Consider the following 51,024-nt stretch of genomic DNA (forward strand, 5'->3'; position numbering starts at 1 on the left):
CAGACCGACAAGGTTAACGTCTAAATCATAGCTTGGGTTTTCAACAGAATAAGCAACAGATTTTTGTGCAGCGTGGTGGTTTACATGGCTTGGTTTATGTGTCTCGAAAAGTTGCATCATCAGATCACGATCGCGGATATCTCCTTGAACGAATGTGAATGCTGGATGTTTAACGATTTCAGATAGATTATTTAAATTTCCTGATACTAAGTTGTCGATACAGACGACGTTATAACCTTCGCTAATATACATTTCACAAAGATGAGAACCGATAAAACCTGCGCCACCTGTTATAAAAATAGTTTTTTCCATTATTTTTGCCTCCTGAATTTCTATTTTTGACTGCGGTATTCATTGTTTAAAGCGACCATGTAGATTGTCGCGAGTACGAGAAAGATACTTGTGTTGGATACTAATACGGTATCGATTGGGCTTGTGAGTAGGGCATAGACGATTGGCAGGAAAATTAGGAACTTGATTTGGTACGTGCTACCAACGATTTCTTTGTACAGTAACCAAAGCACGTAACCGATAATGACGATGATGAAAAACATACCGAGGAATCCAAGCTCACCGATAATCATCGCCCAGTAAGAGTCCGTCACAAAGTTGGGATTTTCTTGCGTAAGACCCCACACACGGGAAATGCCATATTGTTCGTAAAGCGGCGAGTAGTTCAGGCGTGAGGCGTTGGAACCGAACATACCAAGGCCGGCGCCAAACGGAGCATTCTCACTTGCAATCGTTAAGCTTGTGTCAAGTAGTACCCCGCGCGCTTCTCCATCTGTTCCTAGAAACTGGTTGCTAATCCTGTCGCTTCCTAACCAGTAGAAAACACCGCCGATTAGCGCGTATACATAAATCGGAATTCGCTTGATGTAAGGGAAGATGAGAATCAACAGTATCAGACAAAGATAGAAGCCGATCGATGTTGTTCTTCCTGCTAAAAAGACAAGGATGAAGTTTGCGAAGATGATATAGTACGGCATTTTTCCTTGTTCGGACCATGAGATAAAGATATGGACGATAGTGATAACGATGATCGTGGCTGCAAATTGAGCTGGGTGGCGGAAACCAAACGATACTGTTTCGATGCCAAAGCGAATGTCAAATGGTTCTAGGAAGTGTAGTGGGATATTGAGAACGCCGATGACAAGGAAGATCGTGGTGAGTATCGTAGACATCCTGCGGAAAAACAGTGTGCTTGTCCGGAATTTTGTGTTACGAAACAAGAACAGGCCGCTCCAAAAGACGATGACGAATTTTAAAATGGAGAACATCGAGTAGATTTGAAGGAACATCGTGTTGCTCGGTTGGTGGAATGCGTTTGGGATGAAACAGTAGATGATGAAAATAATACTAATCGCGAACAACCCGATGTCGCTTGGACGGAGTGTGAAACGTTGCTTTGTTTCCAAATAGGTTAGTTTAGCAATCGCGCTAACTGCGAAGATTACAGCGATGATCTTATCGATCGCATCGATTTGTGGGATGATTTGTTGGATAAGACTTGCGAATAATGACAGTAGCAAGGCGATTAAAAAAGCAACCATGTTTCACACTCCTTCGTTTTTTTAGAGGTTTTCGTAAAATTGTTCCCACTTGTTATTACATGCATCCATCGAAAACTGGGCTTGGACGGCATGATGGGCTTTCGTACTCATTAGCTCACGGGCTTCTTGATTATCGAGTAAGTCTGCGATGGCCTCGTGTAGTTCTGTGATAGCTCCGGGTTCAATAAGCAAACCGTTTTGTTTATCTTGGATGATTTGAGGAATGCCTCCGACGTTTGTACTAATGTTTGGGATACCGTGTGCCATTGTTTCTAGAATAGCCATTGGAAGCGCTTCGTGGTAGGATGGCAAGATGTGCAGTAGCGCGCTTTCTAAGATTGTTTGTTTTTGATGGCTTTCGACCCAACCGCCCAGTGTGACGTTCGTTAGGTTGTTTTGATTGATTTGGGTTTGGGCTGTTTCGATATCGCCGATGCCGTAGAAAATGAACTCGTATTCTTGATAGGTGGCGCCGAGTGATTGGATGGCGCGGAGTAGGTCGTAGCTGCCTTTTTCTTGGCTGACATTTCCAAATGTGACAATTGTTTTGCTGGTGTTATTATATGGGTTCGTGCGCGGAACCTCGACGGCGTTTTCCATAACGCTAACCGGGGTGTCGCACATATTTTCATAGTAGGTTTTCCACGCTTCGCTGAGGACAATAATGTGATCAAGACGGTTCAGATGGTTCACGATGCGTTTTTGTATAAAGCTTGTTTGCTGGTCGTAAAAAATGCCAAATCTTGAGCCATGCATGTGTAAAATAACTTTGCTTCTGAAAAGTTTGGCGATGTTGATGAAGATCATTTTGCGATAGAAACTGCCTTTTTGAGAGGTGTGAATGTGCACGATGTCGATTTTTTGTGTGATTGCCAAGTAGCAGAGTTGCATGATGGCGCATATAAACATCCAGAGCTTGAATAGTGCGCTACCTTCTTTCCAACTAGCGATATAGTGAATGTTGACAGTGTCGCTTGCAAATGTTTTTTCAAAGTTGGCGATGACGGTTGCGATACCGCCTTTGGATACAGATGCGGGGCCGATCATGATTACTTGCTTCATTTGGCTGGTCTTCCTCTCTTCGTTTTATTGGGGTGTTATGCTTGTTTTTTACGTTTGATCATGCTTTTGATACGGCGAATGATTGCTTGGCACTCTGACTTCTTGTAGAAAACTAGGAAGAAGACTGCGTTTAGGAGAATAAATAGGCTCCCTGCGCCGAGGATGAGTGTGAACCATGTGCTTGGTAGATCCAGTTCATGACCGGAATCGAAGCTGCAAAGGCGATGGATGTGATGATAGCGTATCCGAGGTACATTTTGAAGTAGCTCCCGACTTTCTTTTTAAAGCCGAAACGGTAGACGAGGTACGGATCGATCAGGGTCGTGGTTACAAGGCGCGAGATGATTGTTGCGACGATAACACCAACGAGGCCAAAATGTGTGGCAAAGATGATCGACAGGATGATGTTTAGTACAGCCATCGCGATTGGAACGTAGCGACCTTGGCGGAATAATCCCATTGTGGTACGGTAAGTGTACCCAGGAAATTGCATACCGTTGATGTAAAAACTTGCGACGATAGCGAGCACGGTACCTGTTCCAAGTACAAAACTTTCACCGATCCAAAGCGTAATGAACGGGTTGATGACGTTAAACAGGATGATCGAGAGCAAGAAGTAAATCCACGCGACGATGAAAAATAGTTGCTTGAAAACTTGTTCTTTTTTGGCGTCGTCGTCTGTGTTATTGAGATGTCCAATACTTCCGGTAATCGAGTTTAGTGCGCGAGACAAGACGGTAACAACTGCGGCGATAATAAGCAGGTAATTCGAGTAAATTCCTACCACGCTGAGGCCAAGGAAAGCAGCAATAATGATGCTGTCTGTGCCGTTCATGATGATGGAACCAAATTTATACATAGCCAGTGCTTTAACGTTTTGGAAAATGGTTTTAACTTCTGCTTTATCGAGTTTTTCGGTTGTTTTTCCTTTGAGGAAGCTATATTTCTTGTTGGCATAAACTGCTAGGAAAATGTTGAGGCCAAGCGTACAGACGACTTGGATAACGATGAAGCCGATGTAGTCTCTTGTGATATATAGATACGTGAGTTGTACTACCGATTGAACGAGGAAGAAAATTTGTTGACTCACGTTAATGACGTATTCTTTTTGATCGGCGGAGAAAATGGCTTTTTTGTAGGAGAACATGTAGGAAATCGCCGTATTGAGTAGAAATAGGAAGTAGATCATATAGATGTTTTCAGGAATGTTCGGTGGATTTTTGATAAATAGGTTTAAAAATGGCATTAAGAGTAGTCCAACGATGAAAACGGTAAGCCCGATGATGCGGTATGCTTTGGCGTAAAGTGCCATGATCGCTTTGATTCGGGCCTTATTTTTGTCTACCATGCTTTTGTAAAGGCTGAAAATGATTGCGTTGCCGATGCCGAGTTCTGCGAAGGATAGAACCATCAAGATGTTGGTGAATAAGGCATCGAGGCCGAGGTATTCTTTTCCTAGAAAGTAGATGAACACCGTTCTGTTAATGAAACTTAAGATTAAGAAAATGACTTGTGTCCCGCTGCCAATCAGGAGGTTTTTTGCGACGAATGCCGTTTTTGTTTTAGCCAATCGGGCCACACTTCCTTTCTTTGATTTGTTACTCTAAGTTTATCATGGAGCCTCATGAAATCAGGTTTTTTCCAGATTTTTGATAGCTTTTGTCAACAATTTGTAAACAGTTATGCTCCCGCTACTAATATGGTTTCTTGTTGGATCGTTTCGACAAGTTTTGTGGAGGAAACACCTGCTGTATAGTCAAAATAAACAATTTCAACGGCACGACGCTTGAATTCTGCTTCTAATTTGTTGAAAGTTGGGCTACCTTTCCAGTCGCTACCGTGAAACATCACGTCGATATTATGGTTATCAATCATGTTCAGCTTGCTCTCGTGGCTCGTTTGCGGAACGACTAGATCAACGTATTGCAGGGCTTCGACAATCGCTTTACGATCGGCAAATGGGATAACTGGCGTCTTATTTTTGTATGCTTGAACGAATTCATCTGTACTGACACCAACGATCAGGATATCACATTGGGATTTGGCGTTTTTCAGGATGTTCAAATGGCCGACATGGAATAAATCAAATACGCCTGTCGTTAGGCCTACACTATATTTTTTCATCAGATTATCTCCTCTTTCAACTGGATTCGTTTTGGTTTGTGGGTGATGCGTTTTTCGACGGGTGGCAGTTCCATGTATTTTTTACCATAGATCCGCTCTAAAAGTTGCTCGGTTTGGGCTGGGATTCGGAAGTTATGTCCTTCAAACACTGTCGTTGCTGCCGTGTCGTACATTGTTTTTGGCATCGTTTGTTTTTTGTAGCCGTATTGGCTACCGTGATTGACGTAGTATGGTGCGCTATCATCGGCACCGCTTTGCATGTAGTTCGTTAATACTCGGAATAAAAAGCTTGTTGGGACTGGTTTGATGAGTTTTAGTACGGCTTTTTTCCAAGGTACTATCTGGTGGAGCGTTGTTTTTTCGTTAATTTTTAGGAACAGGAGGCTCTTTAGTTGTTTTAATAAGCGTCCTTTCATATGGAAAAGGAAACCGCTGTTCTTTTTAGCGTTGTCTAGCGGGAAAATATCGATGAAGATTCCTTTATGTTTAATGCTAGGTGAGGCGCTTTCTTCCTCGAAAATCGTGCCATTTTTCCTAATTTTGATGATTGGTAAATAGTATTCCGCATCGGTTGTACCATAATGCAAAAATAATGATTCTGGTAGTTCAGTCTTGGCGATTTTTTGGAAAGCTTCGAAGTCTTTACGGGGCATCGCGATATCGATGTCGTCATCCCACGGGATAAAACCATCGTGTCTGATGGCTCCAAGCAGAGTCCCGCCGATCAGGTAATATGTGAGGTTGTGTTTCTCACAAAGCGTTGCCACATCTAGCAAGATGCTTAATTCGACTTGTTTTAATTGTTCGAATAGACCTGTTGTTAAATGGTCGCCATTATTTACCTTATTCGGCATAGTAGTATCCTTCCATTTTCATTTTTTGGTTGTTGAAAATGCTACCAATCACGTGTGCGCTCCCGCTCTGTAACTTTTGAAGGGCTTTTTTACTGTTTTCTCTAGAGGAATGGTCGCTACGAACAAGTAGGATCGCACCGTCTACTAGCGAGCAAAGCAGTTGGGCATCAACGACTAGTTGGATTGGTGGTGTGTCAAAGATGATTTGATCAAATACCTCATAAAGCTCGGCATATACTTGTTTCATTTTCTCAGAACCTAAGAGCTCCGATGGATTTGGCGGTACAATTCCTGCTGGTAATACGTATAAGTTCTCGACATCAGTGCCGCAGATTGCTTCGTTGATCGTGATTTTACTTGTTAAAATTCCTGTTAGGCCATGTGACATTGCTTCTGGGAAGATTTTTTTCACGGTTGGTTTACGTAAATCGCCATCGATGAGGAGTGTTTTTTTGCCTTGTTGGGCGAATACGACGGCTAAATTAGCACAGATAAGTGATTTACCAGAATCAGGCTCGGAGGATGTAATAAGAATCGATTTCATGATTTTATCGACGCTTGAGAACTCGATATTTGTACGAATCGAACGAAACAACTCAGAATGTGGTGACTTTGGACTTATTTTAGCGACTAATTTTTGCGGCTCGGTGGATTTCTTGCGTCTATGGCGAGATTCAACCTTCATTTTATTTTTCGCTTTTCTCATTTATTTCAATCCTTCCCCATGAGTTTCTGGAATTTTGGCGATATTACCAAGTAATGGAATGCCTAGTTCGTCGATTACTTCTGTTTCATCTTTGAATTTTGTATTAAAGACAACGCGGATAATCATGATTACAAAACCGATCATCATACCACCAATAGCTCCGCCTCCGATAAGTATTACTGGGCTTGGGCTGACTGGTCTTGGATTAGCTGCAACATCTGCTTTGGCTAAGATGTCAATATTGTTCACGTTCATCACGTCGGGGGTAATTTTGGCGAAAGATTCCGCGACTGCATTGGCTATCAAAGCGGCCTGAGCTTGGTCCTCGTCTTGTACGCTGACGTTGATGACTTGGGAATTATGTTGGCTACCAACTGTGATCTTACCCATCAGTTTTCCTGCTGTGTAGTTACCACCTAAATTTTTAGCCACATCATCGAGGATTCGGGGGCTTGTTAGTAGGGCTGTATATGTGTTCACAAGTTGGATGTTAGCTTGTACCTCAGAAGTTTGGAGGTTGTTTACACCTGCGTCTTGTACGGATTGTGTCACAAGAATTTGCGTTTTAGCTTCGTACATCGGTGTGATTAGGAACATCAGTGCTACACCTGCAGTAAGGGCTCCGATAACGGTTGTGCTTATAAGAAGCAACAAGTGTCGCTTGATTATTTGAAAAATGGATTTGATACTAAGAGTTTCTTTCATTGTTTCTCCTTCCTTATTGGCGATTGGCTTTCCAAAGATTCATTTTTTCATTTTTGATATGATTTAAAAATTGTAGGTTACCTAGGAAATAGCGACGGAACATACGACGTGGCTCTTGAATGAAGCGGTAAAACCATTCTAAACCGGCTTTTTGCATCCATTGTGGGGCGCGTGTTGTTTTACCGGCGATAACATCAAAGCTTCCACCAACTCCCATCACAAATGGAACGTCTAATCGTTCTAAGTGTTCGCTTGCCCAGTATTCTTTTTGTGGACTGGAGAAGGCGAGAAATAGGACGTCTGCTTTGCTTTCACGAATCGTGTCGGCGATGTCGGCTGATTCTTCGGCTTGGAAATAACCATTTCGGAAGCCTGCGAAGGACATGTTAGGATATTTTTGTTTGTAGTGTGATTCGATTTTTTCAATAACTTCTTGGGTTGCTCCGAGAAAATAGGGACGATATCCTTTATCGTTACAGATTTCGAGTAGTTGTTCGAATAAGTCAATGCCTGTGACACGCTCTGGAATGTCGTGTCCGAGGAGTTTACCCGCTAGAACAATGGAGGAGCCGTCCGCGTTGATGAGTGGAGATGCGTTGACAATGTCTCTTAGTTTTGCATCTTCGTACATCAGGTTGATCTTATTTGCGTTGATAACAACATGCTGTGTTGGAACTCTTTTTTTGATTATTGTTTCGATCTTGATTAATGTTTCGGATAAGGTTAAGCAATCTAAGTTACTGCCTAGCAATTGGGTTCTCATTTGGCGTTCGTCCTTTCTTGTTCTTTCTTGTACTACAAGTGTAACAGCAAAAGTGTTTACATTTGGTATATTCCAGATAATTGATACTTTTTGTCAATAGTTCGGACGGATAGGTTACATTCCGCTTCCTTTACCGGTAAATTCTTTGAATGTCAGGAGTAAAATCTTAATATTGAGAGGAATCGACCTTTTTTTTAATATATGTCAGATCTAATTCGACCATTTGCTGGAAGCTTATATTATTTCGACCGCTTACTTGCCATAAACCAGTACATCCTGGTGTAACAAGTAGGCGTTTCTTTTCATAGTTTGTGTAGTTTTCGTATTCGCTTATTAATGGTGGGCGCGGCCCGACGAATGACATGTCACCTTTTAAAATGTTGATGAATTGGGGAAATTCGTCGAGGCTTGTTTTACGAATCCATTTGCCGACTTTCGTAATTCTCGGATCGTCTTTCATTTTGAACATGTGGCCTTCCATTTCGTTCTGAGCTTGCAATTTGGCCAATTGCGCCTCTGCATCGACATACATCGAGCGGAATTTGTACATATAAAACGTTTGTCCACCTTTACCAACGCGTTTTTGTTTGAAGAATACGGGGGCTTTCCAATTTTCGAGTTTAATACTTGTGGCTATAAGAAGGAGGATTGGAGCTGAAATGATAAGCGCGAAGATGGCGGCAATAAAATCAAATAGCCGCCATACTTTGTCATGTAATGGTTTTTCGTGTGATTTACGTGTATTTTCCGAAAATGATGTCGTTGTCTGGGTTATTTTGAGATCTGCTTTTTCCATCTTCGTTCACATCCTTTCATTTAGATTGTTAGAGCTCTTTTCTTTGTTTTAGCTTGGTGTAAATTACCATGGTTGAAATAGCTCACGTCGTTACCTAAAGTTTGAACTATATTTTTCGTATCGAATAGAACGGCTTCGCGCATTTGGTTCGTGTAACTTTCAGGTATATCGCAAAACTCACTGTGATCGCTTAAGACTATAATGAGAGAACTATCTTTACAAGCTTCCTCGCCTGTCAAAATTTCTGTTGCTACGTGTGGATCGAATGTTTGGACGTCAAATCCTGATTCTAGGAGCAATTCTTTTACTTCCATAGCGGGGCTTTCGCGGATGTCATCAATGTTTCCTTTATACGTTAGACCAAATAGAGTCACGCGGTTTCCTTCTTGATCTGCCATCAGTTGTTCCACTTGCTCAACGATATAGGACGGCATGCTGTTGTTAACTTCACGTGCTGTTTGCATTAGTGGGGACTGCTCTGGTGCTGCGGCAATAACGAAGTACGGGTCTACCGCTAGACAGTGTCCGCCAACACCTGGTCCTGGTTGGTGTAAGTTTACACGTGGATGCTTATTGGCCATTTCGATAACACGTAGGGCATCGATTTCTAAGTGGTTACTGATCTTAGCAAGCTCATTTGCTAGCGCGATATTCACATCACGATAGGTATTTTCCATCAATTTGCTTAGTTCTGCTTCACCTGCTTGGGCCTTGATGATTTCACCTTCGACAAAAGAGCTATACACTGCGGCTGCTTTTTCGGTACATGCTTCCGTGATACCGCCGATAATTCGCGGATTGTGGACTAATTCGTGCATGATATTTCCTGGCAAAACACGTTCTGGGCAATGCGCTAGATAAATGTCTTCACCGACCGTGAATCCGGCATTTTCAATCATTGGTTGTACTACATCAGCCATCGTTCGTGGGGCAATCGTGGATTCAATAATAATCGTATCGTTTTTCTTCAAAGAGGGAAGAATGCTGGTTAGGGCTGACTCAATGTAGCTTGTGTCGCAGGATTTATATAAATCATCTTTGTTAGGAGTTGGAACAGCAACGATATAAGCATCTGCGCTGACTGGTGTTGTGCTAGCATGAAATTTACCAAGTGCGAGGGCCTCCTGCAAATCCTCAGCTAAGCCTGCTTCTTCGATGTGAAGCTGACCAGCGTTCAAATTTGCTGTCATTACAGGAGACAAGTCAACACCTGTCACTGTATTTCCGTATTTAGCAAATAGGATTGCTGTTGGTAATCCTATATATCCAAGGCCTACTACTGTAATATTCATCAATATATTTCCACCTTTCGATTTTTAAACGACACAAGGCTGGCGCTTCTCGCTCAGCCTTGAGCATTATTGGTCTTTCTACTTTTAGCACGATTATTTGGAAGGTACGGTGATCGTCCATTTGATTTTTTCTGTTACTTCGTCAATGTTTGGCTCATATAAAATGGTGAATTCTTTTTGATCTGCCGGAATTTCGTAGTAACCTGAGCCTTTCAGTGTCTTACCTGCCGCGATTGAATCTCCAAAGTTATTGGCATTTAGTCCGTAAACTTGATGTTTTTTCCCATCTTTCGTTTGGATAGCGAAATCGCCTGCACCTGCACCTGATTCTTCTTTTCCAACGTTCTTAACGGAGAAATCGATCTTAGCCATTTGTTTGTCGTTGTTGTTACTATCTTTCATCTCTACATTTGTTACAGTGATTTCGAGATCGTTTACTGTTCTTGTTTTACCGATATCATCGCTTACCGCGGCATTGCCACATCCAGCGAGGATCATAACAACTGCTAAACTCACGGTAAATAGTGTAAGGAGGCTTTTCTTCTTTTTCATAATATTACGTTCTTCCTTTCTTTTTTAGGGGATTTGTTCTTCTGGATCTACTAATAGCTTATCACCTAAAATTGCAAGAAACGCTAGATTTCGTATAATTGATTTTTTTTGTCTATTATTTAAAATCATGCATCTATTTTTGGTTAAATTAGTAGGCTTGCGGGTGTTGAATTAGATACGTGTTCATGTCTTCTTATTGGCTGATAGTACTCATTCTAACAGCAATATCGACTTTAATATTCTAGCGTATTAGAATTCAACGACCCATATTGTTACTACTTTGCGAACTTTTTTGCCCGTGTGTTATGTCCATATTTTTTCGCAACGAAAAAAGCAGGATACGCACCTCCCGTCTTATGGGCTAGTGTGTATCCTGCTTTCTATTGTAATACCATCTCTCTTAACATGATTGCGCCTGTATCGGTTTGGTTAAATGCGAAAGAAATGCTTTTAATTTCTTTCTTATTGATGTTTCCTAGTAGTGTTAAAGGAATTCTTAAATCACTCAGCGGCGTGTAACCCAGCCAAAACGGTTTCGAGAATGATTTCACTTCTATTCCGTACAGATAACTAAGTGCTGGTGTATTTTTATCCACTAACACTTCGGATTGCTTCCCTTTCTTATCTGTAAATATGATAGTAAAAGCTTGATCTTTACCTTTGTTTATTTTTTGTGTGCTGTCTTGTGCGATTAGTAGCCGTATTGTTGAGAATTTCGAAAAATCTGCTGTATTTAATGGTAATTCTATTTTATCTTTTTTATTCTTCCAGGTTACATTTAATAGGTTTAGATTGGGGCCATTCGTGTTAAACTCCGATTCGATTGGATGCCTAAAGTAGCCTGCTGTATTCCGCTTCTCATCTACAGATTCTACAACGTATTTTGCTTTGGCGCCTGATTCTTTGACCTTTTTCTTAGCATCTGCAGAGAATAATAGCTCTGTTTTTGGTGTGTACATGGTCGTCATTACTTTGAGTCCGTACATTTTTTGTGGTGCTATATTGTTCGGGTTGAAATTGTTTGTCGGCTTTACATTGCCATGAATGATGCCTAAAACTCCGTTGCATAATTGGTAAGGAATGTTTCGTGCTGCTTTCTGTTGATTGTATTCTTTTCTAAAACGTTATCAATAGGTACGTTAGGCGTGAAACTAAGATCTAATTTTCTACTGAAGTAATAGTGGTTGGCACCTCTTAGAAAAACATCATTTGCCCATGACTTACGCCCTTTCTTGGCTTTTAGCTCGTCGAAGGATACTTGACCTTCCAGATTTGCTACGTCGAAATCGTATTCTGGAATAATAAAGCCATGAGGAACATCCGTGTATGGCGCATTAGCTAGGTTTTTTGATGGTGCTAGCGAAATCATGCCTTTGATCGAATTATTGCCCTCTTTTTTCAAGTTTGTAGCAAGGAAATCAATACCTTGTCCACCTCTGGAATGTCCTATAAGTGTCACATCATTTAGGTTGATTTTATTTTTCAAATCTAATTTAAAATTGGAAGCCTCACCGTTAACTGCTTTGGATAATGCACTCATGTGGGCTTTGTAGATTGTAATCAAACGCTCAAAATTTTTAGAATTACCGTAATCAATGCCTCCTGCCGCTACTAATTCTTTGTATACTTCGAATTGTTCGGCATTGACGTCAATGCTTATGACAGCATATTTTTCTCTTGCTAGTGACTCAGCTAGATAAGTAAATCCTTTATAGTAATTCTCTGCCTCTGTTATCTTTTCGTAGTTACGAATAGTATGGCGCCCATGTATAATGACAACAAGCGGATATGGGCCTCCTTTTCCTTTGGGAATCGAAAGCACGCCTTGTTTCATGTAAGGCATGTCTACTTTTCCTGGTGTTTTTAATATGCCTTTGCCTAAGTTGTAGTTAACTGTCTCAATCCCCGTTGCTTTAGCTGGCTTGGATTGTTGATTCGTCGTTGCTAGTACTGTCACCTTTGGCCCTTCTGTTGTGACTGGTACTAAATAAATAACGGTAATCCCGATAGCTACGACTGCTAAAATACCTAATAATGAGATGCTTTTTTTTGTTTTTTCATTTTGTCCTCCTCGTTGTTTCTGTTATTTAGCCTTGGTATCTTCGATCGTAAAAGTAAACTATGCTAGACTAGTTCATCCTCCTCCCACTACCATTAGATTACTTATGTTTCAATTATAATACAAATATTACGATAAATAAAGTTTTTTGTCATACTTATTTGTAAATCATGAAAAAAAGTGTCAAACGATCCTCTGAAAGGACGCTTAACACTTTTTATTTTTCAGAAAATCGTCGCTGCTTTTTTCAAGATGGTATCGGTGTTTGCTGTGATGTCTCTGTATACTTCTTGATTTATTCTACTATATAAGGTGTTGTTTTTTTAGTGTGGCTTCGAATTGATCGCGTATCCTGACCATTTTTTTAGTTGCCGTATTGTAATTTGGGTAAACTTCTAGCGCTACGGCGACACAGATTGCGGCGCCTAGGCTTGCGGAACCATTGACTTCATTTCGTGTCGCCGGGATTCCAAATACGTCTGCGAATATTTGCATCAGTAAGGTACTATTAGAGCCACCTCCAGAAATGATGATATTGTCCAATGTGATTCCAAGCTCGGCACACATCTCATCGACTCGATTTTTCATCGTCAAGGAAATGGCTTCTAAGATGGAGCGATAGATGTGCGCGCGTGTATGCCTCGCGTCGAATCCAATCATCATGCCTTTGCGGTACGGTGCATCCGAGGGGGCTAGCCAATCAAGGATCGTCATTAAACCTTCTGAACCAGCGGGGATATGTTGTGCCTCGCGGTTTAAGAATTCCTCCACTGAATGGCCGTCTTGGTGCGCTTTTAGCATGATATCATCGCCTAAAAGTTCTTTAAACCAGCTCACCGTCCACATGCCACGTCTGATTCCGTTACTTTCATAGAGATATTGATGCGGTGTCGATGCAAAATTTGTCCAAAACGCCGTCGTGCTTTTTGGATTGGTTGGGCCTGGAATCATTGCCGCGATATAGGTACCAAGCGAGATCAGCGCGGTATTTTCAGCGAGTAACCCGGCGCCGAGTGCTTCTACCGCTTTATCGTTTGCCGTTGCGATGACCGGAATGCCTGCTGGAATTCCTAATGTATTTGCCGCCTGTTCTGTTACTGTGCCAAGCTTTGTTCCCGGCATCTGCAAATCGAACAGCATCCTGCGCGGAATCCCAAACTGACTGATCACCGTCTCGTCTGCACTCCACGTCCAAGCATCCGTATCAATCGGCCACTGTCTTGATAGTTCGCCGCCGTATCCACGAAATTCCCCGTCAGACGGTGCGTCATGTATCCCGAAGTCGTCGTCACATACGCAACCTCTTCGTTTGCATGTTCGTAAGGTTTTGACACCCGCGCATCCATCCAGCTCATCACCGGCGACGCCAAACTCCCGTCCCGCTTCAACAATGCCCGACAGAATCGAATTGTGCATAAGCCGAGTCCAATAATATCCGCTTTATTTCCCGGGAAATTATCCATCGCCACTCGGCTCGCCACAATTAGCGAGTCCCACAAATCGTCGTCAGGATGTTCCACCACACCGTTTTCCGCTAAATGCATCGGTTGCAGCTCACACTTGCCTTCCGACACAATGACACCCTCCAAATCAAAAATGACCACTTTCGAGCTTTGCGAACCACCATCAATCCCAATAATATATTTCTTCATCATAAGTATCTAGACCTTTCTTTCCTATCAAATTTTTAGCGTACCAAATAGCCACCGTCCACAACGAGCAGGTGTCCATTCACGTAATCAGAAGCACGACTCGCAAGAAAGACCGTTGTTCCCATCAAATCCTGCGTCTCACCCCAACGGTTCGCTGGAATGTGATCCAGCACGCGCTGATTCGTTTCCGGATTGCTCCTCGTCGCCGACGTAATTTCCGTCGCGTAATACCCAGGCGCAATCCCATTCACCTGAATATTATACTGCGCTAGCTCGTCACAATACGCCTTCGTCAAGCCCGCAATCCCGTGTTTCGTCGCTGCATACGCTGGTGACCACTGCCCACCAAGGAACGAGAACAGCGAGCAGATGTTGATAATTTTCCCACTACGTTGCGGAATCATTCGTTTCGAAGCCTCATAACTCAGCTCAAAAGCCGCCGTCAAGTTCAGCTGAATCATCGGATCCCATTCCTTACGCCCAAACTCCTGCACCTCCGCAATTTTACAAATCCCAGCCGAGTTCACTAAAATATCCACGCTTCCAAGCGCCTCCACACACCCATCAATAACCTGCTTTGGCACGCCCTCCTTCGTGATATCCGCTTGCATGAACACCATTTTCCCACCGACTTCCGAAATCAGCCGCTCCGTCGTCCCATCATCCGCCACAATACTCGGAATAAAAAGGTTCGCCCCCGCCTTAGCCAACGCCAACGCAAAAGCCTGCCCAAGTCCAGAGTTCCCACCAGTCACAATCGCATTTTTACCTTTTAATGAAAAAAAGTCCATTTGAAAATCTTGAATATTCATCTCTATTTCCTCCTTCAAATCGTTTCCACTGCAGCCATCACGACCGCTTTTTTCTTCTTGATATCGCGCATTAATAACATACAGAAAACAAGTGCCATCCCGGTCGCCACAAGCCCGAGAATCCACATATTGCGGTACGCCGCCGTTGCCTCAAGCGTATCCTGCCAATTCCCGATGAGCGGATAAATGAACACGTCCGGCAAAAATCCAATCAAAGATGCCACACCAATCGTCGTTCCCATCGTCTTATTCGGCGTTCCAGCCTCCCCAATCGTCGCGAAATACATGCCGCGCGACACATAATTGAAGAACGCAAGCAGCAACACAAGCCCGATCATCACCAAAATAATACTCTTACTCGCCGGAATCACAATCAAACAAATCAGCCCAGCAAATGTCACAATCCCACTAATAAATATAATCTTCGTCGGCGATTTCAAACGCGTCTTCGCAGAAACAATCGCACCCACTGGCCCACTAATCGTCCGAAAAACCTGATTTCTAATCATCCCGATAAACGTCGCCATCACAACCGGCATCGCAAAAATATCGATCAAATAACTCGTCGTATAACTGAGGACCGCAAAAATCGTATACACACCCATAATAATCAGGCTACAATACCACGTCGTCCGCCTTTTCAAAACGAGTAAAATATCCTTAGCCGTCGTCTTCTCTGATTTCGGAATGCTCGCCCGCGCCTCTTTTGACTCCTCAGGGACAACAAACCAACATAAAATCCCAAACACCAGATAAAAAACCCCGTACGTTACCATCACAGCTTTCAAGCTATTCGGGTTCTGATCCGCACCAAACAACTGGAACATCCACAACGTCAAAAACGCTGTCACAAGTGCCCCAAAGCCCCGCATCCCTTCTGCAAAACCGAGCAAACTTCCTTGTTCCTCTGCCGTTCCAAGTATCGCAACTGCCTTCACTGTCGCCGACCACATGAACAGTACCGTTGTAATCGCGAGTAACACTTGAATCACCAGTAGCATCCAATACGGCGGATAAAGCGCCATCACAAACGCGAGTCCACCCGTCACCAGCATCGAGAACGTAATCAATTTTTTATGGGAGAACTTATCCGCGATAATCCCACTTGGAGCATAAAGTACCATCGCCGCGGTTCCATAAACACTCATAATAAACCCAACCTGTGTAGCACTCAGCCCCATCAGCGACTCCATCGGTACCTGATAATTATATTTTAAATATGGTAACTCAAAGCTCATACCGCCTGTCATACCAATGATTGCAATGATAAACCAACGACTATATTTTGCTTTCTTCATAGTTTGCCTCCTTAGTTCCATAGAAACCGCTTACATTATTTGGTTAAAATGACTTTTTCTGATCCGCTTTTTTTAAAATTTAAATATTGTCCCACACATCCGGGCTCGTCGAAGAAATCGCGACAGCTCCTGCTTTTAGCGCTGTCAAAACATCCTCTTTATCACACACCAGACCACTCGCAATCACCGGCTGACTGATCGCCTCCTGCACCCAACCGAGCACTTTTGGCATACATCCAGGCAAAATTTCCACACAATCCGTTTTTGATGCCGCTACTTGTTTTGGTAAATTATGATATGACATCGAATCAATCAAGAAGAAGCGGTGAATCGTGTAAAAACCTTTCATTTTAGCCGCGCGAACAATTGCTGGTTTCGAACTAATGATGCCATCTGTTTCCGTATTTTTACGCATGAAATCAACAACAATTTCGCGATTGGATGTACCTTCTACCAAATCGATATCCACGAAAGCAATTTTCCCAGCCGCCTTCACACGCTCTACAATTTGACTAATATTACAAATGTTTCCGTATAAAATAAACACAAGATGACAGTTGGATTGCACCACTTTTTCAAGCCCTGTCTCATCCTTAATTGCGGCGATAATCGGGTTATCCGCCAATAAATCTAGCATGTTCTCTCTCACTATAAATCCCCTACTTTCACTAATGTATCAACCCCTTATGACAAGAGATTGATACACCATCTTACCTTTACTAGTCCATGAACTCAAGCGGAATAATATTTCCAGCATTCATCACATTATTCGGATCAAACGCTTGTTTTAGCGTCTTCAGAATATAGAAGGAAGAACCATACTCGTCCTTGATCCACGGCGCGCGCGCTTTCCCAACCCCATGATGATGCACCATCGTACCGCCATGTTTCAACGATTCCTCCACGATAATCTGGTTAATCGGGTTGTGATATTTATTGATCTCTTCTTCTGGTTTACAGTCCACAAGATCATAATAATAGACGAAATACAGGTTCGTCCCGTTCATATAACTATGTGAAGAATGTCCGCCAACCCATGTCACATCAGGTATTTCCGCTTTGACACGCGCACATGCTGACTCATAAATCGCGTTAATTTGACCCCAGTTTGCCGCGATTTCAGTCGTGAATCCCATGTTTTTCGTAGCGACAATCTCCTCGCGTTCCTCTGCCACCTGCTCTGGGAACCAATTCAAGTTGTCAAACCAGTCTGAAATCAGCTGACTCTTGACCTGCTCACATTGTCCATATTTGGAAACGATTTCCTCAATCCCAGCACCCGTCGCCGCAGTAATTCCCGCAGGACCTTCTGCCATAAAAATCAGCACGCATTTGTCCTTTTGGAAATGTGAAAAATGTCCCGCCGCGTCTGCTACATCATAGAGTCTCGCAATCGACGGCTTGTATCCCGCCACCATTACCTCGCGCAAAATTTCAAAGCCAACTTGCATATCATCTAGCGTGTAGCCGTAAAAACGATGATTCTCCGGCTGGTATTTGAAAATTTTCACCGTAACTTCCGTGATGTAACAAAGCGCGCCTTCGTTCCCGACAACAACGTGGCGAATATCAGGCCCTGCCGCACGTCTCGGTACATTTTTAATCCGTGTCACTTCTCCATTTGGAAAAACGGCTTCAAGTCCTACGATCATGTCCTCGATCCCGCCGTACAGCGTCGAAAACTGTCCTGTACTGCGCGTTGCGACCAAGCCACCCATTTGCGCAAGTGGTTTAGACTGTGGCGAATGTCCCGTCGTCAACCCTTTCGCACGTAGCTGATTCTCGATATCCTCCAGCACGACACCCGCTTGGCATGTCACTTGCATATTATATTCATCAATCTCTATCACCTTATCCAGCCCCGAGCCGTCTAACACGATATGATTTGGCTTCCGCGATTCCAGCATACTCTCAAGCGCCGAGTTCCCCGTCCGTGGAATACAATTGACACCATTATCGTTACAAAACTTCAGTACATTCGCGATATCATCCGTATTTCGCGCCTTCACAATTGCCGCCGGAATCGGTTGCGTAAAGACCCCCGAAATATCCTCATACTTACGATAACGATCAATACTACTATGTTTCAATTCCTGTTCTTCCGTCACGACATTCACTACCCCAACCAACTTCTCCATTGCCGACACAACTTCCTCACGTGATAAAACTGTCGATAAAACCATGTTACAATAACCCCTTTCGATCTGTTTCTTCACCAAAATGGTAAATTTTTCTGTATTTAGAGCACAAAAAAAGCGCACTCCTACAAATAAGGAGTCGCTTATCTCAATTCTCTAGCAACTAACTACAGTATATAGAACGCTTACATTAAAGTCAAGAGCGAAAAGCTGAAACGGCCCGTTCAGCTCCGAAAAAAACTGGAGCGGCCGCAGTAAAAATCCTCTTTGATTTTTATGGAGGGCGTGAAGTTTTCGAGGAGTTGGCCGTTGAAGCTGGATCCGATGAAAAGCTAAGGAAGCCCGTTAGCCCCGAAAAAACTTGGAGCGGCCACAATGAAAACCCGCTCTTGGTTTTTATGGAGGGCGTGAAAGTTTCGAGGGGCTGGCTTCCGAAGCTGGATCCGACGGCGTAGGACACGATGCAACACATGGATTACATGCTCACTACGTTCCCATGCATATGGAGGCTCTAACTCAGCAAAGTACGCTTTGTAAGAGCCACAACAAAAGCTAGATCTGAAAACGATGCTACGTCAAAAATCGAAGCGTTTCCGCATGTACAATCACCTATCCAACTTCCGAGCTGGTACTCCTACATACGCCATCCCAGCCTCTGTATCACCAACAACCACTGCGCCCGAACCAATAACAGAATATGCGCCTAAATCCAAACCCGGATTCACAACCGCTGCAGCACCCACGTGAACACCCATACCAATTTTAACTCCACCTGTTACAGTTGCCCTTGGAGAGACGTGAGCCGCTTCTGAAATGATGACGTCGTGTTCGATAATCGCGCCTGTATTAATGATAGTATGCGCACCAATAACGCTATCTGGTTGGATAACTGCTAATGGCATGATGACGCTCCCCGGCTCAATGGTGGCAGTTTTTGAAACAATTGCTGTCGGATGTATAATCGTTGCATATGACACATCACCTAATTTGGCAGCAATCTCCGCACGTGCTTTATTATCTCCAATAGCAATGAACCATAATGTCGTATCCTTTTTATACTGCTCAAAATCGTCAAATGGAGCTCGGAATTGTGCCCCATTTTTTTCGTAACTTGTGTATTTATTGTCTAAAGTACCGATGATAGTATCGATACCTTGCTGTTCCAAACATTCCCGAACAACTTTGCTATGACCGCCATCTCCAACTATGATTACGTCTGCCATCTCGATTCTCCTTTAACTGATACATTTGTTATTTAGTATACCACGAGATGTATGTATACGCTGATTGTTCAGATTGCCCTTCACTTTCGTATGCCTAAATAAAAAAATGCGTACCAAAAATCTAAAACAGATTTTTGATACGCATTTCCTACTTTTTAAATTATTGTGGTGTATCAGATAGTGTCCAAGTTAGTGTTGTTGCGTAGTCTGAATCGGCATATTTCGCTGATTTACCTGGAACTGTTAGAGTTACTGCGTCTGCAGCAGCTGTGTTGTCTGCTCCAAATTTATCAACCCATTGACCCATACCTTGGTTAGCAGTCGCGTTCATTACCGTTGCTGCTGTACCATTTGGATTCAATTTAATTTGTTGGTTCACGGTTGGTGCTGTTACGCCAGTACCTGTTTTCGTTACTGCTGTACCTTTTGTAATCGCGATTTCTGCACCTTCTAGATTACGTGCTGAACCGTCTTTTAATTGACCATTTTGTGCGACTGTTAAGCTCCAACCTGCGTTATTACCACGGTTATCGGATACTTGTACGTTATTTGGTACTTCTACGTATTCGCCGCCAACTTTTACTTTATCTAATTTCGCGTTGTATGTTTTTGTTTCACCAGAAATTTCTTGTGTTCCAAAGTCAAATTCTGATACATAACCAATGCTAAGTGGTCCACCGGTACCTGGTGTTACTTCTGCATCTGGATCAAGTGGTTGATCTGGATCGATTGGGTTTACTGGCGGAATAACTGTATCTTCAGCTTGTTTCGTGAATTTCACTTTGCTATCTGTAGTTAGCGAACCGACTTCTGCTGCTGATGCGTGATTTCCAAAACCTAAAGTTGCTGCTACAGCTGAAACTGTTACTAAACCGACTACCGCGAATTTTTTGAATGTCATGTTAAAGTTCTCCTTTGAAGTGCCAGGATTTGATGATGCTATCCCGAGATCACTTGGTCTTGCTTGATTGTTTTGTCATGTTAAGAAATATCCTCAGATTCTCTTAGCATCACATCCTTTAAGGTTATTTTAAAAGCTCATGGCGTATCGTTTAGTGTCCACGTGACGCTTGTTTGGTACTCGGCATCCGCTTTCACACCTGTTGGATTGATTTTCATACGAATACCTTGATCTTTTGCCCAAGAAATATTTTTTTCTGTTTGTGCATCAGATTGGCCGTTATAAATCGTAAACGCTTGGTTATCTTTTATTCTCGTCTCTGTTCCTGCTTGTGTGAATGTGAGCGCATCTGGTAATTTCTTAGCATCGGCCTCTGCTGTTTGAAAAGGACCGTTTACTGTCGCCGTTACCGACCAAGCTGTTCCATTATTTCTGAGATCTTTCACACCAATATTCCAGTCTGTATCAGCACGAGCTATCGTTGTTTCACTCGACGTAATTTCTGTGCTTTCAAAACCTAATTCAGCTGGTGTTTCCGTGAAAGTAAAAGTCGTGTTATCTGTAATCACAACATGAGAGGTCATCGTAGCTGTGCCCAGTTTGTAGACGAGTTCATAAGTGCCTTTCGTTTGTGGCACTGGAGATTCTAAGGTGATTTGGCTCGTGATATTCTGTCCTGTCGCGCTATTCCAGCCTAGGACATCTGTTTTTTGACGAAGAAGTTCGGTGATTTGTTCTGCATTTTTTCCTTCTAAATCACTCGTTTGGAGTTGCGCATCGGCGCCGTGAATCACATAGTCGCCATCGATTGCTACTGTATCATCTTTGACAATGTAGGTTACGTCTTTGATTGCCGTATTACCAGCTCTGTCTTTGATAGCAATTTGCACTGTCCTTACACCGATACTCGATGTAGTTGGTGGTATGACATAGCTGATAGCAATATTATTTGGTAAAATTCCATCTGCGTTATCATGGATGTTTGTTAGGAATGTGCTTGCTTCGGGAATGGCGGCACCTTTATCTAGTGTTTGTGTAACAGTATCTGCCGTTGGTGCTTCTTTATCACCGTTTAACATGTCTAATTGTGCTTTTGCTTTTGCGATTTCTGCATTAAGTTCTGCGTTTTTTGTTGGGTTTGTTACCTTGTCAACCTTGGCTTGTGCTGCATCAATCGCTGGTTGGTTAGTAGTTGGTTTGATCTCGTTTGTTGAGGTGTTATCAAGAAATAAGGCATCAGTAGCAGCTTTTGCAGTATCATATTTGTCTGTAATGATTAGACGGTCTATTTCGTAACCTTTTCCATTCATGTTGTATCTCACGCTGAGTACATCGCCATCTTTCAACGCCGTTCCTTGACTTAGAGTAATGACTTCTGCCCCCCCATTCACACCTAAATAATAACCGCGACCATTGCTATACTCACCTGCGTAGTATCCATTAATATAGACAGTATATGATTTTGCTCTTTGACTCACGTCTATTGTCGCGCTCCATCCAGCGGCGTCTGGCCATAGAGTGAATCCGTAAAAGCCAGCTTTCCCGTTTTCTAGTTCTAGTAAGTCTTTAGCTCTTTGTAGGTTTTTTTGTAGCGCGGCTCTCTCTGTTTCATCGCTTACCGCGTCTACTTCTAATTGTGCGGCATCGATAGCAGCTTGGTTTGTCGTTGCTTTAATGCCCTTCGTTGGATCACTATCGACAAATAAATCATTCACCATTGTCACGGCATCTGTAGTACTACTACCTAATAAGTGACCTCCCGCTTGTGGTGTCCCTTCTGAAGCATGAACATAGAGGCTAGTTGGACTGACAAACATAGAAAGTATAACTGCAAATGCGACTATTTTCTTTTTCATGACATCACCTTCTTTTTTACTATTTCGTTCCTCTTGGAATAAACCTAGTATATACCTATTTGAAAAAATGATTTCTAGACGGATCATTGCTGTAGAAAATCGTTTTAGATAGGTTTGTTGCTTTAGAACAATATTTTAGCGATTTTTTGATTAGTGAATTGCTTGGATATCCATCGTTTATGTATAATCGGTTAAATTACAGACTAGCTGTATATTGGGCAATATTGGGTCTTAGGAGCATATTTTCGCCTATATTGGTATTTTAGAGGAATATTAATTTCGGGATGCTATGTAAAAAAACTTACTAGGATTCTATGGATGAAGCACCACATGGGACATAGCATTTTTGTGTTCCTTATCCTTGCTTTGCTTCATGACATCCTTTACCATGGTAGGTATCACAATACGGAGGTGCAATATGGATAACACTATCAAACAACAAATCGCTACTCTTGCCGAAACCGCCGACCACCGTACCTTAGCTATCTGGGCTGCGAACTGCGCCGAGCATGTATTATCTATTTTTGAAGAGAAGTACCCTAGCGACAAGAGGCCAAGACAAGCCATAGAAGCAAGTCGTGCCTGGATTCGCGGTGACATACATGTTGGTGCTGCGCGCGATGCGGCTTTTGCGGCACACGCAGCGGCTCGTAATGCCACCGATGACCTCGTCGCTTGCCATATTGCCCGCGCCACAGGGCATGCCGCAGCAACGGCACATGTCGCAACTCACGCCGTCCATGCTGCTGAATACGCGGCCAAAGCGCTTCCTTCAGAACGTGTTTGGCAATATGCGGAACTGAAGCGTCTGCTTAGACAGTAGCCATTTTATGCAACCTGCCCAACGCCTCTTTTCATTCTTTGTGCAACCTGACATAGTTTTTGTAAAGCGTTCTCATATACAATAGAGTCAAATCTTATTAATGGGGGAATGGAAAGCAATGGCACAACTATCACTCGAGCACATTTATAAAATATATGATAACAAAGTAACCGCAGTAGAGGATTTCAACTTGGAGATCGCGGATAAGGAGTTCATCGTCTTCGTTGGACCTTCTGGTTGCGGTAAGTCAACAACACTACGCATGATCGCAGGACTTGAAGAAATTTCAAAAGGCGAGCTAAGCATTGACGGCAAAGTCATGAATAACGTCGCACCGAAAGACCGCGACATCGCCATGGTTTTCCAAAACTACGCGCTGTATCCACATATGACAGTATACGACAACATGGCATTCGGTCTAAAACTCCGCAAAATGCCAAAAGCCGAAATTCAAACACGCGTGGAGCACGCCGCAAATATCTTAGGTTTGACGGAGTACTTAAAGCGTAAACCAAGCGCGTTATCTGGTGGACAACGCCAACGTGTAGCTTTAGGCCGCGCCATCGTTCGTGACGCGAAAGTCTTCTTGATGGATGAACCTTTATCGAATCTCGATGCGAAACTACGTGTGCAAATGCGTGCGGAAATCACGAAACTACATTTACAATTAAACACAACGATGATCTACGTAACCCATGACCAAACCGAAGCGATGACAATGGCGACGCGTATCGTTATTATGAAAGACGGCGTCATCCAACAAGTCGGTTCACCGAAACAAGTATACGATCACCCAGTAAATATGTTCGTGGCCGGTTTCATCGGAAGCCCAGCGATGAACTTCTTTAAAGGGAAACTTAGCGGTACGCAATTTGTCGGTGATGATTTCACAATTGAAGTTCCAGAAGGCAAATTGAAAGTTTTGAAAGATAAAGGCTATGACGGAAAAGATATCGTATTCGGTATTCGTCCGGAAGATATTCACGATGAGCCGCTTGTTATTGAGGCAAGCCCAGGTTCTACTTTTGATGCTGAAATTATCGTTGCTGAGCTAACTGGTGCGGAATTTATGCTTCATTCGAAAGTTGGCACACATGAATTCGTAGCTCGCGTTGACTCACGCTCGAATCACGAACCATTCGAGAAAATCAAATATGCGTTTGAAATGTCTAAATCGCATTTCTTTGATGTTGATAATGAGCTTTCGATTATTGAGATATAATAAGAAAAGGAGCCAAAAATCTGACGTAGATTTTTGACTCCTTTTTGTTGATTTGATAAATACGTGAACTTAATTCGTCACGCTAACTTTCTGAGATGCTACTTGAATACCATTTGCATCAAAGCCTGTAACGACTACATTTTGGCTTGCAGAAGTGACATAACCAGCTGCATATAGTGAGTAGTTTGAACCAGTTGGTCTCACTTGATTTCTAGCAACGCCGTCAACATAGAGTTTAACCACTGCGATATTGCCAGTGAATGTTCCATTAATCAGCTCATCCGTGCTAATTCTGAATGGATTTGCTGTAATAGAGCCTGTATCTTGCGTAATATTGACTTTCGTTTCTTTAATTACTTGGCCGTTTTTATTCAGTGCTTTTACCACGACATTGTCTGATGCACTCTTGATGTAATCGTAAGCATAAATACGGTATTGTCCTTGCGCGCCATTGTTGTTAGCTCCTGCTGTCATACGATCTACACCGTTAACAAATAGTTTGATTTTGTCTACGTCGGTTGAATGTGTTCCACTTACATATTGGCTGTTTGGTGCGATTTTGTAGTTATTTGCTGTTAGGTATGTTTCTACACCTGCTTCTTTTTCGACATTTACTTTTGTTTCTTTGATGACTTTACCGTTCTTATCTAAGGCTTTTACTACAACGTTATCGGATGCATTCTTGATAAAATCATACGCGTAGATTTTGTATCGTCCTTCGCCGTTATTGTTCCCAGCCGCTGTCATACGATCAGTACCATTAACGAATAACTTTACTTTATCCACGTTTTTAGAATGTGTTCCTGTAACATATTGAGTACCTGGTGCGATTTTGTAATCGTCTGCTGTTAGACTCGCATCAATCTCGTCTGCAACGGTTACTTGATGTGTTAAAATGTTGGAGTCTTTACCAAATGAATCGACTGCCTTCACTTGAATTTGGTGTTTTCCTTTTGATAGTCCAGCAATAGCAGCATTCCACTCTACATCGTCACCTGGGATAGCACTATACTTGTCTAGTTGCGCCCAATCTCGGTTATCCACTTTATAGTGAATGACAAAAGCATCTGATGTTTTACCGTTAAAATTACCAGCTAGATCTAGGGATTGACCTGTCTGTATTCTATCAGGTTGACTACCCGTGAAACTCAAAGTAGGCGTTTCCGTATTGACAGTCGTGCGCATAACAGCACTACTTAAGTTGGTTTTAGTACCGTCAATAGTAGTAACAGAACCCGTATATTTTACCTCTGTTTCTTTGTTATATGGAATTGTTTGCGGTGTGTGTGAAAGCGAAACAGAAGAAATATCGTTTACTCCTCCACCTATAACATTTTCATGTGAATAATAATCCACAATTCGATCAAATCGATTAGCTTCAAACTGGTTATAATCGCCGTCTTTAAATAGATTGACATTTAAAGTTCTGTCAAAAATATTTTTCCCCGGAAGTTCATAGCTTTCACCTGTAACTTCTTGGTTTGCCGATAACACGGTATTAAATTTATCTTTGTTATCCCATAGAGAAATGTATTCACGCCAAGTTGGGATCTGGTTGTTTTCTGATTTGTTAATGTACTCTTTCCCTGGAATAACTTGTGCTTCCGAGATATTACCTGCACCTGAACCACCGGCAACAAGTCCGCCTCTATCAATAACAAATAGTTGAACTTCGATTTTTCTAGATTTAGAAGGTGGAAGTTTGCCCTTGGTTAGAACTTTATCTTTAGAAGTATCATCTGTATTTCCTGGATACTCGCTTACATTAAGGTACATATTACCTTCCGCAGTACCTGATAGCTTCCCAATATTGGTTGTAGCAGCTAAGCGAATGGCACCTTCGTTTATAAACTGTGGATAAGATTCCCACTCCGATTCACTTACTTTGCTTTTGTCCATTCCTCTGATTACCATACTTAACTCATTCGTATTTTCACCAAAACGAACACTAGAGCGATCGAATTTTAATGGGAATTTTAGTTCTACTGGTGTTGGAATACCAATCACTTTTACGTATAGGTTTGTATCAAGGATAGATTTGTCCCAATCAACAATCTTGAATCCCTCTTTTGCATTGACACCTTCAGGAAATTTCACTAAAATTCTAGCGCCATAATTCCCTTTGCGATAATCTTTTATCGCTTTTTCGCCACCAACATCTAAGCCCCATGGAATAATACCTTCTAGTGGTAATTTAGCATATCCAACTGCGTTTCCCACATACGGGTCCTTTGAGTTATTAAAAGGAGTGAAAGATGTTATAAAAGTTCCTTTATCTGTATCTTTCATTTTTACTGTAAGTCTCGTAATCGATTTATCAAAACCATCCGCTCGTGTTTCTTTAGTAGCATTATCTTTTGGATATTTTTTTGATTCAGATTGTGCAAACTTTGTAAATTTAGCGACTTGTTCAGAAGTCATGCTCTTATTGAAATCTGAACCATCGATGTCAATACCCGCTTTATTAAAATAGGTCTCTAATTGCTGTTCAACTGCAGTACTAGTTGCGCTTTTTGTAGGCTCTTTTGCAAAGGCAGTTGTTGTCGGAGCTAAATTAGTCGTCAGTAATGAGACTGCAATTGCTGAAATAAGTGTACGTTTAAAAATGTTTCTTTTCATATTTTCCCCATATAATTTAATATTAGATGTGTTTCCAATTATTTTAATTCATACAAACACCTCCTTCATTTCAGAGTCTCCTAGGTGATCCAATGAATTAGAATATCCAGTCCTTATACTTAATCCGGCTTATCCTTAACAGTAGCTACTGACTCCTTTTGACGAGGTGACATCCGCACTTCCTGCTTTTGATTGGTCTCCTTTAGATAACTTAACTTTTCGTTTAGCTATTTTGCTCAATGAATAAATGGACTCGCTGGAGAGTGACAGTGGCAATGCTTTTATCGCACATGCACTTAATGTGTATAGGATATGCTTATTTTGAGGATTTCGAATAGGGAGACATGCTGGTTTCTTTTTAATAACCTCTTTTATCCTATCTCTTGGTGTGGAGAACAATAAAAGATTTAAATATTGAATCGCTATATTTTCGTGAAACATTCTATATTCTTTTAGTGATGCTAGCTGTTTATCGCTCTTCTCTACTATTAGCTGCTCCAAATAATGATGTGCCTTATTCAAATTGTGCCACCACGAGGCATCTCCGCTTCTTGATTCAGACATAGTATTCTCTAAGCAATAACCATATAGAACATCCGGAATAATCGTAACTGTATTCACGTGCCTAAGATAACAAATATTAAAATATAAGTCCTCGGTATACTTATATGACTTATCAAACTGTAGTTTATGCTTTTTGATGATACTCATTTTATATATTTTATTCCAAGGTGCATTAAAAAAAATTATTTTTAGGATTCATCCATACATAAATTTGCTCTAAAAACGTTCGTATATCTAGAACTTGCGTATGATTTAATTTCGTAAAATTGCTATTCACTTTTTTTCCAAGACTATACTTACTCTCATAGCCAAATATTAACCAATCTGTGTTCTTCAACTGCATTATTAGTTTATTTGGATCGTAATTTGGCAATAAATAATCATCTGCATCTATAAAGGACACAAATTCGGTTAGGACAAACTGGAGTCCATAATTTCTGGCTAACGCAGGTCCTCCATTTTCCTTCTTAAATATTCTAATATTCGATTGCGCTATATATTCGGCTAATACATCATCTGCATTATCTGTAGAGCCATCGTCAACGATTATTATATTCGCGTTTTTATCTGAGCTAAGTATCGAATCGATACACCGCTTAATATGTTTTTCTGCATTAAACATCGGGATAACATAACTGATACTATCTTTTATCATAACTAGCAATCTCACTTTCTATCGTTCATGCCCACCGTCTCTATCTTGTTTAAAAGATTACCCATCCAAAATTATATTTGAGTGAGTAATAATCTATTTATGTACCTCTACTTGGACACATTTGAAGAAACGTCTATTCCTGAATTAATATCATTCTTTTTTCGTATAGTCTTTTATGGATTACATGCTCGCTTCGCTCTCATGCATATTGGGGCTGTAACTCATTTCATTCGAACAGCCCCAACAACGCTTGTCGTCGATTTGTTTGGGTGGTGTTTCAACTTCTACTTTGTGATTTTGCCTAAATTCCAAGTCAGCTTCCGTTGTTTTGTGTCCTTTTGGTTCGTTACTGCACTTGGATTGTAGATGAGCTCGTACGTTGCTGCTTTTTTATCTGCAATATAGTAAATCTCACCTTTTACTGTCTTTCCTGGTGCGATCATTGTGCCAAATTCGTTCATTTCACCGTAAAATTGGAGCTCTTTTCCGCCTTTACTTTTTAGGAAAAATGGTGCGGAGCTGATGCCTGTTTCTTCTTTACTGTTGTTTTTCGCGCTCACTGTTACTTTGACAAGTTGCTTGGTGTCTGTGTTAATGCTGTCATCTTGGATCGCTTCGAAGGTTTGGGGAGTGATAGCGATATCTTGCATGATTTTTTCTTCGTTTAGTTCGGACTTTGTTGTTTTCGTGTTTTCTACTGATTTTTGTGCTTGATCAGTTGCTTTGTTCTCCGCTTTATCCTGACTCGCTTTTTCTTCTGCCGAGCCACAACCTGCTAAACCTAATGTTGTCGCGAGTAGAGACAGTGTTACTATCATTTTTTTCATCATTAAAAATTCCTTTCTAAAAGCAATCCACCCAGCGCTTGTCTAGGTGGATTATTTGTCATTCGTCTTATTGTACTTCTACTGTTATGCGTTTTAGTTCAAATCCAGCTTTAGAGTAGCCGACTAATTCGACTTTTTTGCTGTTGGCATTTACAAAACCTAATGCATACATAGAAAATTCGCCGTCTTTTACCATAACATTATTTAGTAATTCGCCATCTACTACTAATTTAACTTTTTCAATGTCCTCTGATACTGTTCCTGTTAGTAAATCGTCACCTAATTTGTAAGGGTTGTATGTTAGTTCTGAGTTTTTTGAGGCGTCATCTAGCGTAACGGAAACTTCTTTTAATACTACGTCTTCGTCATTGAATGCGATAATTTTCACGTCGTCCTCTACTGATTGCACGTAACTATTTGTGTAAATTTCATATTTGCCGTCTTTCGGTGCTACTTGGTTCACAGTTTTGCCGTTCACTTGAAGTTTGATTTTCTTCACGTCATCACTTACTGTTCCTGAAATCAATTCATCTTGATTGATTGTGAATGCATTTGCTTCTAAGCTTGTTGGTGTTTTTACGTTATTGACAGGTGTTTCTTTGATGACTTTTCCATCAGTATCTAGACCTTTCACAACGATTTTGTCGGTGAAGTTCTTGATGTATTGACGTGCGTAGATTTTATACTTGCCTTCACCATCGTTGTTAGCATCTATCGTTTGGTAGTCATGATCGTTGACAAAGACTTTGATTTTTTTGATGTCGCGAGAATGTGTGCCGGTAACATATTCGTCATGGGCGTCAAAATTATAGTCATTACCTGTTAGTTCTGTCATGACTGCTTCTACATTTGCTGTGATACGCTCGCTTGTTTTATCTTCGTAATTCTTTTGGTGTCCTGTGATTTCAACAGCTACTTTGTCTGTTTTTTCAAGTGGTGTTTTTAGTGTAAACTCGTAGTCACCTTTTGATTTTGCTTCGTTTGTAGCTATTTTTTGGTCATTGATGTACAGGTCTATTGTGTAGTTACGTCCGAATTCTTCATCTTGTGCTGGTACTTGGCCAGTTACTTTTAGCTCGCCTTCTGTTAACGTAGAGATAGTTGGGTTTTCTACTTTCCAATCTTCCCAACCTGTTTTGTCGGATACGATTTTAGCTGTTTCTTCGCTTGATTTATCTTCTTCTTTGTCCTCATGACCGATGACAGTTGCTTTTACTTCATCGCCAAACACTAGGTCCTTGTCTAAAACGATACGGTATTCGCCGCCGTCAAAGGAGAAGGCTTTTTTACCGACGTCTTGGCCATTTACTGTTACGTTTACTTCATAGTTTCTACCGTTAAATTTATTTTGGGCTGGTACAAGTCCTGAGATTTCGCGGTCTCCGTGTGTCACATCGTTTAGGATGGCTGGTTTGACTTCCCATTTGTTCCAATCGGCTTGCTCGTCTTTGTTTTCTTTTACAATAGTTGCCGCTTGTTGACTTGATTTATCTTCTTCATTTGCCTCGTGACCAATGATATATGCCTCTACTTTGTCGCCTTTTGTTAGGTTGGCTCCGAAAATCGGGGCATTGTAAACGCCTTTTTCGATATCATCTTGTGTGTAAACTTCTTTACCATTTACTTTAACGGCCAAACTATATGTGCGTCCGTTTTGGTAGTTTTGCTCAGGAATAATACCTGTAATCATTGTTTCACCGTCATAAGCATCAGAAATTGTTGGCTCTACGACAGTCCAATCTTGCCAAGGTGTACTATCTTCACCGACTGTGAACTTCGTTTCTTTTGATTTATTAATATCGATGAGTGTATTTTCGTGTGCTTCTTTTTCCGTAGCGATAACAGTCGCCCCGACAACATCACCATCTTTTAGGTAGCTTCCGAAATCATATTCCCAGCTTCCGTCTTCTTTCAGTTGTACATCGTTTTTGTAATCCACGCCATTCACAGTTAGTGCAATAGAGAAATCGGCGTCATGACGGTTATCCATGTTTTGCACGGTTTTACCTTTGAATTTGTGGTTGTCTGATGTTTCTAGTGTCGTTGGATCCACTTTATTTTCTGCCCAACTGTCCTCTGGAACACCAAGTAATATCGAGTTTGCATCGCCCCATGACCAGTTTATCGCTAAGTCATTCGGTTTGCTGACCATGTTAAACTTGTAGTTCGGCTTATTTTCCACTAGGCGACCAGTGTCCTTACTCCATTTTCCTAGATCGATGTACATGTTAACATTTTGATATTGGGTCGCTGCCGCTACATACGTTGGGGTTAAAATAACGAATTCCTGCTTTTTCTCGTCGTAATACGCTTCATCATAACCAGGGAATAAACCTGTATCCTTTTCAAGTAGCTTCTTCATTGTGATTTGGTCATTTCCGATTCCTAATTTCCCCAATCGATCGACAGTCCCCGAAATGTAGGTTTTCCAGTTAGGTGTTGAGAAAAATGGTAGTGCAATCTCTGGGTCAATCTTAATCGTTGTCCTCGTTTGAACACCAAGACCAATGGCGATTAGTGCATTCGATGCTGTTCTCACATTCACAATACCATTCTCATCTTGCAAAGCCTCAAATTTATTAGAAAATCCTGTTCCACCACTGATATACGGCGTCGCAGCTTGCTTTTCATTCACTTGCTTATTGCCTTCTTGCTTTTTGCTCGGTTCGATAATCTGTGCTTGTGCTTCTTGAACTTTCCGCTCCGAGCCTGTTGCCGCCTCTTCTGCATTGGCAACTGTCGGTAAAGTCATCATTACTACTGCACTCATAGCTGCAGCTTTCTTCAAAAATACGCGCTTACTTTGATTCATTATTTTCTCCTTTTGATGTGTAATTATTATTTTAATCAAATCTTTCGCGAGAGCTCAGACGCCCACAGCAAATTGTTTTGATGTAAAATTCTTCAATTTGTTTTCCTGACTTATCAAAACTGATGACATATAAAAGTCTATACTATATTCAAATCACAATCCTATCAATTAATGCAGATAGTTACGCATTTATTGACTGTAAAATGATGGGTTGAAGCCATTTATTCCGATTGGACAACGATACTTTTCCTAGCAAGTTGAGACAATACGCAATGAAAATATTTTGGATTGGCGTACATGTGATCTAAATAATAGTCTTTCCTCGCCGTGAATAACATGATATCTGTTAACGCGATGATCTCGTATACATTGGCCTTTATAGGATCTGGCCATTCTATCAAGTTCTCAACACCCACTAAATCGTACTGATCTAAAAATGCCAACCTATGATCCCCATTCTCATGACAAAACCGCATAATCGCTTGTCCTTTCATGATGCAACCAATAACCTCTTTATCCTTCGCATTACAATATACTACTTCCCCTTGCTTCCAATGCTCCATTTTTGTGTACATACTTTTCAGATAGTGATCTTCCGTTAAAAACCGAACTAATTTTTCCAATTAATCCACCTCGCATATCCTAAAATAAGCCGTTATTCTTAATAATTTTTCCAGTATGCTGTTAATCCTTCATAAACGTTATACCTTGGCTCGAATCCAAGTTTCCTTAATTTCTCAATTCCTGCCACAGATGCATGAATATCACCCTGCCTCGGCTCTTCGTACATTGTTTCTATCGTATTGCCAGTAATATCTTGATATTGACCGATTAACTCGTTTAATGAGGTTTCCTGCCCTGTTCCAATGTTGTAAACCTCGCCTTTCGACTTTTCATGATGAGCGATCAATACTAAAGCATCGATGACATCTTTAATAAAAACAAAGTCGCGTGTCTGATTGCCATTCCCATACACAGTAAACCTTCCCTGCTCCTCTGTTGAAAATGCTTTTGTCAAAATCGAAATAACACCTGAATACGGCGACTCTGGGTTTTGCCGCATACCGTATACATTGAAAAAACGAACGGCACTCGTATTTAAACCATACAACGCATTGTATGCCAACACGTATTGCTCAGATGCTAATTTATCAATCGCGTAAGGTGTCAAGGGCTTCACTGGTGAAAATTCCGTTTTCGGCAATGTTTTTTCATCTCCAAACACCGCTGCCGAAGACGCAAATACAAATCTTTTCACTGGGTGCTTTTGATTTCTAGCATGTTCTAGCAAGGAGACCGTTGCCTTAAAGTTCGTTTCTAATGTTTCATGCGGCCTTTCAACTGACTCTGCAACACTCGCAATAGCTGCTAAATGATAAATATAATCAAATTCATATGTTGTAAAGAGGTAGGTTAACATTTCGTTATCCGTGATATCGCCTTCGTAAACCGTAATATCGCTATGTGGCTGAACATTCTCTCTCCTCCCTGTAGATATATTGTCCACAATAACAACTTTACTTTCTGCAGCTATTCTGTGGGCTAAATGGGAGCCGATAAAGCCTAGCCCCCCTGTTATTAAAACCGTTGACATGATTAGTTACCTCTTTCATTATTTTCTGTAATCAAAAGGACGGTACTTATACCTCAGATCCTTTTGAGAATTTGATCGTTCGATGATTTCATCTCTAAAATAAAGCACTACACCTGACTTGTTTATACGTTGAATTTTATTGCGATTAACAAGCGAGTAAAAACTTTGCTTCGATATTTGTAGTATATTAATCGCTTCTGTGGTTGATACAAAATAGTCATCAAGAAATTGTAATTTTACTTCCTTCGATAAATTAGCCTTCACGTCTCTTCCATCCTTTTATCTTTTGACGGTTTTTTTCGAAAACTACGGATAATATAATATAAAATCTCATCATTTCTCATGAGCAGGAGCGATATATAGCTCCCTATACCTACGAAACACTGGACCACTAACGTGTAAAACGCTGGCCCAGAGTATACATACGGTACGGCAAAAATACATGCCATCATGATAAAACTATAGGTTACATATGGCATCATGATAAGGATCATCTGCTTCACATGGAGCAAATCTCTTATAAAATATATTTGGATGCTAACAATAACTAAATTCCCTACTAAAAAGGATAATGCGGTTCCTTCGCTGGCTAGTACAGTCACAATATACAAATTAAAACCAAAACTCATCGCGGAACCGATGATTCCCGAATAAGCGTACGCTTTATTTTGACCGCGAATCACCATAATCTGCGTTCCAAATAAATCACTCATCGCGGCTAAAAATAACGACAGGATCAGCACAATAATAACTGGCACCACCGGCATAAAGTCAATGCCTAAGAAAACATGGATAAGCGCATCAGAAACAGCTACAACGCCCAAACATACTGGTAACACCGAGGCGCAAATATAGCGAAAGAAAAACGTAAGCATACTACGAAACTGCTCCCTATCGCCGACCTCATAATAGTGGACGAGTCGAGGCATTAAAACAGCAGACAAGGCTTGGACAAACAACAAACCAATCGTATATAACTTATACGCCTGATTATAATATCCGACCTCCACCTCCCCTTGCACTGCCCCGAGCACAACACGATTCACAGATATATAAACCATGGTCGAAACCGGAATCACCGCCAATATCAAAATAGGTCTCAGATGTTTTTTCAAGCTTGCTTTTTGTACACTAAACCCGCCTAATTCACGAATGAGAAAGAACCAAATATAGACTTGCCCTAGCAATAATAAAAAACAATTCATAAATACATAGAGCCAAAGGTCTTCCTCTGATTTCACGAATAGAAAAATACTAGATATTGTCACCATTCGGATTAAAATCGTACGCACCATTATTTTCCTCAGCTCACCTCGTGCAATAAAATACCAGGAGATGTCGAATCCATAGGCGATAATCATAAATCCATACGTATAAAACACACTACTACCCTCGAAAAAAAGCGTAACGAGCAATAAATACAGCAATAGCATCGTAACCATTGCAATAAACTGGATTCCAAAAACGCCACCAAATTCACTTTTAAGCGCTTTTTTATGTGCCTTAGTATCATTACGATCCGATTCCGCTTGAAATTGACTGTCCACAGAAGCAATGACCTTCTTGCCGTAGCTTGCTATTCCGAGCATGACAAACACTAAAAACATTTGTACAAAAGAATTCGCATAAGCATCTTCCCCAATTTTTTTCTGGCCCCAAAACTCGAACTACATAAGGTGTTGTCAGCAATGGTGTGATGACCATGAAAAACTGATAAAGCATCATGAAAATATAATTTATTTTTTGCTTACTCATTTTACTGACCAAGTTTCTTCGCGAGCGACTTCTCATAAACCGTCAGAACTTGCTTCGCGAGCGACTCCCAGTTTAGTTGATCCTCGATGTCTTTTTTTCCATTGGCGCCGTATAATGCTCGTTTCGCAGGGTCCGAAAGTAGCTTTTCCAAGCCTTCTGCAACTGCCTCACTTGATTTCGGCAAAATGGTAATGCCTGTGATACCGTTCCTTACTATATCTGGATTACCTCCGATATCTGTCGCGACAATAGGTTTTTCACATGCCATTGCCTCTAACACAGAAATACTGCAGCCCTCTTCCAAAGACGTTTGCAGAAAAATATCGCCCGTGTTTACGACGGAAAGAATATCCGTATTTTTAATCCTACCGAGAAAATGAACTCTTGGGTTATATCCAGTACTAGCACCAATTTTTTTCTCAAAATAATGAAGTTCTGGTCCATCGCCTGCTAAAAAAAAGCTCAGTTTATCATGTTTTTGAAGCAAGTCAGGAATGGCATCTATTAAATAACCCATCCCCTTCTCCTCAGACATCCGGTTTGTTGTTACGACAACTGTATGATCATTCGGAATACCATATTCTAGCCTGGTCTTTTGCCTAAGCTCTTGATCGGGATAAAAACTTGTTGGATCAACGCCATTTGGAATCCTTGTCACGCCGCTATCCGGAAAAACAGCACGACTCATTTTTTCGATTTCATAGCTTGGGGAAATGATGTGGTCCGTGTAAGGAATCATCTTTTGTAATTTAGAAAAATGTCCGGATCGATACATTTCACGAAACCAGACAAAATGGTTCGTGTGGACAATCGCGCCACTTGGAAATTGGATATTTCGCATCACCTTGGAATCTTTGTTCAGCGTGTGCCAGTGAATGATGTCAATCGCGTCAATCGCTATCAACTGCTTGATAATTCTCCGCGTCCGCCTTACATATTCCAAATCCTGAACCTTCTTAATCGGCGAAAATGGCACTCGAATCACGCGCAAGCCATCCAATGTTTCTTCCTTGGTTTGCACACCAAATCCATCATATTTTGTAAGCACGATCACCTCATGTCCTTCTTTTAAAAGTTGCTTACTAAGCTCATACACATACGCGGCAACACCTCCAATATTCGGTAAAAAATCACTCGATAACATTAAAATTCGTTGTTTTTGAGTCGTCATCATTAAACCGATCCTTTCCCCGCTATAACCAGCCAAACCGTCTTAAAGAAAATCACAACGTCTAGCATCGCTGTCTTTTTTTCAATGTATTCTAAATCCAACCGTATTTTTTCACCATTATTAATATCGCTTCTGCCATTAATTTGCGCCCAACCAGTAATACCCGGCTTCACCATCAGACGCTTCTTCTGCTCTTTTGAATAACACGACGTAATCGGCACAATCTCTGGACGCGGACCAATCAATGACATATTCCCAAGTAGCACATTCACAAATTGCGGCAACTCGTCAATACTAAATTTACGAATAAAATTCCCTACTTTCGTCACACGCGCATCTTGCTCCCCCGTATTTTTAAACACAAATGTATCAGGAACACCGTTATCCCAAACATAATCATGCGCCGTAGTGCTCGCTGTGCTCAATCCCATCGACCTAAATTTATAAATCGTAAACGGCACATCATTTTCACCACTACGTTCTTGTTTAAAAATAATTGCTCCCCCGTCTTCTAATTTAATCGCAATAGCTACTAGCAAAAATATCGGCGAGAGGAGCACGATTGCAATCAATGACACAATCATATCCACCGCACGTTTACTACCATAATAACTATCTCTTGCTAGCCTACTTGATATCGCATTTAGCATAATAGTTCCTCTCCCTTCACTTAGATAATCCTACTAATTCTTCTTGATATCGCTGCACTTTCGGACGGCCAATCGAAACATAATGTACCTCTTCTAGCGCCGCCATTTCGGCCACATCAAAGCAATTACGTCCATCATAAATGTGCACAGACCTCATCTTTTCGCTAAAATCACTTGGCGCCACTGACACTATTTCTGGCCACTCTGTAAAAATAAAACAGATTTCTGTATCTGATATCGCTGCTAACGCCGAATCTGCGTAAGCTACTCGATCTTGAAAAATGGATCGGGCATTTTCCATTCCAACTGGATCGTATACCGTCACATCTGCGCCATCTTTTATCAGCTCAAAAATATTCCAAATCGCCGGCGACTCACGCAAATCATCTGTGCCCGGTTTAAACGTCAATCCAAGTACGGATACGCTTCTCCCTGCCAAGCTACCAAAATCCTGTTTTGCCTGATGAAGCAACTTATAAATTTGGTCTTGATTCACATCAATCGTTGCTTTCACGGTTCGTAAATCATAGCCAACATCTTCCGCCAAACGGTACAGCGCTTTAGTATCCTTAGGAAAACAAGAACCGCCATAACCCACACCTGCATTCAAAAACTGCTTCCCAATCCGCGGATCAAGCCCCATGCCTTGCGTTACACCATCAATATTCGCGCCTAGTTTTTCGCATAGATTGGCGATATCATTAATAAACGAAATTTTTAATGCTAGGAAGTCATTCGAAGCGTACTTGATCATTTCAGCGCTAACCAAATCGGTCACCACAACTGGTTGCTTAAACCCAGAATAGACCGCACGCATTCTCATCTCCGCCTGTTCTGTCTCGACGCCAAGCACAATCCGAGCACCATGTAGCGTATCATTGACCGCCGTCCCTTGTGACAAAAACTCAGGTGCCGAAACAATTTCCAATGCATTTTCCGCATCACGGCGGTCATTTATAAAGGCCTTGACTTGTTGGTTGGTCCCCACTGGCACCGTTGATTTCATCACGATCAGCGTATCTTTTTTGGCATAGTTCGCAATATCTTCGGCCACCTCATAAATGTATGTTAAACTCGCAGAACCATCCGCCTGTTCTGGCGTTCCCACACAAATAAAAATCACATCTGCTTCTCGGTACGCCCGTGTCATATCTATTGTAAAACCTAGCGTTCCACGGTCGATGTTTTGCTGTATCATCGCCTCCAAACCCGGCTCATAAATCGGTGAGACGCCTTCTTTTAATTGCGTGATTTTGGATTCGCTAATATCCGCACATACAACCGTTTTTCCAGTCTGCGCTAGGCTCGTCCCAGTCACTAAACCAACGTATCCAACGCCGGCCATCACTATTTTTTCCATTGCTTTACACCCTTTCCTAAAAAATTCGCTTTTTCGTCGCGTTCATCATGTAGCCAATCATGCAGTAAGTCGCATACCATACCGGTAGGCTCATTGCTTCTCGGTACATTCGCCAATTGGCGCGTAGCATTTTCCATTTATTACTTGATAACGATCCTGAAGTACTCCGATAAAAGGCAGACGTCACTGGAATGCCGTGCGCGACATGCCCTTGTTTCAAAATGCCTAACCACGTTGCCGTATCTTGTCTCGATTTTAGTTTTGGCATCCTTACATCACCAACAACATGTCGATCGAGTAGCACTGTGAGACAACCGATAATCGTATTTCGCAGTAATGCATGATAGGTAATCGTCTCTGGCACTCGAATAACTTTCCTCATGTTGCCCGATTCATCCACACTCTGATACGCCGTAAACGTAAAGCCGACACTCCGCTCTGCCATATACGAAACTTGCATACTAAGCTTGCCTCTATCCCAAAAATCATCACTATCTAAAAAAGCAATATATTGTCCACGTGCCGCTTCCAAACCCCGGTTTCTCGCCATCGCAGCACCTTCATTTCCTAGTGATGCCATTGCCGAAATCCTGTCATCACGCCTGACATTTTTATCAATAATTTCGCGACTTCCATCATTGGAACCGTCATCAATGATAATCAGCTCCCAATCCTCGTAAGTTTGCTGTAATACACTGTCAATCGCTTCTTGGAGATGTACTTCCGCGTTATAACAAGGCATAATCACACTGACTAAATCACCCTTCCACCGCTTTGTTTCCAATGCTTTGCTCCTTCCTCAACGCTTTCAATAAATCATTCGTTCGCTTCCGTTGCCCATTTTTATTCACATGATACACAGAGTTATAAAAATATTCCGAATCATACATATACGAACTAGCGTTACCAATCACACTAAAATTCTGCTTTAAAAACCCTTCCAGATGCTCAAAAAACGGCTCCGTCTCGTACGCTGCAAAATACACGGTATCAGGATATGTAATGTACAGTTTAATGTCATGAAACTCACAATACTTTTTCAAAGCCAACAAATACGCCGTGACCTCACCCTCTGCGAAATCCGCAAACTGCAACGGCACATTTTTATGCGGCGGAAGCTCGCTCCCCATCACATTCCGATAAAACCCCGACGGACTCATATCAAAAAACTTCTCCTCAAAACGCCTATTTAATACAACGTTTTTCATCATGTAATAGGCCCGCTCTTTCCAAGAGAACCGACGAAACTGCTCGCGGTCATACATCCGGAAATACTCATACGCAAAAACATCATACATTGGCCGGTCGTACAAACCATATGCCAGAGACAATACGAGTGTGTCGCCACTTCGCAAACACTCTTTGGCTCGATCCATAATAAATGCTGCGCCAAAACCAACATTAGAACCTAAGTTAACCGCGGGAGTCCCTAACTGTTCACTCAAAAAATCCGTATCAAAGCTGTATAGAACCTCACTACCGCCCGCGATCACAATTTTATTTTCCGTAATACCATTCGCATACGTCTGCTTTTCCATCAGCATTTGCCGTAAAATCTCGATCCGGCGTGATTTATAAAACCGACTGTATAACGCAATCACACCATAGCAAACCACACCTAACACAAATGCTCCAATTAGAATTCCCATTTACCGTCCCTCCTCCAAAAAGCTTGATTACACACAATCGCCAGCACCAATCCTAACGCAATCCATAAAAACCGAATCTCGATAATCGTACTAATACCCACCGATGCACTTAAAAATTCAGCCACAACCAAAACAGGAATAACAGCGAAAAAGCCATTTTGCATATGCATCCACAGGTATTTCACACTCAGAATCAGGGCAATCACCACGACCGCGAATAAAAAGGACGACCATAAACCAATATTACCTACCGACTCCAAGATAAAGTTATGCGGTGCCCGATATGCATTGCTGAGTGTTCCATGCCCCATAATCGAATTATTAAGCGCAATGGGCACATTACCAACACCAATACCTAAGAAATGCGAATCACTGATAATCTGCATCGTTTTCTGATACATCATCATCCGCTCACTTGTCGAATTTCCTTTTTCCGTAAAAGCCGAAATAACATCCGTGAACAGACTACTATTTGCGGCTCCAAGTTGTAACACGTTGATCGATACAACCACGAGCAAACCGACAAACGAAGCAATCACACCCCACACGCGGAACCAAAGAACTAGTAACAGCACAACCTCGACAATAAGCATAATCATCGACACACGCGAAAACGTATTAATGACTAGAAACCCGCTTATTCCAATTACCGCAGCGATGAACAAGTACTTCCCGCGCCAGCGCCACGTATGAATTCCCCACACAACTAGCGGCAAAAACATCACTAAAAATGCTCCAAAATCATTGTAATTGTATTGCAATCCCGCCGGCCGATATTTATGCCGTTCTTGCGTATATTCCAATACATTTCCAGATAAACTCATATGCCAACCCGTCAAAACCTCAATCATGCCAATGACCAAACAAAAACCATAGACGGCACTAATAAAATAGGTCACGATTGCTAAGTCCTTTTTCGAACGAACGTGGTATAACGTAATCATCATCAAATATCCCGCTTCAAAAACAAAATACAAATAGCGAAACGTCGCGCTAATATAACTTGCCCAAAGCATCGAAGCCACATTACCAAAAAGCCAAAGCACGATTAAAATCACAATAACCTTCTCGATTTTGCTATATCCCAGCCGGTTTCGTGAAACGCTCCATAGAAACAGCGGCACATGTAGCAACAATAAAATCCGAAACAAGAAGATACTACTGTTACCTGAAAGCCCTAAATACGAGCCAAAGAAGGAGGTAATCACAATACCAATCCATAAGATGTACTCTATTTTTTCCAAATCAAGTAAGAATATTAGCGGGATCAGCATGATACAAACCGCCATCAAAATTCCTATACTATTCAACATTGCCGCGACGACGCCTAAACCAAGCATCACAATAAAAACAATCATTTTCCAATACTTAACCACAGTCCACGCTCTTCTCTTCTAATAATAGCTATACGTTGACATCTCTCGTTTGCTTAACTTTTTATCGTTATAAATAGCGCCCAAAAACTTCTCATGTCTTGCTTCAATCAATTGAATCGCGCGCATAATGTCGGCTTTTTTCGTATTCGCTGCCTTGATAACCAAAATCACGCCATCACTTGCAGCACCTATGGTTCGCGAATCCGAAATCAGTAAAATCGGTGGGGTATCAAATAAAATCAAATCGTATTCCGCACGCACATCCTCCACAAAAGTTTGAAAATGAACCGAATTCAGTAATTTCGTGGGTGCTGGTGGCAATGGCCCAACAGGTAGAAAAGAAAGATTCTCGATCCCCGTCGTTTGAAGCACTTCCTGATAGGGAACAGCACCTGCTAACACCGAACTAAATCCCTGCTTATTGGTTTGCTGAAATGACTTACTAAGCCGAGGATTGTGCATATCCGCATCAATAATCAATACCCGCTTGCCCTGCATCGCATAAACCGCCGCCAAATTCATCGATGTAAACGTCTTTCCTTCTCCTTTATGCGCCGAGGTCACTGTAATAACTTGCGCCTTATTATTGGAAAACTGAATGCTCGACTGAATCGAATTCAACTTTTCAAAAAAGACAGATCGTACTTCCGTCACCGGTAACTTGTCCCATTCCAGCCCATTCTGCTCATTACTTTTTAGTCGTCTCATGTCCTTTTCCTCCTTCCCTAACATGCGGAATATCACCAAGCACATCGACTCCCATTTCACTTAGCTGCTCTTCTTTCGTCACGATTGTGTCAAGAAGTATTGCTATAATGAGGAAACTAATACTTAAAATAACCCCAATAATAAACGCGATAATATACTTACTGACATTTGAAATCGCAACTCCAAGCTCACCAGACATGATCGTTGTAACCTTTGTTCCCTTCACCAAAGCTTTTAGTTCCTCCGACGCATATTTGGCAATCGTATTCACCACTAGCGCGCTTTCTTTCGGATTTCCGGACTTATAGCTAATGCTGTAAACCAATGATTTTTCGTCCACATTCACCGTTGTTTTGTTCCGAATAGTATCAATGGCTTCCTTCGACTTCGTTTCTTTTGCGACATTTCTCATTACTTTGGGACTTTGGATCAGCTTCGCGTAAGTGTCTGTCAAACCTTGCGTCATCAATAACGATTCATAAGTTTGTGAAGCCGCCCCATTTGCATTTACCGTGACAAAAAGCTGAACGTCCGACCTATATTGCTTCGGTATAAAATAGGAGTACAAAACAAAAACAGCTAATAATAATGCGAATGGAATGGCAATAATCCACAGAATATTCTTTTTAGCAACGCTCCAAATATCTTTAAAACTTAATGTGTGCATGAAAAAGCACCTTTCCTTATTTATTTTTTTCCTATGTCCTGGTACAGTTGAATAAGTTTCTTCTCCTCATGGCCCCAATTATACTTATGCTCAAAATAATAACGTCCGTTTTGGCCCATCTGTCTCACTTCACGCGGATTCTCTAATAATCGTAACGTTGCTTCCCCAACCTCATCTTGGTTTAGCGGGTTCACACAAACGCCTGCATTCGTCTCATTTATCAACGCTTGCCAATCAGGAAAATTAGAAGCAAGCACCGCCGTATTGGCCGCCATATATTCATATAACTTCGTTGCGAGTGAATTTAGATAATTAGGCAACGGATGAAGCAAGCACAAACCAATATCCGCTGTATGCAATTCCTGCCACATCATGTCATATGGAATCAAACCTTTCCAGATAACCTGTTCCTCTAACTGATTAAGATGGATGAATTGCGCCATTTTCGCCGATAACCCCTCCGACATATTTCCAATGAGCACCAATTCGAATGGATCATTCCAGTGTTGTTTTAAGTAATTCGCCAAATGAAGCATTTCCATCAATCCACGAGCTTCTGTGATGTCACCAACGTATACCAATTTTTTTAAATCTCCCTCCGTTGCTCCTTGTGCCGGCTGGTATGTCGGAAAATTATATGTATCAATTTGTGGGCAATCAAGAAAAGGATAATCTACTTTATAAGAACTCTCCGCAAAAATAACAGCATCCATGCGCGCTAAAAGACACCTCTCCAAATTTCTGATGAGTTTAGAAAGTGGCATTCTAGCTCTTTGCCAAATCCATGGCTTCGATTGAATCGCTTTTGGAAAATTTTCATACATGTCAAAAATAAAAATAGCATCTTTTTTTCGCCGACGCAGCAACATAGCGACAAGTAACAACTCCGGATCATTGAAATGAAAGTAGTCCGCTTTCGAATTTACTGCCATCTTATAAACCGTCCACCAATTAAGTGGTCTCAAATATCTATTTTTCTTAGGCAACGTTTGTATCTGTATATTGGCAAGCGCATCTGTATTTCTACCTTGCTCAATCGCTATTAACTCTACTTTAAAATTATTATATGCTAAAGATTTGGCCGTTTTATGGTATAATCTGGTTCCATTCCAATGATGGACACTGCTACATAAAAACACATTTTCTACATTCATGATTATCCTTCCTCTTTCATAATTACGACGTGCTACACACTCGAATTCTATAGATTTTTCGTACCAAAAATGGGGAATAAATCTTACATGAGTTAGTGTAATATAATCTAGAATCTCAATCTGTTCAAAAAAAGAAGGCCGAAATGCAGTTTTTGATAAAAGACTTGATCAGCATCTGCAAATAGGTTAATCACAGTGCTTAATAAGTCTATACATATTCCAAAACAGGAACATCACTCTGTATTTTTTGGAAAACATGTAGTAAGATACTATACATTACGTATCTGTAAATCATTTCAAGTCACAGCTAACTAACATAAGTACATCATTGTCTTTAGCATTCTTCATATAGAAAAAGGAGGAACATTTGAATGAAAAACTGCCTATCCAAACAGCACTTGCGCCAACTCAAAATCATCAACTTACTCCATGAAAATAAAAACATGACATTAGACAAGATAAGTTATACGCTAGGTTTTAATAGCCGAACCTTACGCAAAGACATCGAGCAAATTAATAGCTATGCCGCACCAATTGAGATCCTATCCTCTAAAAACGGGTTTTATTTATACATCCCGATGAACTACAATATTGATCATATATATGCCTCGACCCTGAAAGACAGTACTGAATTTTCACTTATCGAAGAAATTTTCTTTAATGAAAATCATTCTATTGACTCGCTATCCGAAAAACTATTTATCAGTAGTTCTACACTCCGCAGAACCATCTCTCATTTAAATAAAGTGCTGAAAAAAAAGAAAATCAAAGTCAACTCCCAGCCACTCATATTGGTGGGCGATGAAGCCGAAATTTGTAGCCTGATGATTCATCTCATCGAAGAAAAGTATGGAATCGCCAATATCCCCTTTCCTAAAATACAAGTTGGTGCACTCGATAAAATCCTTACTTGGGTCGCAAAAGCCAATAATCAAAGAATGGATTTTTGCGAATTGAACCGACTGAGACTTTGGATCATGATCATTCTCACACGGGTCAGGAATGGCCATATCCAAACAACTGAAGCTAATTTCCCAGCAGATGTAGACACCTCACTACTCAAAAATAAAGTGTTAACCGGACTGTTTAAATCTGTTTTTAAAATTGAATTGACTGAAGAAGTCGCCTATAGTTTATTCGGTATGTTTATTAAAAATAAGTTCGCATTTAACTATGAACACCTCGAAGAATTAATGGCTCACGATGATTCTGTCAAGGTGCTGGCAGAGCGAAATTTACAATTGCTTGAGGCCCTAGCCACCAAGCTCGAGATTCCGATTGAGAATAAAGAACACATTCTCATTAATATTTATAATATCGCTGTCCTCGCTACTAACCTTGAGAGTGAGAGCTATATTCTATACAATACACATCGCGCTCTAGTCGACCGAATCACCAATCAACATCCCTATTTTATAGATACATTAAATGAGACGATCAAACAGGTTTTCAAGAATTCCAAATACACTACTAATAAATTAGATTCGCTTGCCTATATGTTACTCACACATTGGCGCAATCTTGCCATACATCTACAAACAAGGACTCCTAGCATTGATGTTGGCATTCTTTTAGACACGGATATCGAGCATATGGCACTTATCCGCGATGAACTTCACGCCCGATTTAGCAATAAATTCAACCTTTCCATCACCGAAGAATTCACCCTCTCCGCCTTCAAGAAAAAAGCTTCTATGTATGATGTTATCGTCACAAACATCCCTGGACTTTCTTTCAAAAATTCTCCAATGGTCGTCTGCATCTCGATGTTCCCAACACCACTGGATATTAAAAACTTACACAACTGCTATGACAAAATCACCAGTACTTCTAATAAATAAAACAAGGCCAGCCAAGTCTGCGAAGAAACTATAAATAAAGCAAAAATCGCCTCGCCCATTATATTGGGTAAGACGATTTTTGCTTTATTTTGGCTATGTCCCAAACTCGGCTTATTTTCTAGTTTGTAAATAGGCTCGCATTCCAAAGGTTGATAGAATAATTCCTATCATCATAAACCATTGCATACCGCTATCTCCTGTTGTTGGTAACGCTGGCTGTTTACTCGGCTTTTCTGATGTATTTGTTTCTCCTGGTGTATTTGGCTCTTTCGGTATACTCGGTTTTTCTGGCTTACTTGGTTCTTCTGGTACACTCGGTTCTAATGGTGTGATTGGTTCCTCCGGTATATTCGGCTCTATTCGTTCATTATATTTGGTCAACTCAATCATTTGGGAAACATTTTCTTGGTTAACTTCAAAGGCAAGCTCGTTCTCGTCTATACGATAACCCTCTTGTGCCTTGATTTCTTTGAACATGTACTCTCCCCAGTCCAAATCACCGACTAATATCTGTCCTTTTTCGTCGGTAACTAGGTGATCTTCAACCACGTGACCTTGCTTATCTAGTAGTTGGAATTCCACACCTTCTAGAGCTTCTTTTGTTTTGCTATCTTTTTTAGTTAGCATGACAGAACCTTTCATTCGACTATTTTCAAAAGTAACGGTGATCGTTTTTTCCTCTCCACTAACAATTTGGATCACTCGTTTCGCGTTATCTATGACATAGCCTTCTGGTGCTTCTACTTCTTCTAACGTATACTCACCAGGAGTTAGATGCTCAAAACGTAAGTTGCCCGTTGCATCTGTTGTCCCAGATTGTACACCGTTTTCCGACGTGAGGGTGAATTTCGCGTTAGCGAGTTTTTCTTTGGACTCGGCATCACGTTTTTCTACTTGAATAACGCCAGTATTATTGCGCTTATTTTTAACGACTAATGAAATGGTATCTTCATTATCTGCTTCAACCACAACTGGAATCGGTGTCTTATCCAGTATATAGCCTTCTGGCGCCGCGGTTTCAACTGCTTCATACGCTCCCGGAACTACATCTTTAAAAATCAGTTGCCCAGACGCGTCCGTTACGCCTTCACGAACAACTTCTCCGTCCTTATTTAGCAGTTGGAATGTTGCCCCAGCCAACAACTTATTCGCATCATCTTGATCTACTTTTTGAATCAAAATGGCATTGCTGAACCGTTTGGTCGCGACCGTATTCGAATCATACTGCTCATTATCTAGTTCGATCTCACTTTTATTTGTCACTGTGTCGCCTACAGCCACACCAGACGCATCTACTTCAAACACGACCTCACCCTTGGTACCTAATTCCATATCTTTTTTGGCGGTAAAGGTAAGCGTCTGCCCTTCTTGTCTCACATCAAATAATTCCATACCTGATATCATCTTGCTGTATTTCAGGCGACTATCCAAGGTGTCCGTAAATACCTGCCCTGCTTTGATCGTTCCTATAATCGATCTTAGCGTCAGCGTATATGCAAGCGTCGTGTCATCACCAATTAAGAACTCCTTATTCACTGACTTTGTCAATGCTTTATTGAAGTTTGTATTGCTATCTGGGCGTACCAATACGCTGTCTGAAACTTCACCAACGTCTGTACTCGTCATCGTTGCTGTGTTTTTGTAAACCTCTTTATTGGTCTCCATGTTCACACGATATTCAATCAAGAAACTATCTGTCTTCGTTAAATTTTTAAAATTCACTTCCAGTCGTTGCGTTGTCTCATCAAAGAAAATAGCATCGCGATACTGGCTCGTGACATACTTCCGCGAACCATCTGCCGCTACTTCCACAATACGGATGCCCTTCACAGTTGTAGCATCGGTTGCTTCAATATTTGGCGTCTCGACCGGGTCTTGCTCCACCGATAAACCATCAGGAATCTGATCAGTTATCGTCACATCGCCTAACTCAAAACTACGATCTGCATTCACCGCTAAATGAAATATATTATATTTGGAATCATCTTCTTCCAAAATACCAATCCCATTCGAGTCAACAGCAGACTTCCACCATTTCTCAAAGGGTGCAGGATTTCCACCTTCTTCGACTTTCACACGCAACGTCTGCGAGTCTGACTTTCCATTATACGCGACATTAAATGTTTGTTCTGGTTTTATTTCCGTTCCTGGTCGCAATAACGGTGCTTGAAATGCTAATTGAAAAGAAGCAGACCATGCAGCACCTTCGTTATAGCTAGAATCAGGCTTTACAAAAACCGCAATACTATCAGGATCATCTTTTGCTGGGTTTTCCATATGATCAAATATAAAAGCGTCCGAATGAATGTTAGAAAGGTCTCCTGACGAGAAAATCTCTCGAGGAATGGTTACTTTGACGAGACCATTCTCATCTACAATCGTATTCGCATCCGCACTAAGCGTCACTTTCAAATTAACCTGACCGTTACTGATGATCGGGTCTTCATACGCCTTAAGCGCAATATCAAAATTTCCTTGATCCACGCTTGCTTGTCCTACAACTCCTGGAAGTAACATACTTCCAAACAGAACTAACACTGTCATTAAACTAATTAATCTTTTCATCTTGTATTTACCGCTCCTTAGTAAAGGGTGCCCCGGCTTAATCGAAAAATTCAGCTTACGCTAGAACTGGTAAATAGTTTAGCAAATCAACTATATGAACGCTACTAACTCTATTTTCATATTTAAATGATATTTCCAAAGTATCTAGGTAACCAATTTTTCTATAAACCTTTACACCATAAAGTATAAAATTTCCTAGATTCATTGTTTTTCACTCACTTATTGTTCCATAATGAGAGCCAATAAGACAGATTTAATACATACCAAATCATCTTATCAACTCCCTCCTGACCTATAAATTATTACTTAACAACGGCTTCTATTTCGTTTGTTGTGTAATCACCTGATAGCGAACCGAAAATGGGATCTTCAATAATATCCCATAGTGATGAAGCAAAAACTAACGTACTGGAGAACTGATAGCCAGAAGCTGCACCATCAATCTGGATGTTCGGGTATTTTTTTAAAATTTTACCAAAATCAAGCACAATATCTGCTCTGTACTTGCCTTGCGTCGTAAAGAAAGACTGCGGAAACGAAACGACAATACGGTCTGAATAGATTTTTAAATCATTGGGTGTTATTTTTTTCGTACCGTATGGCGTGGAAATTTCACCTGAAACCGCAGCTAAAAACTCATCGTGTAGGGTGATATGCTTAAATTGGCTCGGCATTTTAATTAATAGATTGGCATTGTCAAAATCCTCAACACCTAAGCTTTTCCCTTCGTAATGCAGTGTCGCTTTACCGGAATTATTCACACCGGGAATATATTTAGCAAGTGAACCTTCTAAGGAACTCTCCGCCAAAATATGCACTACATCTGTGGAACTACCTGTGTTTGTTGCTTGTGCCGATGCTACAATACCATCTACTTGTAATGCGCCGAGTCCGAGCATTGCTGCTAAGCCTGCCGCTACAACGTGACGTTTGCCCATCCTTTTCCACTCTCCTTATTTTCTAATCGCTGCTGTTTCTTCACTTATCCATCTACCTTCTTTTGAACCGATCAAGTTGCAATCAATCATTGCATCTTCTGTAAGAACCGCTACAAATGAGTAACCTGAAGGATTTTCATCGATTGGAATATTAGGATATTTGTCCAAGATCGCACCGTAATCGATAGATAAGTCTGCTGTAAATTTAGCACCAAAAATATAGCTTGCTCGCGGATTTTTTAAGACAATACGGTCAGCATAAATCGTAATATCTCCTGCCGTATACTCATGCGTTGCCGCGCCCATTCCTGTTGGGTAAGTGATGCTTCCTTTGATTGCTCGTTTGAACTCATCTTGCAATGCTACATACTTGAATTCATCTGGTAATTTAACAACAAGGTTTGATTTATCGAATAAGCCGATAGCTACTGTCGACTTAGCTGTGTAGTGCTGAGCTATATTACCAGATTTCGGAACACCTTGGATGTATGGAGTCATTCTTCCCTCCAACTCCCCGCTCGCGAGCAAGCTCATACCATACGTTCCCACTTCACTTCTTGGAGCATGGTTTTCTTGTGCTGAAACTTCCCCTGGGTGTGTTAAAAATAATGATCCTACCATCGCTAATGTTCCTAATCCTAATACATACTTCTTCATCTGTCTCCTCTTTCCTGAGCCCTCTAGCGGACTTTCTTTTTATTTATTTTGTAATATCTACTGTTGTTCGCATAAGTTCGAACCCCAATTTTGAAAATGAAACGACTTCTACTTTATCGCTACTGTTTTTGATAAAACCAAGTGCATAAACGGAATATTTGCCGTCTTTTACGAACGCGTGGTTCACCGTTTCACCGTTAACGACTAAATTCACTTTATTCGCGCCACCCGTTGCAGTCCCTGTGAGTAGTTCTTCACCAATTTGATAAGGTTCTGCGGTTAGTTCCGTCCCATCCATGATGTATTTAACGTCTACCGGAACTTCTTTAATGAGTACACCTTCTTCGTTGTAGGCACAAACGGACACGACATCTTTTTCACTTGTAATTAAACCTTGCGCATAAAGAGAATATTTGCCGTTTTTCGTGTTGATTTGATTGACAATCTTGCCATTTACTTTTAATTTGACTTGTTTTACATCACTACTTGCCGTTCCTGTAATACTTTCATCAATTGTCATAATAAATGTGCTAGCCGTTAGCTCTGTCTTCGATTTCACGATATTCACTTTCGCTTCTGCGATTACTTTGCCGTTCCTGTCCAACCCCTTAATAACAACTTCGTCACCAAAATCAGTAATGTACTGACGCGCATAAATTTTATATTTTCCTCTACCTGTATTGTTCGTTGTTGCTGTCATGCGATCTCGGCCATTCACGAATACTTTTACTTTCACGATATCTTGTGAATGTTTACCAAAAACATACTCATCATGATTGTCAAAATTATAGTCATTTGCGGTTAGTATTGTCTCAATTTTCTTGATGATTACGTCTGTTTTAGCAACTACTTTGCCAGATGCATCAAGGCCGTAAATCTCGACTTTTTGATTCGGATCTGTAATGAATTCACCGGCCCAAATCGTGTAGTTTTCACCGCTTGTTCCTGTGGTATTTTGAACTACGCCGTCCACAACTAGCTGTACTTTTACAATGTTGGCAGAGTTTGTTCCCGTAATGTAGTCTTCGTACATTTCGTATTCATCCGCGGTTAAAAGGTATACTTCCTTTT

The 51,024-nt window shown here is 41.2% G+C and carries 46 protein-coding genes and 1 pseudogene (1 of these 47 cut by a window edge); 3 read left to right on the top strand and 44 right to left on the bottom strand.

The window, feature by feature from the left end:
* The 23 genes and pseudogenes from PGRAN_RS06705 to PGRAN_RS06810 form a co-directional block, all read right to left on the bottom strand.
* On the bottom strand, window positions 1-312 hold the beginning of the coding sequence (locus tag PGRAN_RS06705) for an SDR family NAD(P)-dependent oxidoreductase (protein WP_036066054.1). The gene continues 648 nt to the left of window position 1, outside the view; only the first 312 of its 960 coding nucleotides appear in the window; its start codon is at window positions 310-312; its stop codon lies off the left edge, out of view.
* Between the two features lie 20 nt (window positions 313-332).
* Window positions 333-1,553 carry a hypothetical protein gene (locus PGRAN_RS06710; protein ID WP_051998458.1) on the bottom strand — a complete coding sequence of 407 codons (1,221 nt, stop codon included), beginning with the start codon at window positions 1,551-1,553 and terminating at the stop codon, window positions 333-335.
* Window positions 1,554-1,574: 21 nt separating this feature from the next.
* Complete coding sequence (locus PGRAN_RS06715; protein ID WP_036066055.1) at window positions 1,575-2,615, bottom strand: glycosyltransferase family 4 protein; 1,041 nt, start codon at window positions 2,613-2,615, stop codon at window positions 1,575-1,577.
* 130 nt (window positions 2,616-2,745) lie between these two features.
* Complete coding sequence (locus PGRAN_RS06720) at window positions 2,746-4,185, bottom strand: lipopolysaccharide biosynthesis protein (RefSeq protein WP_051998459.1); 1,440 nt, start codon at window positions 4,183-4,185, stop codon at window positions 2,746-2,748.
* Between the two features lie 110 nt (window positions 4,186-4,295).
* Window positions 4,296-4,739, bottom strand: a complete 444-nt coding sequence (locus PGRAN_RS06725) for an FAD synthase family protein (RefSeq protein ID WP_036066056.1) — start codon at window positions 4,737-4,739, stop codon at window positions 4,296-4,298.
* The gene (locus PGRAN_RS06730) at window positions 4,739-5,593 is read right to left on the bottom strand and encodes a LicD family protein (protein WP_036066057.1); all 855 of its coding nucleotides are present in this window, start codon (window positions 5,591-5,593) and stop codon (window positions 4,739-4,741) included. Before PGRAN_RS06730 ends, PGRAN_RS06725 begins: the two co-directional genes overlap by 1 nt.
* A complete protein-coding gene (locus PGRAN_RS06735) occupies window positions 5,583-6,299 on the bottom strand; it encodes a CpsD/CapB family tyrosine-protein kinase (RefSeq protein ID WP_077914612.1) in 717 nt (238 codons plus the stop codon). Before PGRAN_RS06735 ends, PGRAN_RS06730 begins: the two co-directional genes overlap by 11 nt.
* Window positions 6,300-7,004 carry a YveK family protein gene (locus tag PGRAN_RS06740; RefSeq protein ID WP_036066058.1) on the bottom strand — a complete coding sequence of 235 codons (705 nt, stop codon included), beginning with the start codon at window positions 7,002-7,004 and terminating at the stop codon, window positions 6,300-6,302.
* Between the two features lie 13 nt (window positions 7,005-7,017).
* Window positions 7,018-7,767, bottom strand: coding sequence for a WecB/TagA/CpsF family glycosyltransferase (locus PGRAN_RS06745; protein WP_036066059.1), 750 nt, complete (start codon window positions 7,765-7,767; stop codon window positions 7,018-7,020).
* A gap of 114 nt (window positions 7,768-7,881) precedes the next feature.
* A pseudogene (locus tag PGRAN_RS06750) lies at window positions 7,882-8,563 on the bottom strand (sugar transferase).
* Between the two features lie 20 nt (window positions 8,564-8,583).
* Entirely contained in the window at window positions 8,584-9,855 is a 1,272-nt protein-coding gene (locus PGRAN_RS06755; protein WP_036066061.1) for a nucleotide sugar dehydrogenase, read from the bottom strand.
* A gap of 93 nt (window positions 9,856-9,948) precedes the next feature.
* Window positions 9,949-10,407 (bottom strand): DUF4352 domain-containing protein, encoded by a 459-nt coding sequence (locus PGRAN_RS06760; RefSeq protein WP_036066062.1) that lies wholly within the window; start codon window positions 10,405-10,407, stop codon window positions 9,949-9,951.
* A gap of 380 nt (window positions 10,408-10,787) precedes the next feature.
* Window positions 10,788-11,375 carry a hypothetical protein gene (locus PGRAN_RS06765; protein ID WP_149024007.1) on the bottom strand — a complete coding sequence of 196 codons (588 nt, stop codon included), beginning with the start codon at window positions 11,373-11,375 and terminating at the stop codon, window positions 10,788-10,790.
* 83 nt (window positions 11,376-11,458) lie between these two features.
* Window positions 11,459-12,364 (bottom strand): alpha/beta hydrolase, encoded by a 906-nt coding sequence (locus PGRAN_RS06770; protein WP_036066064.1) that lies wholly within the window; start codon window positions 12,362-12,364, stop codon window positions 11,459-11,461.
* Window positions 12,365-12,769: 405 nt separating this feature from the next.
* Window positions 12,770-13,636 carry an FGGY-family carbohydrate kinase gene (locus PGRAN_RS17245; protein WP_241433298.1) on the bottom strand — a complete coding sequence of 289 codons (867 nt, stop codon included), beginning with the start codon at window positions 13,634-13,636 and terminating at the stop codon, window positions 12,770-12,772.
* Window positions 13,633-14,121, bottom strand: coding sequence for an FGGY family carbohydrate kinase (locus PGRAN_RS17250; protein WP_241433299.1), 489 nt, complete (start codon window positions 14,119-14,121; stop codon window positions 13,633-13,635). Before PGRAN_RS17250 ends, PGRAN_RS17245 begins: the two co-directional genes overlap by 4 nt.
* Before the next feature lie 32 nt (window positions 14,122-14,153).
* On the bottom strand, window positions 14,154-14,930 hold the full coding sequence (locus PGRAN_RS06780) for an SDR family oxidoreductase (protein ID WP_036066066.1): 777 nt from the start codon (window positions 14,928-14,930) through the stop codon (window positions 14,154-14,156).
* 14 nt (window positions 14,931-14,944) lie between these two features.
* Window positions 14,945-16,228, bottom strand: coding sequence for an MFS transporter (locus PGRAN_RS06785; protein WP_036066067.1), 1,284 nt, complete (start codon window positions 16,226-16,228; stop codon window positions 14,945-14,947).
* A gap of 79 nt (window positions 16,229-16,307) precedes the next feature.
* The gene (locus PGRAN_RS06790) at window positions 16,308-16,877 is read right to left on the bottom strand and encodes a glycerol-3-phosphate responsive antiterminator (RefSeq protein WP_036066068.1); all 570 of its coding nucleotides are present in this window, start codon (window positions 16,875-16,877) and stop codon (window positions 16,308-16,310) included.
* A 70-nt stretch (window positions 16,878-16,947) separates the two neighbouring features.
* On the bottom strand, window positions 16,948-18,411 hold the full coding sequence (locus PGRAN_RS06795) for an FAD-binding oxidoreductase (protein ID WP_036066069.1): 1,464 nt from the start codon (window positions 18,409-18,411) through the stop codon (window positions 16,948-16,950).
* A gap of 560 nt (window positions 18,412-18,971) precedes the next feature.
* Window positions 18,972-19,589 carry an acetyltransferase gene (locus tag PGRAN_RS06800; RefSeq protein WP_036066071.1) on the bottom strand — a complete coding sequence of 206 codons (618 nt, stop codon included), beginning with the start codon at window positions 19,587-19,589 and terminating at the stop codon, window positions 18,972-18,974.
* 160 nt (window positions 19,590-19,749) lie between these two features.
* Window positions 19,750-20,490, bottom strand: coding sequence for a WxL domain-containing protein (locus tag PGRAN_RS06805; protein WP_036066072.1), 741 nt, complete (start codon window positions 20,488-20,490; stop codon window positions 19,750-19,752).
* Between the two features lie 137 nt (window positions 20,491-20,627).
* Window positions 20,628-22,346 (bottom strand): toxin Cry1Ac domain D-VI-related protein, encoded by a 1,719-nt coding sequence (locus tag PGRAN_RS06810; protein WP_036066074.1) that lies wholly within the window; start codon window positions 22,344-22,346, stop codon window positions 20,628-20,630.
* Window positions 22,347-22,764: 418 nt separating this feature from the next.
* On the opposite strand from PGRAN_RS06810, the gene PGRAN_RS06815 reads away from it, so the two are divergent.
* Window positions 22,765-23,169 carry a putative immunity protein gene (locus PGRAN_RS06815; RefSeq protein WP_036066075.1) on the top strand — a complete coding sequence of 135 codons (405 nt, stop codon included), beginning with the start codon at window positions 22,765-22,767 and terminating at the stop codon, window positions 23,167-23,169.
* A 118-nt stretch (window positions 23,170-23,287) separates the two neighbouring features.
* A complete protein-coding gene (locus tag PGRAN_RS06820) occupies window positions 23,288-24,391 on the top strand; it encodes an ABC transporter ATP-binding protein (RefSeq protein ID WP_036066076.1) in 1,104 nt (367 codons plus the stop codon).
* A gap of 69 nt (window positions 24,392-24,460) precedes the next feature.
* Here PGRAN_RS06820 and PGRAN_RS06825 read toward each other — a convergent pair whose 3' ends face one another.
* From PGRAN_RS06825 to PGRAN_RS06910, 17 genes are all read right to left on the bottom strand, one after another.
* Entirely contained in the window at window positions 24,461-27,010 is a 2,550-nt protein-coding gene (locus tag PGRAN_RS06825; RefSeq protein ID WP_036066077.1) for an immunoglobulin-like domain-containing protein, read from the bottom strand.
* A 135-nt stretch (window positions 27,011-27,145) separates the two neighbouring features.
* Window positions 27,146-27,532: a hypothetical protein gene (locus tag PGRAN_RS06830; protein WP_149024009.1), complete on the bottom strand. Its 387-nt coding sequence runs from the start codon at window positions 27,530-27,532 to the stop codon at window positions 27,146-27,148.
* A 214-nt stretch (window positions 27,533-27,746) separates the two neighbouring features.
* Window positions 27,747-28,229: a glycosyltransferase family A protein gene (locus PGRAN_RS15585; protein WP_051998460.1), complete on the bottom strand. Its 483-nt coding sequence runs from the start codon at window positions 28,227-28,229 to the stop codon at window positions 27,747-27,749.
* A 284-nt stretch (window positions 28,230-28,513) separates the two neighbouring features.
* Window positions 28,514-29,059, bottom strand: a complete 546-nt coding sequence (locus PGRAN_RS06840; RefSeq protein ID WP_077914613.1) for a DUF4352 domain-containing protein — start codon at window positions 29,057-29,059, stop codon at window positions 28,514-28,516.
* A 64-nt stretch (window positions 29,060-29,123) separates the two neighbouring features.
* On the bottom strand, window positions 29,124-31,868 hold the full coding sequence (locus PGRAN_RS06845) for an immunoglobulin-like domain-containing protein (protein WP_036066080.1): 2,745 nt from the start codon (window positions 31,866-31,868) through the stop codon (window positions 29,124-29,126).
* A gap of 221 nt (window positions 31,869-32,089) precedes the next feature.
* Window positions 32,090-32,491 (bottom strand): hypothetical protein, encoded by a 402-nt coding sequence (locus PGRAN_RS06850; RefSeq protein WP_036066081.1) that lies wholly within the window; start codon window positions 32,489-32,491, stop codon window positions 32,090-32,092.
* 38 nt (window positions 32,492-32,529) lie between these two features.
* Entirely contained in the window at window positions 32,530-33,462 is a 933-nt protein-coding gene (locus PGRAN_RS06855; protein ID WP_036066082.1) for an NAD-dependent epimerase/dehydratase family protein, read from the bottom strand.
* 260 nt (window positions 33,463-33,722) lie between these two features.
* On the bottom strand, window positions 33,723-35,105 hold the full coding sequence (locus PGRAN_RS06865; RefSeq protein WP_277619713.1) for an oligosaccharide flippase family protein: 1,383 nt from the start codon (window positions 35,103-35,105) through the stop codon (window positions 33,723-33,725).
* A gap of 113 nt (window positions 35,106-35,218) precedes the next feature.
* Window positions 35,219-36,391 (bottom strand): glycosyltransferase family 4 protein, encoded by a 1,173-nt coding sequence (locus PGRAN_RS06870; protein WP_051998461.1) that lies wholly within the window; start codon window positions 36,389-36,391, stop codon window positions 35,219-35,221.
* The gene (locus PGRAN_RS06875) at window positions 36,391-37,038 is read right to left on the bottom strand and encodes a sugar transferase (RefSeq protein ID WP_036066085.1); all 648 of its coding nucleotides are present in this window, start codon (window positions 37,036-37,038) and stop codon (window positions 36,391-36,393) included. The genes PGRAN_RS06870 and PGRAN_RS06875 overlap by 1 nt, the downstream gene beginning before the upstream one ends.
* Before the next feature lie 16 nt (window positions 37,039-37,054).
* Window positions 37,055-38,398, bottom strand: coding sequence for a UDP-glucose dehydrogenase family protein (locus tag PGRAN_RS06880; RefSeq protein ID WP_036066086.1), 1,344 nt, complete (start codon window positions 38,396-38,398; stop codon window positions 37,055-37,057).
* A 16-nt stretch (window positions 38,399-38,414) separates the two neighbouring features.
* Window positions 38,415-39,182 (bottom strand): glycosyltransferase family 2 protein, encoded by a 768-nt coding sequence (locus tag PGRAN_RS06885; RefSeq protein WP_036066087.1) that lies wholly within the window; start codon window positions 39,180-39,182, stop codon window positions 38,415-38,417.
* Complete coding sequence (locus PGRAN_RS06890; RefSeq protein ID WP_036066088.1) at window positions 39,157-40,047, bottom strand: hypothetical protein; 891 nt, start codon at window positions 40,045-40,047, stop codon at window positions 39,157-39,159. The genes PGRAN_RS06885 and PGRAN_RS06890 overlap by 26 nt, the downstream gene beginning before the upstream one ends.
* Complete coding sequence (locus tag PGRAN_RS06895; protein ID WP_051998462.1) at window positions 40,035-41,423, bottom strand: O-antigen ligase family protein; 1,389 nt, start codon at window positions 41,421-41,423, stop codon at window positions 40,035-40,037. Before PGRAN_RS06895 ends, PGRAN_RS06890 begins: the two co-directional genes overlap by 13 nt.
* 18 nt (window positions 41,424-41,441) lie before the next feature.
* Entirely contained in the window at window positions 41,442-42,131 is a 690-nt protein-coding gene (locus PGRAN_RS06900) for a CpsD/CapB family tyrosine-protein kinase (RefSeq protein WP_051998463.1), read from the bottom strand.
* On the bottom strand, window positions 42,112-42,798 hold the full coding sequence (locus PGRAN_RS06905) for a YveK family protein (protein ID WP_036066089.1): 687 nt from the start codon (window positions 42,796-42,798) through the stop codon (window positions 42,112-42,114). Before PGRAN_RS06905 ends, PGRAN_RS06900 begins: the two co-directional genes overlap by 20 nt.
* Before the next feature lie 20 nt (window positions 42,799-42,818).
* Window positions 42,819-43,952, bottom strand: a complete 1,134-nt coding sequence (locus PGRAN_RS06910; protein ID WP_036066090.1) for a glycosyltransferase — start codon at window positions 43,950-43,952, stop codon at window positions 42,819-42,821.
* A 371-nt stretch (window positions 43,953-44,323) separates the two neighbouring features.
* Here PGRAN_RS06910 and PGRAN_RS06915 point away from each other — a divergent pair, with 371 nt between their 5' ends.
* The gene (locus tag PGRAN_RS06915) at window positions 44,324-45,793 is read left to right on the top strand and encodes an AcpB/EbpR/MafR family transcriptional regulator (RefSeq protein ID WP_036066091.1); all 1,470 of its coding nucleotides are present in this window, start codon (window positions 44,324-44,326) and stop codon (window positions 45,791-45,793) included.
* Window positions 45,794-45,904: 111 nt separating this feature from the next.
* Here PGRAN_RS06915 and PGRAN_RS06920 read toward each other — a convergent pair whose 3' ends face one another.
* The 4 genes from PGRAN_RS06920 to PGRAN_RS16765 all read right to left on the bottom strand — a co-directional run.
* Window positions 45,905-48,358, bottom strand: coding sequence for a SpaA isopeptide-forming pilin-related protein (locus tag PGRAN_RS06920; protein ID WP_036066092.1), 2,454 nt, complete (start codon window positions 48,356-48,358; stop codon window positions 45,905-45,907).
* Window positions 48,359-48,660: 302 nt separating this feature from the next.
* Window positions 48,661-49,296 carry a hypothetical protein gene (locus PGRAN_RS06925; protein ID WP_036066093.1) on the bottom strand — a complete coding sequence of 212 codons (636 nt, stop codon included), beginning with the start codon at window positions 49,294-49,296 and terminating at the stop codon, window positions 48,661-48,663.
* A 15-nt stretch (window positions 49,297-49,311) separates the two neighbouring features.
* Complete coding sequence (locus PGRAN_RS06930; RefSeq protein WP_036066094.1) at window positions 49,312-49,953, bottom strand: hypothetical protein; 642 nt, start codon at window positions 49,951-49,953, stop codon at window positions 49,312-49,314.
* A 43-nt stretch (window positions 49,954-49,996) separates the two neighbouring features.
* Window positions 49,997-51,024 (bottom strand): immunoglobulin-like domain-containing protein (locus PGRAN_RS16765; protein ID WP_159101118.1); only part of this gene is annotated, 1,028 nt, incomplete at its 5' end.

The sequence above is a fragment of the Listeria grandensis FSL F6-0971 genome (genome assembly GCF_000525835.1).
GTDB lineage: Bacteria > Bacillota > Bacilli > Lactobacillales > Listeriaceae > Listeria_A > Listeria_A grandensis.

Excerpts from the sequence above, each read along its gene's own strand:
- PGRAN_RS06710 (WP_051998458.1), bottom strand. The coding sequence starts at position 1,553 with ATGGTTGCTTTTTTAATCGCCTTGCTACTGTCATTATTCGCAAGTCTT.
- PGRAN_RS06715 (WP_036066055.1), bottom strand. The coding sequence starts at position 2,615 with ATGAAGCAAGTAATCATGATCGGCCCCGCATCTGTATCCAAAGGCGGT.
- PGRAN_RS06725 (WP_036066056.1), bottom strand. The coding sequence starts at position 4,739 with ATGAAAAAATATAGTGTAGGCCTAACGACAGGCGTATTTGATTTATTC.
- PGRAN_RS06730 (WP_036066057.1), bottom strand. The coding sequence starts at position 5,593 with ATGCCGAATAAGGTAAATAATGGCGACCATTTAACAACAGGTCTATTC.
- PGRAN_RS06735 (WP_077914612.1), bottom strand. The coding sequence starts at position 6,299 with ATGAGAAAAGCGAAAAATAAAATGAAGGTTGAATCTCGCCATAGACGC.
- PGRAN_RS06740 (WP_036066058.1), bottom strand. The coding sequence starts at position 7,004 with ATGAAAGAAACTCTTAGTATCAAATCCATTTTTCAAATAATCAAGCGA.
- PGRAN_RS06745 (WP_036066059.1), bottom strand. The coding sequence starts at position 7,767 with ATGAGAACCCAATTGCTAGGCAGTAACTTAGATTGCTTAACCTTATCC.
- PGRAN_RS06755 (WP_036066061.1), bottom strand. The coding sequence starts at position 9,855 with ATGAATATTACAGTAGTAGGCCTTGGATATATAGGATTACCAACAGCA.
- PGRAN_RS06760 (WP_036066062.1), bottom strand. The coding sequence starts at position 10,407 with ATGAAAAAGAAGAAAAGCCTCCTTACACTATTTACCGTGAGTTTAGCA.
- PGRAN_RS06765 (WP_149024007.1), bottom strand. The coding sequence starts at position 11,375 with ATGACGACCATGTACACACCAAAAACAGAGCTATTATTCTCTGCAGAT.
- PGRAN_RS17250 (WP_241433299.1), bottom strand. The coding sequence starts at position 14,121 with ATGATGAAGAAATATATTATTGGGATTGATGGTGGTTCGCAAAGCTCG.
- PGRAN_RS06780 (WP_036066066.1), bottom strand. The coding sequence starts at position 14,930 with ATGAATATTCAAGATTTTCAAATGGACTTTTTTTCATTAAAAGGTAAA.
- PGRAN_RS06785 (WP_036066067.1), bottom strand. The coding sequence starts at position 16,228 with ATGAAGAAAGCAAAATATAGTCGTTGGTTTATCATTGCAATCATTGGT.
- PGRAN_RS06795 (WP_036066069.1), bottom strand. The coding sequence starts at position 18,411 with ATGGTTTTATCGACAGTTTTATCACGTGAGGAAGTTGTGTCGGCAATG.
- PGRAN_RS06800 (WP_036066071.1), bottom strand. The coding sequence starts at position 19,589 with ATGGCAGACGTAATCATAGTTGGAGATGGCGGTCATAGCAAAGTTGTT.
- PGRAN_RS06805 (WP_036066072.1), bottom strand. The coding sequence starts at position 20,490 with ATGACATTCAAAAAATTCGCGGTAGTCGGTTTAGTAACAGTTTCAGCT.
- PGRAN_RS06810 (WP_036066074.1), bottom strand. The coding sequence starts at position 22,346 with ATGAAAAAGAAAATAGTCGCATTTGCAGTTATACTTTCTATGTTTGTC.
- PGRAN_RS06815 (WP_036066075.1), top strand. The coding sequence starts at position 22,765 with ATGGATAACACTATCAAACAACAAATCGCTACTCTTGCCGAAACCGCC.
- PGRAN_RS06820 (WP_036066076.1), top strand. The coding sequence starts at position 23,288 with ATGGCACAACTATCACTCGAGCACATTTATAAAATATATGATAACAAA.
- PGRAN_RS06825 (WP_036066077.1), bottom strand. The coding sequence starts at position 27,010 with ATGAAAAGAAACATTTTTAAACGTACACTTATTTCAGCAATTGCAGTC.
- PGRAN_RS15585 (WP_051998460.1), bottom strand. The coding sequence starts at position 28,229 with ATGATAAAAGATAGTATCAGTTATGTTATCCCGATGTTTAATGCAGAA.
- PGRAN_RS06840 (WP_077914613.1), bottom strand. The coding sequence starts at position 29,059 with ATGATGAAAAAAATGATAGTAACACTGTCTCTACTCGCGACAACATTA.
- PGRAN_RS06845 (WP_036066080.1), bottom strand. The coding sequence starts at position 31,868 with ATGAATCAAAGTAAGCGCGTATTTTTGAAGAAAGCTGCAGCTATGAGT.
- PGRAN_RS06855 (WP_036066082.1), bottom strand. The coding sequence starts at position 33,462 with ATGTCAACGGTTTTAATAACAGGGGGGCTAGGCTTTATCGGCTCCCAT.
- PGRAN_RS06870 (WP_051998461.1), bottom strand. The coding sequence starts at position 36,391 with ATGATGACGACTCAAAAACAACGAATTTTAATGTTATCGAGTGATTTT.
- PGRAN_RS06875 (WP_036066085.1), bottom strand. The coding sequence starts at position 37,038 with ATGCTAAATGCGATATCAAGTAGGCTAGCAAGAGATAGTTATTATGGT.
- PGRAN_RS06880 (WP_036066086.1), bottom strand. The coding sequence starts at position 38,398 with ATGGAAAAAATAGTGATGGCCGGCGTTGGATACGTTGGTTTAGTGACT.
- PGRAN_RS06890 (WP_036066088.1), bottom strand. The coding sequence starts at position 40,047 with ATGGGAATTCTAATTGGAGCATTTGTGTTAGGTGTGGTTTGCTATGGT.
- PGRAN_RS06900 (WP_051998463.1), bottom strand. The coding sequence starts at position 42,131 with ATGAGACGACTAAAAAGTAATGAGCAGAATGGGCTGGAATGGGACAAG.
- PGRAN_RS06905 (WP_036066089.1), bottom strand. The coding sequence starts at position 42,798 with ATGCACACATTAAGTTTTAAAGATATTTGGAGCGTTGCTAAAAAGAAT.
- PGRAN_RS06910 (WP_036066090.1), bottom strand. The coding sequence starts at position 43,952 with ATGAATGTAGAAAATGTGTTTTTATGTAGCAGTGTCCATCATTGGAAT.
- PGRAN_RS06915 (WP_036066091.1), top strand. The coding sequence starts at position 44,324 with ATGAAAAACTGCCTATCCAAACAGCACTTGCGCCAACTCAAAATCATC.
- PGRAN_RS06920 (WP_036066092.1), bottom strand. The coding sequence starts at position 48,358 with ATGAAAAGATTAATTAGTTTAATGACAGTGTTAGTTCTGTTTGGAAGT.
- PGRAN_RS06925 (WP_036066093.1), bottom strand. The coding sequence starts at position 49,296 with ATGGGCAAACGTCACGTTGTAGCGGCAGGCTTAGCAGCAATGCTCGGA.
- PGRAN_RS06930 (WP_036066094.1), bottom strand. The coding sequence starts at position 49,953 with ATGAAGAAGTATGTATTAGGATTAGGAACATTAGCGATGGTAGGATCA.